55 protein-coding genes are annotated in these 53,131 nt (G+C 44.2%); 25 read left to right on the forward strand and 30 right to left on the reverse strand.

The annotated features are described in order from the left end of the window. Window positions 1-57 precede the first annotated feature (57 nt). Window positions 58-414 (forward strand): hypothetical protein, encoded by a 357-nt coding sequence (locus ACED28_RS16225; protein WP_371710284.1) that lies wholly within the window; start codon window positions 58-60, stop codon window positions 412-414. Window positions 415-502: 88 nt separating this feature from the next. Here ACED28_RS16225 and folM read toward each other — a convergent pair whose 3' ends face one another. The 4 genes from folM to folK all read right to left on the reverse strand — a co-directional run bounded on the left by folM (window position 503) and on the right by folK (window position 2,867). Further along, complete coding sequence (gene folM, locus ACED28_RS16230) at window positions 503-1,219, reverse strand: dihydromonapterin reductase (RefSeq protein WP_371710254.1); 717 nt, start codon at window positions 1,217-1,219, stop codon at window positions 503-505. Further along, window positions 1,216-1,854, reverse strand: a complete 639-nt coding sequence (folE, locus tag ACED28_RS16235) for a GTP cyclohydrolase I FolE (RefSeq protein WP_009846989.1) — start codon at window positions 1,852-1,854, stop codon at window positions 1,216-1,218. Before folE ends, folM begins: the two co-directional genes overlap by 4 nt. 10 nt (window positions 1,855-1,864) lie before the next feature. Then, window positions 1,865-2,242, reverse strand: a complete 378-nt coding sequence (gene folX / locus ACED28_RS16240) for a dihydroneopterin triphosphate 2'-epimerase (protein ID WP_371710255.1) — start codon at window positions 2,240-2,242, stop codon at window positions 1,865-1,867. Between the two features lie 127 nt (window positions 2,243-2,369). Continuing rightward, a complete protein-coding gene (folK, locus tag ACED28_RS16245; protein ID WP_371710256.1) occupies window positions 2,370-2,867 on the reverse strand; it encodes a 2-amino-4-hydroxy-6-hydroxymethyldihydropteridine diphosphokinase in 498 nt (165 codons plus the stop codon). Between the two features lie 170 nt (window positions 2,868-3,037). Between folK and ACED28_RS16250 the strand changes: the two genes are divergently transcribed. Continuing rightward, window positions 3,038-3,376 carry a hypothetical protein gene (locus ACED28_RS16250; RefSeq protein ID WP_017109731.1) on the forward strand — a complete coding sequence of 113 codons (339 nt, stop codon included), beginning with the start codon at window positions 3,038-3,040 and terminating at the stop codon, window positions 3,374-3,376. Between the two features lie 191 nt (window positions 3,377-3,567). On the opposite strand, the gene ACED28_RS16255 is transcribed toward ACED28_RS16250, so the two are convergent. Together ACED28_RS16255 and ACED28_RS16260 are read right to left on the reverse strand one after the other, a co-directional pair. Then, a complete protein-coding gene (locus ACED28_RS16255) occupies window positions 3,568-4,575 on the reverse strand; it encodes a tetratricopeptide repeat protein (protein WP_009846981.1) in 1,008 nt (335 codons plus the stop codon). Window positions 4,576-4,860: 285 nt separating this feature from the next. Continuing rightward, window positions 4,861-5,316: an Lrp/AsnC family transcriptional regulator gene (locus tag ACED28_RS16260; protein ID WP_012604166.1), complete on the reverse strand. Its 456-nt coding sequence runs from the start codon at window positions 5,314-5,316 to the stop codon at window positions 4,861-4,863. Window positions 5,317-5,458: 142 nt separating this feature from the next. Between ACED28_RS16260 and ACED28_RS16265 the strand changes: the two genes are divergently transcribed. Then, the gene (locus ACED28_RS16265) at window positions 5,459-7,270 is read left to right on the forward strand and encodes a PLP-dependent transferase (RefSeq protein ID WP_371710257.1); all 1,812 of its coding nucleotides are present in this window, start codon (window positions 5,459-5,461) and stop codon (window positions 7,268-7,270) included. Between the two features lie 140 nt (window positions 7,271-7,410). Here ACED28_RS16265 and ACED28_RS16270 read toward each other — a convergent pair whose 3' ends face one another. Then, complete coding sequence (locus ACED28_RS16270; RefSeq protein ID WP_012604164.1) at window positions 7,411-7,914, reverse strand: YcxB family protein; 504 nt, start codon at window positions 7,912-7,914, stop codon at window positions 7,411-7,413. A gap of 280 nt (window positions 7,915-8,194) precedes the next feature. On the opposite strand from ACED28_RS16270, the gene ACED28_RS16275 reads away from it, so the two are divergent. Next, window positions 8,195-8,641: a NifB/NifX family molybdenum-iron cluster-binding protein gene (locus ACED28_RS16275; protein ID WP_371710258.1), complete on the forward strand. Its 447-nt coding sequence runs from the start codon at window positions 8,195-8,197 to the stop codon at window positions 8,639-8,641. After that, window positions 8,638-8,835 (forward strand): (Na+)-NQR maturation NqrM, encoded by a 198-nt coding sequence (gene nqrM, locus ACED28_RS16280; RefSeq protein ID WP_009846971.1) that lies wholly within the window; start codon window positions 8,638-8,640, stop codon window positions 8,833-8,835. Before ACED28_RS16275 ends, nqrM begins: the two co-directional genes overlap by 4 nt. Window positions 8,836-8,899: 64 nt before the next feature. On the opposite strand, the gene ACED28_RS16285 is transcribed toward nqrM, so the two are convergent. Continuing rightward, complete coding sequence (locus ACED28_RS16285) at window positions 8,900-9,178, reverse strand: DUF134 domain-containing protein (protein ID WP_009846970.1); 279 nt, start codon at window positions 9,176-9,178, stop codon at window positions 8,900-8,902. A gap of 44 nt (window positions 9,179-9,222) precedes the next feature. Between ACED28_RS16285 and ACED28_RS16290 the strand changes: the two genes are divergently transcribed. Continuing rightward, window positions 9,223-9,714: a PaaI family thioesterase gene (locus ACED28_RS16290; RefSeq protein ID WP_371702390.1), complete on the forward strand. Its 492-nt coding sequence runs from the start codon at window positions 9,223-9,225 to the stop codon at window positions 9,712-9,714. Here ACED28_RS16290 and ACED28_RS16295 read toward each other — a convergent pair. The 4 genes from ACED28_RS16295 to ACED28_RS16310 form a co-directional block, all read right to left on the reverse strand. Next, window positions 9,695-9,898: a hypothetical protein gene (locus ACED28_RS16295; protein WP_371710259.1), complete on the reverse strand. Its 204-nt coding sequence runs from the start codon at window positions 9,896-9,898 to the stop codon at window positions 9,695-9,697. The genes ACED28_RS16290 and ACED28_RS16295 overlap by 20 nt on opposite strands. A 299-nt stretch (window positions 9,899-10,197) precedes the next feature. Next, window positions 10,198-10,341 carry a hypothetical protein gene (locus ACED28_RS16300; RefSeq protein ID WP_009846967.1) on the reverse strand — a complete coding sequence of 48 codons (144 nt, stop codon included), beginning with the start codon at window positions 10,339-10,341 and terminating at the stop codon, window positions 10,198-10,200. 26 nt (window positions 10,342-10,367) lie between these two features. Further along, entirely contained in the window at window positions 10,368-10,643 is a 276-nt protein-coding gene (locus ACED28_RS16305; protein ID WP_009846966.1) for an HU family DNA-binding protein, read from the reverse strand. A gap of 392 nt (window positions 10,644-11,035) precedes the next feature. Then, complete coding sequence (locus ACED28_RS16310; RefSeq protein ID WP_371710260.1) at window positions 11,036-11,731, reverse strand: VC0807 family protein; 696 nt, start codon at window positions 11,729-11,731, stop codon at window positions 11,036-11,038. Window positions 11,732-12,166: 435 nt separating this feature from the next. Between ACED28_RS16310 and ACED28_RS16315 the strand changes: the two genes are divergently transcribed. Further along, window positions 12,167-12,883, forward strand: coding sequence for a DUF1826 domain-containing protein (locus ACED28_RS16315; protein ID WP_371710285.1), 717 nt, complete (start codon window positions 12,167-12,169; stop codon window positions 12,881-12,883). A 73-nt stretch (window positions 12,884-12,956) separates the two neighbouring features. On the opposite strand, the gene ACED28_RS16320 is transcribed toward ACED28_RS16315, so the two are convergent. Then, window positions 12,957-13,316, reverse strand: a complete 360-nt coding sequence (locus tag ACED28_RS16320) for a VOC family protein (RefSeq protein ID WP_371710261.1) — start codon at window positions 13,314-13,316, stop codon at window positions 12,957-12,959. Between the two features lie 115 nt (window positions 13,317-13,431). Beyond that, entirely contained in the window at window positions 13,432-14,133 is a 702-nt protein-coding gene (locus ACED28_RS16325) for a helix-turn-helix transcriptional regulator (RefSeq protein ID WP_371710262.1), read from the reverse strand. 335 nt (window positions 14,134-14,468) lie between these two features. On the opposite strand from ACED28_RS16325, the gene ACED28_RS16330 reads away from it, so the two are divergent. Beyond that, complete coding sequence (locus tag ACED28_RS16330; RefSeq protein WP_122046683.1) at window positions 14,469-16,355, forward strand: methyl-accepting chemotaxis protein; 1,887 nt, start codon at window positions 14,469-14,471, stop codon at window positions 16,353-16,355. Window positions 16,356-16,458: 103 nt separating this feature from the next. Here the strand turns inward: ACED28_RS16330 and ACED28_RS16335 are convergent, their stop codons facing one another. Then, entirely contained in the window at window positions 16,459-16,863 is a 405-nt protein-coding gene (locus ACED28_RS16335; protein WP_371710263.1) for an ACT domain-containing protein, read from the reverse strand. Between the two features lie 492 nt (window positions 16,864-17,355). On the opposite strand from ACED28_RS16335, the gene ACED28_RS16340 reads away from it, so the two are divergent. Continuing rightward, entirely contained in the window at window positions 17,356-18,171 is an 816-nt protein-coding gene (locus tag ACED28_RS16340; RefSeq protein WP_371710264.1) for a TauD/TfdA dioxygenase family protein, read from the forward strand. A gap of 271 nt (window positions 18,172-18,442) precedes the next feature. After that, window positions 18,443-20,491, forward strand: coding sequence for a response regulator (locus tag ACED28_RS16345; RefSeq protein ID WP_371710265.1), 2,049 nt, complete (start codon window positions 18,443-18,445; stop codon window positions 20,489-20,491). Between the two features lie 193 nt (window positions 20,492-20,684). Here the strand turns inward: ACED28_RS16345 and cqsA are convergent, their stop codons facing one another. Beyond that, window positions 20,685-21,866: an alpha-hydroxyketone-type quorum-sensing autoinducer synthase gene (cqsA, locus tag ACED28_RS16350; RefSeq protein ID WP_371710266.1), complete on the reverse strand. Its 1,182-nt coding sequence runs from the start codon at window positions 21,864-21,866 to the stop codon at window positions 20,685-20,687. A 349-nt stretch (window positions 21,867-22,215) separates the two neighbouring features. Continuing rightward, the gene (locus ACED28_RS16355; protein WP_135384424.1) at window positions 22,216-23,598 is read right to left on the reverse strand and encodes a PLP-dependent aminotransferase family protein; all 1,383 of its coding nucleotides are present in this window, start codon (window positions 23,596-23,598) and stop codon (window positions 22,216-22,218) included. Between the two features lie 103 nt (window positions 23,599-23,701). Here ACED28_RS16355 and ACED28_RS16360 point away from each other — a divergent pair, with 103 nt between their 5' ends. Together ACED28_RS16360 and ihfA are read left to right on the forward strand one after the other, a co-directional pair. Next, the gene (locus tag ACED28_RS16360; RefSeq protein ID WP_009846953.1) at window positions 23,702-24,595 is read left to right on the forward strand and encodes an EamA family transporter; all 894 of its coding nucleotides are present in this window, start codon (window positions 23,702-23,704) and stop codon (window positions 24,593-24,595) included. Between the two features lie 468 nt (window positions 24,596-25,063). Then, the gene (ihfA, locus tag ACED28_RS16365; protein WP_004734853.1) at window positions 25,064-25,360 is read left to right on the forward strand and encodes an integration host factor subunit alpha; all 297 of its coding nucleotides are present in this window, start codon (window positions 25,064-25,066) and stop codon (window positions 25,358-25,360) included. Between the two features lie 304 nt (window positions 25,361-25,664). On the opposite strand, the gene ACED28_RS16370 is transcribed toward ihfA, so the two are convergent. Next, window positions 25,665-26,441 (reverse strand): phosphoribosylglycinamide formyltransferase, encoded by a 777-nt coding sequence (locus ACED28_RS16370; protein WP_371710267.1) that lies wholly within the window; start codon window positions 26,439-26,441, stop codon window positions 25,665-25,667. A 324-nt stretch (window positions 26,442-26,765) separates the two neighbouring features. Here ACED28_RS16370 and ACED28_RS16375 point away from each other — a divergent pair, with 324 nt between their 5' ends. Beyond that, complete coding sequence (locus tag ACED28_RS16375; RefSeq protein ID WP_102249826.1) at window positions 26,766-27,419, forward strand: thiopurine S-methyltransferase; 654 nt, start codon at window positions 26,766-26,768, stop codon at window positions 27,417-27,419. Between the two features lie 115 nt (window positions 27,420-27,534). On the opposite strand, the gene purT is transcribed toward ACED28_RS16375, so the two are convergent. From purT to ACED28_RS16410, 7 genes are all read right to left on the reverse strand, one after another. After that, on the reverse strand, window positions 27,535-28,710 hold the full coding sequence (gene purT / locus ACED28_RS16380; protein ID WP_102582954.1) for a formate-dependent phosphoribosylglycinamide formyltransferase: 1,176 nt from the start codon (window positions 28,708-28,710) through the stop codon (window positions 27,535-27,537). A gap of 167 nt (window positions 28,711-28,877) precedes the next feature. Then, on the reverse strand, window positions 28,878-29,765 hold the full coding sequence (gene cdd, locus ACED28_RS16385) for a cytidine deaminase (protein WP_371710268.1): 888 nt from the start codon (window positions 29,763-29,765) through the stop codon (window positions 28,878-28,880). A gap of 348 nt (window positions 29,766-30,113) precedes the next feature. Then, on the reverse strand, window positions 30,114-30,800 hold the full coding sequence (locus tag ACED28_RS16390) for an LrgB family protein (RefSeq protein WP_371710269.1): 687 nt from the start codon (window positions 30,798-30,800) through the stop codon (window positions 30,114-30,116). A 2-nt stretch (window positions 30,801-30,802) separates the two neighbouring features. Further along, complete coding sequence (locus ACED28_RS16395; RefSeq protein WP_009846947.1) at window positions 30,803-31,174, reverse strand: CidA/LrgA family protein; 372 nt, start codon at window positions 31,172-31,174, stop codon at window positions 30,803-30,805. A 25-nt stretch (window positions 31,175-31,199) separates the two neighbouring features. After that, complete coding sequence (gene sbcB / locus ACED28_RS16400) at window positions 31,200-32,624, reverse strand: exodeoxyribonuclease I (RefSeq protein ID WP_371710270.1); 1,425 nt, start codon at window positions 32,622-32,624, stop codon at window positions 31,200-31,202. 206 nt (window positions 32,625-32,830) lie between these two features. Continuing rightward, window positions 32,831-33,679 (reverse strand): sterol desaturase family protein, encoded by an 849-nt coding sequence (locus tag ACED28_RS16405; RefSeq protein ID WP_371710271.1) that lies wholly within the window; start codon window positions 33,677-33,679, stop codon window positions 32,831-32,833. Window positions 33,680-33,766: 87 nt separating this feature from the next. Further along, a complete protein-coding gene (locus tag ACED28_RS16410; protein WP_371710272.1) occupies window positions 33,767-34,780 on the reverse strand; it encodes a DUF2804 domain-containing protein in 1,014 nt (337 codons plus the stop codon). Window positions 34,781-34,949: 169 nt separating this feature from the next. Here ACED28_RS16410 and ACED28_RS16415 point away from each other — a divergent pair, with 169 nt between their 5' ends. Further along, window positions 34,950-35,984: an AraC family transcriptional regulator gene (locus ACED28_RS16415; RefSeq protein ID WP_371710273.1), complete on the forward strand. Its 1,035-nt coding sequence runs from the start codon at window positions 34,950-34,952 to the stop codon at window positions 35,982-35,984. Between the two features lie 4 nt (window positions 35,985-35,988). Here the strand turns inward: ACED28_RS16415 and ACED28_RS16420 are convergent, their stop codons facing one another. Next, entirely contained in the window at window positions 35,989-36,939 is a 951-nt protein-coding gene (locus tag ACED28_RS16420; RefSeq protein WP_371710286.1) for a chromosome partitioning protein ParA, read from the reverse strand. Between the two features lie 39 nt (window positions 36,940-36,978). Next, window positions 36,979-38,313, reverse strand: a complete 1,335-nt coding sequence (locus tag ACED28_RS16425) for a sphingomyelin phosphodiesterase (protein ID WP_371710274.1) — start codon at window positions 38,311-38,313, stop codon at window positions 36,979-36,981. Between the two features lie 401 nt (window positions 38,314-38,714). Here ACED28_RS16425 and ACED28_RS16430 point away from each other — a divergent pair, with 401 nt between their 5' ends. Beyond that, window positions 38,715-39,236, forward strand: a complete 522-nt coding sequence (locus ACED28_RS16430) for a DUF2058 domain-containing protein (protein ID WP_371710275.1) — start codon at window positions 38,715-38,717, stop codon at window positions 39,234-39,236. 192 nt (window positions 39,237-39,428) lie between these two features. On the opposite strand, the gene ACED28_RS16435 is transcribed toward ACED28_RS16430, so the two are convergent. The 3 genes from ACED28_RS16435 to ACED28_RS16445 all read right to left on the reverse strand — a co-directional run bounded on the left by ACED28_RS16435 (window position 39,429) and on the right by ACED28_RS16445 (window position 42,685). Next, complete coding sequence (locus ACED28_RS16435; RefSeq protein WP_017102192.1) at window positions 39,429-40,190, reverse strand: YdcF family protein; 762 nt, start codon at window positions 40,188-40,190, stop codon at window positions 39,429-39,431. Window positions 40,191-40,430: 240 nt separating this feature from the next. Further along, entirely contained in the window at window positions 40,431-41,804 is a 1,374-nt protein-coding gene (locus ACED28_RS16440) for an L-cystine transporter (protein WP_009846939.1), read from the reverse strand. Between the two features lie 185 nt (window positions 41,805-41,989). Beyond that, entirely contained in the window at window positions 41,990-42,685 is a 696-nt protein-coding gene (locus ACED28_RS16445) for an NAD-dependent epimerase/dehydratase family protein (RefSeq protein WP_017099715.1), read from the reverse strand. A 682-nt stretch (window positions 42,686-43,367) separates the two neighbouring features. Here ACED28_RS16445 and ACED28_RS16450 point away from each other — a divergent pair. The 10 genes from ACED28_RS16450 to ACED28_RS16495 all read left to right on the forward strand — a co-directional run bounded on the left by ACED28_RS16450 (window position 43,368) and on the right by ACED28_RS16495 (window position 52,690). After that, complete coding sequence (locus ACED28_RS16450) at window positions 43,368-43,979, forward strand: flavin reductase family protein (protein ID WP_371710276.1); 612 nt, start codon at window positions 43,368-43,370, stop codon at window positions 43,977-43,979. A 72-nt stretch (window positions 43,980-44,051) separates the two neighbouring features. Further along, on the forward strand, window positions 44,052-45,107 hold the full coding sequence (cobT, locus tag ACED28_RS16455) for a nicotinate-nucleotide--dimethylbenzimidazole phosphoribosyltransferase (protein WP_371710277.1): 1,056 nt from the start codon (window positions 44,052-44,054) through the stop codon (window positions 45,105-45,107). After that, window positions 45,107-45,913, forward strand: coding sequence for an adenosylcobinamide-GDP ribazoletransferase (locus tag ACED28_RS16460; RefSeq protein ID WP_371710278.1), 807 nt, complete (start codon window positions 45,107-45,109; stop codon window positions 45,911-45,913). The genes cobT and ACED28_RS16460 overlap by 1 nt, the downstream gene beginning before the upstream one ends. A gap of 9 nt (window positions 45,914-45,922) precedes the next feature. Then, window positions 45,923-46,540: a bifunctional adenosylcobinamide kinase/adenosylcobinamide-phosphate guanylyltransferase gene (gene cobU, locus ACED28_RS16465; protein WP_371710279.1), complete on the forward strand. Its 618-nt coding sequence runs from the start codon at window positions 45,923-45,925 to the stop codon at window positions 46,538-46,540. Between the two features lie 26 nt (window positions 46,541-46,566). Next, window positions 46,567-47,184 carry an alpha-ribazole phosphatase family protein gene (gene cobC, locus ACED28_RS16470; protein ID WP_371710280.1) on the forward strand — a complete coding sequence of 206 codons (618 nt, stop codon included), beginning with the start codon at window positions 46,567-46,569 and terminating at the stop codon, window positions 47,182-47,184. A gap of 140 nt (window positions 47,185-47,324) precedes the next feature. Then, the gene (locus tag ACED28_RS16475; RefSeq protein ID WP_371710281.1) at window positions 47,325-49,121 is read left to right on the forward strand and encodes a M3 family oligoendopeptidase; all 1,797 of its coding nucleotides are present in this window, start codon (window positions 47,325-47,327) and stop codon (window positions 49,119-49,121) included. Window positions 49,122-49,398: 277 nt separating this feature from the next. Then, window positions 49,399-50,427, forward strand: a complete 1,029-nt coding sequence (locus ACED28_RS16480; protein ID WP_371710282.1) for a succinylglutamate desuccinylase — start codon at window positions 49,399-49,401, stop codon at window positions 50,425-50,427. 133 nt (window positions 50,428-50,560) lie between these two features. Next, window positions 50,561-51,556 (forward strand): vitamin B12 ABC transporter permease BtuC, encoded by a 996-nt coding sequence (gene btuC / locus ACED28_RS16485; RefSeq protein WP_004734896.1) that lies wholly within the window; start codon window positions 50,561-50,563, stop codon window positions 51,554-51,556. Continuing rightward, on the forward strand, window positions 51,543-52,301 hold the full coding sequence (gene btuD / locus ACED28_RS16490; RefSeq protein WP_371710283.1) for a vitamin B12 ABC transporter ATP-binding protein BtuD: 759 nt from the start codon (window positions 51,543-51,545) through the stop codon (window positions 52,299-52,301). Before btuC ends, btuD begins: the two co-directional genes overlap by 14 nt. A 29-nt stretch (window positions 52,302-52,330) precedes the next feature. Continuing rightward, window positions 52,331-52,690: a DUF6559 family protein gene (locus ACED28_RS16495; RefSeq protein ID WP_009846928.1), complete on the forward strand. Its 360-nt coding sequence runs from the start codon at window positions 52,331-52,333 to the stop codon at window positions 52,688-52,690. Window positions 52,691-53,131: the final 441 nt, after the last annotated feature.

The following is a 53,131-nucleotide window of genomic DNA, read 5'->3' on the forward strand; positions in this document are numbered from 1 at the left end:
ATAAATACCCAGCAACTCGCTGCAAAAATCAGCTCGAAAGATCAACACGCCCTAATTATGGAAACTGAACTAAAAGAGCTTGAACTTCAAGAGCTTATGGCAACAAAAGATGTCATCGTGCTTACCAGCTCAGAAGTGGCTGCCGTATCTTGGCTGATAGAGTGCTATCAAGAGAACGCTGATATTCAGATTATCGAGAGCGCACACCAGCTAGATACTGAAGCGGTTTTGGCGCAATGCCGAAGCAGCCTGAGTGAAAATAAAAAGGTCATACTTACCGCGCAGTTTCGTAGCCAGCTCCCTATCATCAACATCGCTTCACTGTGTAATGAGAAGCGCAAGTCATTGATCAATATTGAGTTGTTAGGCTGGGATGAAGAGACTCGCCTTCCTCATTCTTATAGCAGTTTCTAGGTTATAAGAATTTCTAGCTTATAGCGGTTCCTAGTTAACCGCATTCGCTATATAGCAGCCGTTTTAGGTAGCAGACAATGTAAGCGCATTACTTCAAATGTCTGCCGCCATCTAGGTGTAAGGTTCTTCCTGTCATGTAGTGACTGGCCAACACAAACTTGATGCCATCGATTATTTCCTCAAAGCCCGCTTCTGTGGGAATCAGAGCTTTCTTCAGCGCTTTGGTTTTGTATGCCTCATCGTCATGTTCATTAAACTTAATCATGGCTGGAGAGAGGGTATTTACTTTCACCTTGGGAGCCAGCATCGCAGAAAACGACAAAGTCAGGTTGTTGAGTGCAGCTTTACTGGCCGCGTAAGCAATGTGTTTTTTACTGCCTTTTTCAGCAACGTAATCACTGATGTGGATGATGTCTGACGTTTTATCGCCAGACATCAGTTGGTCTTTGAGCGTTAAATTGAACAGATAAGGCACGGTAGCGTGAATCGTCATCATCTGGTGCATGATGTGTGATGCATTTTCACTGGGATCTTTCTTGCTCTCAGGTTTCCAGTCCGAAGCGTTGTGTATGACGGCTCTGAGTGTCTTATATTCTTGACCAACATAATCAAGAAAGCCCTCTAAGTTGCTTTGTTGATAAAAGTCTACTTGCTGCAAGTCGGCTCCATTGTCGCGCAACCGTTGCAGTTGAGGATAGTCGCTGCGGTAAGTGCCAACCACTTTGTATCCATCCGCTATAAGTTGCTGCGCCAATGCGAATCCGAGTCGCTTTCCCACGCCGGTTATCAATATCGTTTCACTCATCGTAAAAACTCAGCTCTGGTTTGAGGGTTAGTTTTGAAAATACCACCGAGAGCGGTTGTTGAGGTTTCAGAGTTTGCATCCATGACGCCTCTGGATTTAACGCAATAGTGCGTGGCTTTAATCGTCACGGCCACGTTTTCTGTCTCTACTAGAGTCTGTATCGCGACTAGGATTTGCTGAGTAAGGCGTTCTTGTACCTGAGGACGCTGAGCAAAGAATCGAACGATACGGTTTATTTTAGACAGCCCAAGAATCTTGTTTTCAGGTATATAAGCCACTTCCGCTAAACCATCGATGGTAATGAAGTGGTGTTCGCACGTCGACGTTAAATCGATATCCGATACCTTGACCATTTCATCAACCGACATTTTGTTTTCTATAACACTGATTTTCGGGAAGTTATCGTAATCGAGCCCTGAAAATATCTCATGGACGTACATCTTTGCAATGCGATGAGGTGTTTCAGCAAGGCTGTCATCGGTTAAATCCAGTCCAAGCGTACTGACCACTTCCGTCAACAGTCCTTTGATGCGGTTGTACTTCTGGTTGGGGTTCATTTCGCTCTCTGTCATTGGAGTTTCAAGTCCTCTTGCGAGCAAAGCTTCTCTTACTTTTTCGGCTTCTGTGTTCAGCATGACGCACTCCTTATGAAATATTGTCGCTGTCTGCTTCATAGCTAAGCGTGAGTGAAACGGAGTCGGCAAAACGTAGGGCATGAGGCTTATCAATTCTTACTTGAGCGTATCGTACCCATGGATGATCGATACAGATGCCGAGTACGTCGCTGGTCAATTTTTCCAAAAGCAGAAACCTTCCGGATTCGACATGTTGAATGATCTTCTTGCAGATGTTTTTGTAGTTAAGCGCGTTGTCCACATCATCAGAGAGGCAAAGGTTGTTCGCGGGGTAGTGGATTTCTGCGTTGATAACGATGTCTTGCTGCTTAGACTTTTCTTCTTCGTTGAAGCCGATGAAGGTTCTTAGTCTGAGGTTTGTAATAGTGATAATGGCGTTGTGATTCATAACAGTGTCCAATCCTTAGAAAGTGAAGTCAGTTACGTGCTTGTTTTAAGAAAAGATCAGTAAAGCTCAGGCGATTAAGAGTTCAGTCGTTCATTTTGCAGCCGTTCTTTTTTCAGTCATGGAAAGGCTAAGTGAAACTGAGCTCGAAAGGGATGGGTTCGGTTTTCTGGCTCAATTGATCAAAGCTTTCCCAGAGCTGCTGGAATGAGATGTCTAGAGTGGGGTGGCGTTCTTGCGCGGCAACATCGACTAACGGTCTGAGTACAAATGCGTATTCGGTGATTTCGCCTCTGGGTAGCTCTACGCCATCGATCATGCCTACTTGATTACCATAAAGAAGGATGTCGATATCCATCGTGCGTGAAGCATAGGCTTTGGTTTGATGCTTGCGATCATTCTCTGCTTCGATTTGATGTAGAACCTGAATCAGTTCGGCGACAGGAAGGTTACATTCAAACCCAACGACAAGGTTTAGGAAGTTGTCCCCCTCGAAACCGACAGGCTCGCAATCGTAGAAATTAGATATGTGCAGCGGTGCAAAGCGGTCATTCAATGCTTTGAGAGATTCTGTGACGTGGTGTTCGCGGTTAATGTTGCTTCCGATGCTGACATAGACGTTGGCCATAGTATTTCCTTCCTTTTAAGGAGCCTATACGTCCAACTCGCGAGGAAGATCAGCTATGTATCCTCTTAGAGGTTGGAGGACAAAAGAAAATACGGTTCTGCCGCAAATCGCGTCTGATAGTGATAGAATCCCCGCATCAGAATTATCGAGAATCTAGGTATTTATAGACAATGTTTATCCATCACGTTAACGGCATCGACTGGCTGGTGATTACAGCTTTTGAAGAACTGAAAACTATGTTTATCGAAGATGCAGGTCCAATCCCATCTTACTTCTCGACCGCCAGCGAATTGAGCCTGATTGATCAAGCCAAGCGCAGTTATGGATTTTTACCTAAACTCCGCGGTGTGATCACTGATACCGGCACGTATCAAAGTGAAAATCTTGAAGAAGATTTGAACCCACAGCTTGCGTGTATCGTTGAAGGGCGAGGTCGGGTGTTTATCTATCACGGCGACTATGTGGCTTTTGTCGATGACGAACAAACCTTCATTACCCGAATGGACTGAATATTATTCAGTGGGTTTGGAGCGGTTGATTGGTTAATAGAATAATGGGTTGCGAATAAGCTGCTCTGTAGATAAAACTAAGGCCTCGTGTGTGTGAGGCCTTAGTTTTGAGGCTGTTACAATAAACCGATCTCTAACGGGTAATTGGATAGAAGTGTTCTAGTCCATGACAATTAGAGTCGTTACTATCCTTACCAGATATCTTCGATTAAAGAGTCTTTAAGCTGCGCAGCTGCGGCAATGTTTTCTTTCGACATGTACTGTTTCACGTCGATTATCTCTTTCTCTGCATCCGAGTTTCCGTATTCCTGCGCGACTTCAAACCATGCTAGCGCTTTAACAAAATCGCTCCATGTACCGTGACCATTACGGTAGGCGTAACCAACGGAATATTGACCATAATCGTTGCCCTGCATTGCGGCGTGAGTGTAATACTCTAATGCTTTTTTTGCGTCTGTAGTTTTGAAACCACACGGTTTTTTGTATCGCGTAGAAGAGTAAATATCACCCATCTTCACATAAGAAAGTGTATGTTCATCTTCTTCAATGGCTTTGCTAAATAATTGCATCGCTTTAGAGCAACTCTTTTCAACGCCTTGTCCATTTAGGTAAGAAATACCCAAATTGTACATAGCACTTGCATCGCCTAAGTTAGCCGATTGCTCAAACCAATACGCAGATTTGGAGAAGTCTTGAGTGACACCTTGACCTTCATCGTATGAAAATGCGAGTTGATACATCGCGTCAGAATAACCCGCTTTTGCAGAAGCTAAGTAATAGTCGTTGCCTTTCTTCAGGTCGACAGGTGTACCTTCACCATCAAAATACATTACGCCTAATGAGTAGAGCACATAAGGGTCTTTGCTGGTTTCAGCTTTGTGGTACCAAGCCAGTGCTTTTTCGTATTGCTCTTCGTAGTAATAATTATCTGCCAAGGTAATCATCGCTTTCACCTCACCAGATTCCGCTACTTGATTCATGTACTCATATCCGCGTTGTAAGTTCTCTTCATACATTGAATCTTCAATTAAAAGGTTAGCAGCCTGCATTAGCAATTCGTTATCGCTAGACGTTTCTGCGTTCTTTAAAAGTGCGAGTTCTTCGCCTTCAAAAGCTTCTATCTCAAGATCGTATGCAAAAGTGCTAGCGGATAGCAGCAGCGACAGTGACGTTAAAAAAGTACAACTTTGTTTTATCATTTAAGCCATTTCTTATATTAGTAATGTTTCACATGAATATAACAAAACAGCTTTGAAAATAAAGGAAATTTCGGGGTATCGAAAACCGAATTCACGACAATGAGACCTAGGGCATCTCAATATACTGGAAGCAACCAAGACTGGTTAATAAACGTTGACCCAAGCGATTAACTCTATGGCTTAGGCGCGGAAACTAGGTGGCACTGACTCAGTAGCAATGGACAGAGCTCTATATGTGCCGATAATGATCTAGAGGTCTTTAAACCCAAGTTATCGTGACACTCATTACCTGACTGGCAGCTTGGTCTTTGTTTTTACCTGACCGAAGGCGAAGCTGGATTCAATCGAAGCAATATTGGGCAGGCGGGTTAATTGCTTGCGGATAAACTGCTCGTAGCTTTTTAGCGACTCGCTGACTACATGCAATAGGTAGTCGTGATTGCCCGTCATTAGAAAGCACTCTAACACTTCATCAATCACTTCGATGTGCTGTTCAAAGTCTCGCATGTTCTCTTCTGTCGGCTTTTCAAGTTTCACCAACACAAACACATTGACTGGCAGGCCACACGCTTCTTGGTCAACACTGGCGTGATAGCCGCGAATAATCCCTTGTTTCTCTAATGCTCGAACTCGGCGTAAGCAAGGAGAGGGCGACAGTGCTACTCGGTCGGCCAACTCTTGATTAGTCAGCCGAGCGTTGCTTTGCAGTTCAGCCAGTATTTTCTTATCGATCTCATCCATTGGCATATTCCATCAATATTGAATTTAGTTTGGCAATATTATTGCTCAAAGTGTATGTCTTACTTCGTAAATAGCAATTTTTAGCATCTGCACAAAGCTAAAATTAAAGGAGGAGCAACCAGCATGGAATGACTTAGGAACTATGAATACTTCAACTCAACTTAGCCCGCTGCGTAAAACTACCAAACACGAACAAGCAGAAGCCCTTGCCATTGAGCAAGCCAAGCATTTTGGTATCGACCCAAACAGTGATTACGGCGTCACGCTTATCGAACTGGCGACGACACTGTACAAAGCCAATACCAAGACACACGATCTTTGGGCATTGACGGTTGATGGCCTTTCAGAGCTCGATAAGAGCGACCGAATCGCTTGGTTTAACGCTAAACGTTTTTTGTCATTCCAGATCGCTAAGATCCTCGACAATCTGCAAAACCCAATGCGCGCCACTTACCAGTCTATTGCCACCAATAATGGTAATTTTGCATCCAAAGGTGCGTATCCTATCTTCGATAATGTCGCTGCTATTTTCTCTGCGAGCCCTGTGATTACACGTACCGCGACCTATTTGTTTGCGTGTACAGAATGGATTGAAGATGCGTTTAATGGTAAGGAGCCGCTGCACGATATTTACTCTCGACTGCTTAACCCAACATCGATTTCACTGGCTAACCACATGGTTGATATTGAGGCAGGCTCTAGAGCCAATGAGTACCTCGCATGGAACTTTAACTCGGGGATGGCCGCTATTGATGGGTTGTTGAGCCATCTACTTGGGTATGAAGACATTGTCTTAGCTTCACGCAATATCTACGGCGGTTCTTACCAACTGTTGGAAGATTGGTTTGGCAAGCCTTCGAACCTGAATGTCGCGGTAGAGTGGGTGGATGGTTACTCCGGGGATGAGTTTGCGACGCGACTTGATGAGGTTGCCGATAAATACGCAGATCGCATCGCTGCGGGTAAGAAAATCTACGTCTACCTAGAGTCACCGTGTAACCCGCATGGACACGTGTTAGATGTTGCTAGTATCAGTAAAGCAGGTCACTCTCGTGGTTGGGATGTGATTGTTGACTCGACAGTGGGCACGCCTTTATTACACCCAGTACTGAAACGTGATGATGTGATGGAAAGACCCGATTATGTTATTCACTCTTACACCAAAGAACTGGCGGGTTCTGGCACCACAACTGCTGGGGTTGTGATTGGCCGTAACGAGACCATGTTTATTCCAAAAGGAGAGGAGGTCACTTTCACCAAACCTAACGGCGATGAGGTCACCATTCCATGGAACGAAACGCTGTTTTGGAATGTGTACTACATTAAGGGCGCATTCCTAGACGCAGACAAAGCGTTTGAAGTGCTCAATGGTATGAAAACGTATGAGATGCGAGTGGTGCAAAAAACGATTAATACCCTGGCTCTGGCGAAGATCTTCGATGCCCACCCAGACATCAATGTGTCATGTCCAGCTTTGCCAGACAGCGATAACTATGAACACTGCCAGAACAACATGTACTTGGGTTTACCAGCGGCGCTTTTCACAATCGATATGGAAGGTAACGGCGACCGTGCACCAATCAATCGAGATGGGTTTAAACAGTTCTTCGACATGCTTGAGCCAGCAATCGGCATGCAAGTGAGCTTAGGGCAAACCAACACCGTGGCCTTGTGCCCAGCACTGACCACGCACTCAGAGCTCAGCGATGAAGCGTTAAATGAAGCAGGCATCAAGCCAACCACAATGCGTATCTCTATCGGCTTGGAAGATCCGCGAATGTTCATCGCTCACATTATCGAGGCCGCTAAATTGTCGATTGACCGCAAACACGCAGACTTCTCATCGAGTTTCCCGAGTGGTGAGAGTATCGATGAAATCTATATGCAAACCTATATGGATGTACACCAGAGGTTTGTGAAGAGCTTGCCGAAGTTTGAGCAACTTACTCAGTAAGCTGAGTTATTAAGGAAAGGTGACAATCACTTATTTGGTATACGGTGGCCACTGTTGTAGTCCAGTCATGACACTTAGGGGGATGTAAAAATGCCTGCTAAGTCAGCAGGCATTCATAGATGCTAATTTGCTTAGAAAGCTTAGGAATCTTTGGATGTTTTGGAAACTTCGTGTTGTTCAATCATGAAGGCAATGGCTTCATCGCTTAAACAAGATTTACTCACATATTGGCGCTGCTTTCCAATATGAAGGATAAAGCCGAGATCGGTCTGTTCAAGTTGGTCGATGTCACGCCAAGCGATAGTATTGGTGGCTTTACGGTTTTTATAACTCACACCATCAGTATCCCCTGAAAAGACCACTTTGCTGCCAGCACCTGAGCTAATTTTTTGTCGCCATAACCACCAGGTTCTCTTGCAATATACACTGAACGCTTCAATCACACTCAAAACGATAAAAAACCAGCCTACGTAGCCACTAGGTAACAGTTCAAACTCCAATAGAACCCAACCAAAAATAAGAAACAAAAATGCCTTTAAATAGGCTTTTGGAAATTGCGTCGGAAGGCTCGTTTGATCATAACACTCTGCAAAAAACGTTTTGTCGAGGGTGTATTCTGTGGTGAAACCGGGATCTTTAGGCATGTGTGGCTACTTTGTAGTTCTTTGTTGAGGCGCATTATATCGCTTCACGCTGGTTTGTCTTAGCGGTTTCAATCCTCTTTTGTAAATCAATAATACTGAATGTGCTTGTTCATGCCAGAGTCAGTTGTTATTTCAATTGATGTTAAATGATGTTGTTGAGGATTTACTTCTTAACTTAAGTATCCATTCTGTAAATCTTATTTCTCATACGATAGTTATTGGCATATGCCAGTAATGGGGCGTATTCTGAATTCCTGATCATCAATAACAGGAAGTTACTATGTTATACGCAATACCTTGTCGTGACCTTCATGTCGGCAACCATTTTGCCCGTTCTCCACAGATCGCGATTGTCGATGAGCAACAACAAATAAAGCATCTTATTCCTTTGGTTGAGTCAGACAGCCCGTGCAATAAGAAGAAGCAATGGATGTCCGTCGTTAAATCTTATGATGTGAAAGCTGTTGTGGTTCGTCACATCGGGAAGAAAATGCTGTCGCACTTGTTCAATCATGACGTTCGCGTTTTTACATCTAAAGGAAAAGCCGAAGTTACCACTCTGGATTTTAGCAATCTACAAGAAGTAAACGACCTCGATTATGGTCGCGAGTCGCGAAATAGCGGGTGTAGCAATAAAACGTGCGGCGAGAAAGGGCACAAAAAACAAGCTTCGATTTTAATGGCACAGCCTAATCAGCTAGGCGCTATTCGAGGGTTCCGTAAATGACCTTTTTGTTGACGCTATTGGGGTTTGTCGGAGTCGTTACACTGATGGCGATAGGCGTGATTTTTTCGCGCAAGCCAATCAAAGGCAGTTGTGGAGGACTCGCACAGTTAGACATTGAGCGCGAATGCAATTGCAAGGATGTGTGTGAAGGGCAAAGCCGAAAGTTGTATCAGATTACTGAGCCATCAAGCTAAGTATCAAGTTAAGTATCAAGAGTTCTCGCTCGCTGAGTTAAATAACTTCTGGCTAACACGTGAATTAACTGCCTTGAATCACCAACGCATGGCCGTTGACGATGCACTTGGCGACTTTGGCTCTTGCACGCTTGATGATGTTGCCGAACGTTTGGCGAGACACCTGCATCTGCTCGGCGGCTTCAAGCTGGCTCAATCCTTCTTGATCAGCCAAGCGTAAGGCTTCTAACTCTTCTAATAGCAATTCTTCTTTATGAAGCTCGTCCATAGGAACGCCATTAGGCTTAAAACATGAGTAAGCCGCACGGGTACATAATTGACGATGTTTTTTTGGTCGAGCCATATCAATCTCTAGGAATCTAAGGGTTCACAGGAATAAGGGTAAGTATGAAGGTTTTCATTCCTCACAACCATCGCCGTTGCCAAGTGTGCAGCCAAGGTTTTTTCACAGACAGCCCCATTTGTTTTGAAGCTGTTGGTGAAGGCGAGACTTTGGCTCAGTACGAAACGCTAGCTAAGCATGAAACGCCAGTTAAGCATGAAAATTTAACTAAGTATGAAGCTATAGCCAAGATTGTACCAACAGATAAAGCTGAGGGCTACGACGGTATTATGCAGGGGGGTATTGTTACTGCGTTACACGACAGCGCGATGTTGTATTGCTTGTTCCATAACAATATCAATGCGATGACGGTGAGTTTAACTTCTCGCTTTCACCATCCAATCGCCATTGGTCAGGAACTCGAAATTCGCGCTCAATGGGTGAAAAGCAGACGTAATCTTTATTTCCTCGAAAGCCAAATTACGCAGTGCGGGAAGTTATGTTCGTCGGCAAAGAGTCAGTTCATGTCAGCACCGCCTAGATTTGATCTGAACTAGAAGCTTTGTTCTTTTTGAAGTATTTGAACGTTGCCCAGACGGCATAAGCCGAAACACCTACGATCAACGCTGAGCGAAGTAGAATAGGTGCATCATGCTCAAGTTGACTAACATGCGGCACAATACTGGCGAACAATCGACTGGTAAAAAGCAGCCCCATTACTAACATAACAATTTTATTCATGTGACCTGCCGTTCAATAGGGTACGTTGCACAGAAACAGTTATGGGGTGGGCTACACGGCCAAAAAACTATTCTGCTCGAAATAAAATCATGCGCTTCTCAAGCTTGGTCGTCAACGCGATATCAGCTTAAAGCCAGTAAGCTAAAGTTTCGTTTTTGAAAGCGAGGGGGATTGCAAGTGAAGAGGGGATTGAAAGGGGGAAGAAGAGTGATCCGCTAGGGCTTGTTCTTCAAACTAAAATGCCACCGCAAATCTGCAGTGGCATTTGAATGACAACAAACCATCATGTAAATCTTTAATTACAGCTCTAACAGTTTGGCTAATTCACGCTCTTCGAGCAGCTCTTCAATGCGTTGACGAGCCTTAGGCCCTTCTGCTTGTGCTTTGGTTGACTTGCCGGCTTTTTTACTGCGGCTCGTTTTTGTTTTTTCCTTAGTTGTCATCGGTAACCTTCCTTGTATTTTCTATCTTACAGGTTGCATGTCTCTTTTAGTGCTTTACCTGCTTTAAATGCTGGTGTTTTTGACGCTGAGATTTGAATCTCTTCTCCAGTTCTTGGATTGCGACCAGTGCGAGCAGCGCGGCTATTCACTTTAAAGCTACCAAATCCAAGGATAGATACATCGTCGCCATTAGCAAGCGTAGTCGAGATGCCTTCAACGAGTGCATTGAGTGCTGTGCCTGCTTGCTCTTTTGAGATGTCAGCAGAAGTTGCGATGTGTTCAACTAATTGAGATTTGTTCATGTTTTAAATTCCTTGTCGAGTTCGTCTGGCGTTTGGTTTTTGCAAACTATTGGTTAAATATGACCAATATGAACTGAAGTTATGTCATTGCTAGGATTGAACTTTGTAAAGTAACAAACGAAGTTGATTATAAAAACATATCACGCCTCATTCAATGCAAATCATTGACTATTACTTGTTTTCGGCCAGTTATGGACAGTGAGTCATGAAAATGAACATCGTTTTGTTTAAATTAATTCATGATATCAATTGAAAGTTAATATTTTGCTGTATGTAGAACAGACAAAAAAGCCCAGCGTGTGTGCTGGGCTCATGCTTTTTTGAAGCAATCTGTTTTTTAAAGCAATCGAGTATTTGAAGCGGTTTTGTACTCGGAGCTAACGCAACGAAAATTATTTAGTAATAAAGATCTGTTCCGTTTTTAGCGAAGTCATCGAGCGAACTTGGCGCCAAATGTAGTAGAAGATACCTAACATCATCAACATACTTGGTATAGCGATGGCCGGGTAGCTGTAAAGTGTCAACTTACCCAATTCTTCATTAAAAGCTGCAGTACCTGCTGGGCTAGTCACAATCCAAGTCGCTAGAAAGTAGTTCATCGCAGAAGAAAATGCGAAGGTACTAGCGAATAGGTAGTTTGACTTCATTAGGCAACGATTAAACTCAGCTTGGTTACCAAACTGTCTTAAACGCTCTTCGATTAGAGATATGTTTAACAGTGCAGGCGTGAAGATAACTTTTTGGATAAACGGGTAGCGAGTGAAGGTTGAGCCAAGAACCGCTAAACCAATTAGGCCGGGTATTAATGCTTCTTTTAATGCTAACCAACGAGTGTCGAGTTCGAAGAAGCCGATACCGCCGGTTAATAGTACGCTGACAAAGCCAAGTGCCGCGATGAAGTTAAACTTCTTGTTGCGGACTAACTCCATACCACCGTAAGCAATAGGGAAGGCAAGCGCGACAAGTAGTGCTAAGCCAGTTCCTAGGTGTTCCTCTCCACTGAACTTCATTAAGATGAATGAAGGAAGAAAGACGTTAAATACGACTTCGAAAAGAGGACTCGATTTTTTGTTTTCTGTGCTGCTCATAATTTCTAAATACATTATATTATGGATTTATTCTCAGGGATTGTTGTTTACCTCGCTCAAGATGTAAAGCCTTAAGACGTCATGCTGTGTAACGACATGTGACATCAACGACATCTCTGAACTTATAGAACGCGTAATTCAACACTTTCGTGTCTGAGTTCTCGATTAACTTGGGGCTTATGGTGTGAAAGCAGTTGCTTGCTGAGTCAATTTATATGAACGCCATAGCTAAGCTTTCGCGTTTTTCTGCAGTGATCCACATTCATCAAGTTACCTAAGGCTGCAAACGCATATCCATATAATTGGAAACATGTATGCCAAGTTGCTTGTGATATTTTGGTTATGTTATAACATAACCAAAATATCACTCTTACTGAGAATAACGTTCGTATCGGTAAGAGGAAAACAACAAGCATGTATCAAGGAGATGACGTAATGAATGCCGTGTTAACGAAACCTGTGACAACCGATAATAATCAGCCACTTAACATTGGTTCTGCTGCAAGTATCAAGGTTCATGCGAATCATGCTCCATGCTATAGCGCTTCTGAGCAGCCAACGGTGCTGGCAGACATCTATCAAAGCAATGTCAATATTGCGATTTGGCAGCGTACATTTGATGAAGATTTAACAATGGCAATCAGTGAATTTATCGCCTTGAATCCAAACTTCAGTAAATCTATGAGCCTGTCTCCAGACAACGCCTATGAGAAATTGGAGTTTGCTACCGACGAAACCGCATCTAAAGCACTACTAGAAAACATGGTAGAGCTGGTGGATATGTTCTGTTGTTTGTTCGATCTTGAAGAAGTAGGGCTCCGTTTGGCGGTTCTGAATAAAGCGATGTGCCCGCGTTTCCATTTTGATCAAGTGCCTTGCCGCTTGGTGACAACTTATCATGGTGTTGCGACTCAATGGTTGCCAAACGACTTAGTCGATCGTTCTAAGCTAGGACGAGGAGCCAACGGACAGCCCGATTCTGCTTCAGGCTTATACACTCATGAATCTGATATTCAACAAATGGCGAGTGGAGATGTGGCGTTGTTGAAAGGAGAGAGTTGGAGTGGCAATGAAAATGCGGGTCTTGTGCACCGTTCTCCCGTTACTTCATCTGACGAGACACGATTATTGCTGACGTTAGATTTCGGCTAATAAGCTTTTTTATGAGATGAGATGAGATGAGATGAGATGAACAAGCGGCTAAGTGCAGCTTGCTCTTATTCGTTTAAGCGAATACGCGGATGCGGTGTCCGTCTGGATCAACAGCAAGGAAGTTGATGCCGTAAACGGACTCTTCTGGCACTTGCTCAAATTGGATGCCTTTTTCTTTCCATGCTTTATAGAGGTTCTCCAGTGTCTCTTTGTCAGCAAGAGGCATAGAAAGCTCAGTGCCACCACCCTTGATGCTACTTGCTGGGGTTAGAACATCTGCTTGCTTGAGTGTGATTTTAATATTGTCTGCAAAGTCTAGAACAGCAAAGGTCGGTGATAGAAGCTTTGGTTCGCAATCAAATGCTTTTGCATAAAAGCCCATGCTGCGATGAATGTCTGTGACATAAAGAACAAATGAATCAATGGTAAACATAATAGCTCCTGAACTGTTCAATTGGATTTGCCGTGTTGGTTTCAGTCAACTCGGCTTTTGTGTTGAGCCCGATTTGGGACCACAGCAATGTATCGAAACCCTGTGACAGTTTTTGTCAGTAGCGAATCACTTTATCTGCAATGCCTTCCATGCTCTGCCAATCTTTGATCAATTGATGACGCGTACGCTGATACTTTTCCTCAAGTATTGTCCATTCGGCAATCCTGTCGAGCCTGAAGTTACGATACGCACTTCGTACTTCACACCAAGCAACCAAAACATAGTGCTGTTCGAATAAGCCAATCAACATTGGCCAAACGATTCTTGAACTCACATTAGCTTTTGCGTCTGTGTAATGAATCTCAGCTTTGTTCTGTTGCTTAATCGCTAACTTGATATCTGACAGTTCGATGGATAACTCTGCGACTTCAATGATTGAAGCAACACGCAAAATATCTTCACTGTGTTTGGCCTGGTGGTCAGCAGGTAACACCGCAGAAATCTTAGCAATGGCATTTCTAGCCGATTCACTGAATTCCCCGTTGGCTTGCTTGGCGACCCATTCAGCACCAAGCCGTAACGCTTCCAATTCTTCCGTTGAAAACATCATCGGAGGGAGAGTGAAGGTCGGTTTCAACTGATAGCCAACTCCTGCTTCACCATCAATTTCAGCACCTTGTGCTTGCAGTGTCACGATATCGCGATAAATAGTGCGAGTACTTACATTGAGTTCTATCGCCAAGTAGTCGGCGGTAACTGGGTATTTATGGCAGCGTAATAGTTGGAGTAGGTCAAAGAGACGTTGGCTTCGGGACATAGAAAAACTCAGACGACAGAATGAACGATTAGATTAATGGATCAAAACTCGTAACGCTATTTAGGTTGTGAGAAATGGCGTGATCTGTGCCTTTACCAGTCCTAAAGTTTGACGCCTACCGTTGAACTTATTCTCGTTTCCAATTTGAAATTTAGAGTTCACCATTCTCTAAATCAATGGGTTACGATGCGTGCTCTTACTCACACATATGAATAATTCAACCGGTTAGCTGGTTTCTTAATTTATTTTAAAGCGTAAAATATATCCCGCTTGCAAACCGCTTTGGCAACCAATTTGTTCGCCACGGTTTTTTACTTCCAAATTATAGGTTTCCTATGTTCAAGAAACTCTCGCTTAAAAATAAGCTGGCGATCTCTGCCAGCATGGCCATTATCCTGGGGGGGATTTTGGTCGAGGTATTGTCTTTTCGTGCTTCATTGCAACGGTTAGATATTGAAGTTGAACAGCGCTTAGAAGGTGCATCAGCTTCTTACAATCAATATGTATCGGATTGGATCTTATCCAAAGAACGTGCGCTTACTTCACTTTCGAAGGAGTCAACACAAGAAAGCTTGGTGACTCACCTGAAGCAGGTTCGTGATTCAGGGGCGTTTGATAATGTGTTCTTAGCGTTCCCAGATGGCTCGCAAAAAAATGCGAATGGCGTAGTGTTGCCACCGGGCAATGATGATCCACGCGTATGGGGTTGGTACACCAATGCGGTTGCGAACCCAAGTAAGGTGTTCATGGATAACCCAACGGTTGCCGCGGCAACTGGGGCGAACGTTGTGTCGTTGGGTACTGCAATGCAACTGCATGGCCAGCAGGTCGTTTTAGGTGCTGATGTAGAAATTACCGACATTCTAAACAGCCTTGAAAAAGTGATTCTTCCAGGCGAAGGCTACATGTTTATCGCGACCAACAAAGGCACGGTTTACACGCACGCTGATACAAAGTTGCTGAATGAGAACATTAGCTCGCTAGGGCTAGATTTTTCTGATGTACAGAAGGCACTGACTAGCGGTAAAGACACGGCTATCGAGTTAAATGGCAGCGACTATGTTCTGTACGCACGTGCGATTGATGGTACAAGCCTGATTACTATCAGTGTTGTTAATCATGACTCTTTGGTTGCACCGTTATTTGATGCGGTGATCGGTCAAGTGTTGGTGACACTGTTGGTTGTGATTGTATGTACCATATTGTTTAACCTGCTGTGTACTATTCTGTTCCGTCCGTTGAACCATGTGTCTCAAGCACTGGCGCAGATCGCTAATGGTAGTGGTGATTTAACTCAGCGTATTCATGTTGAGAACCAAGATGAAGTAGGAGAACTAGCACAGAACTTCAACACTTTTGTAGGAAGTTTACAGCAGTTGATTGGTCATATTCGTGGGCAATCAGAGCAGCTTAACAGCCAGTCAGAGAAAAGTACTCAGCGAGCGAATCGTTCGGTGGATGAGCTTAATCATCAACAGCAAGAGATCACCATGGTGGCGACGGCTGTAACGGAAATGGCGAGTGCAACGCAAGAGATTGCATCGCATGCTGAGCAAACCGCAAAAGCGGCACAAGACTCTGCGACAAGCACTAATAGCGGTCACGCCCTGGTTGTCGATACTAAAGGTTCTATCAATAACCTCGCCAATGAAGTGAACGAGGCGGGCAACGTGATCAGCGAGCTAAACAAGCATGCTCAAGAGATTTCAACGGTACTTGCTACGATTCAAGGTATTGCAGAGCAAACTAACTTGCTTGCTTTGAATGCTGCGATTGAAGCGGCGCGTGCTGGTGAACAAGGTCGCGGTTTTGCTGTAGTTGCAGATGAAGTACGTGTGCTTTCTCAACGAACTCACTCTTCAACAGAAGAGATAAAGTCAACGATTGATGTTTTACAACGCACAACGGCTCAAGCGGTTGATCTTATGGAGAGCAGCTCGAAACTGGCAATACATTCCGTCGAAGATGCCGACCGAGCTTCACATGCGCTAGAAGAGATCAACACAGCGGTGGCTTTGATTAGTGATATGGCGACTCAAATTGCTACCGCAGCAGAAGAGCAAACGCACGTGACGGGTGAAATTACTCAGAACATTACGACCATTAAAGATGTTACCGACCACTTAGTTGTGGGCGCACAGGACAGCTTAACTGAGTCGAACGAACTTAAGAGCCAAGCCGCTGGTTTAAGTGACAAAGTGGCGACTTTTAAGCTTGCTTAACGGTTTCACTCACTGATGCCTGATCAGTGAGTGATTGTTAAGCAATAAGTCAAAGCGACGTAGATTACGTCGCTTTTTTTGTATCTGTGAACCATGCAATTCTCTATGAATCAGTTTCTGAAAACTCTCTAAGCGCGCTCATTGCTTCGTCTGCTTTCTCTTTCTGAACGAAGATATGGTCGTGGTAATAACCAGCAATTACGTTGGCGCTAATGCCGTATGAACCTAGCTTGGTGGCAAAAGCCGCTGTTAATCCAACCGCTTCAAGACTGGAGTGTACCGACAAAGTAACCAAGCTAAACACACCATCGAAATCGAGTTGAGCTTGGCGTGCGGCATCCTCAGTGAGCACCAAGGTTAAGCCTTCTTTTTCACGAAAGGTCGCGATTGGTTCGAGTTGAACATAATCTGCCAATCCCCCGTCTACAGTACAAAAAACATAATCACCTTCAATGAGCTCTGGTGACATGGACTTTAGCAGAATGTCTAAATCGGTAATGGCGGTCATCGTCTTTTTCCCTGCGTAATCGCGTTTGTTTATGGTGTTGGATCATGCAGCCAAGATAGAATTTAGTTCTGCATAAGTAAAATTAATAATACTTATTCCACATCAGTATTATTAATGTCGAGATTCCTTCCATCTTGATGGCATCGAACAAGTGCTGAGTGTTGAGATGGAGTGGCACTAAACTCATTATCTCGGCTGTGTTTTAGAACAGCCTGGAGATTGTGTGTTACATTTAAGTTGATACACAACTGGAGATATCGATGATCTGGCTTTCAGTGAAAGTACTACAGATTGGACTTGTCTATGGATACAGGAAGTATCAAAAAACGAAAAGAGCTCCTATGTAGGGGCTCTTTTTTTAGATGGCCTTTTCTTATTAAAGTGAGACTTTCTCTTGGAGTGAACAGTGTTGAAAGAAATGGCGTATTTGTCCGGTTTAATAGCCAGTACCTAAACTGATCCTGAAATTTCATATCATCAATAAGCGAATTTATGTTGAAAATCGAACCCATTACCCCTCACATCGGTGCTCGTATTCATGGAGTCAATCTCGCTACATGCAGTGCGACTGAACTTGATGAGGTTTATCTGGCGCTTCTAACTCATCAAGTGATTTTTCTGGATGATCAAACCCTTTCGCCAGAACAGCATTTGATGATTGCAGAGCGATTTGGACAACTCGAACCAGCACATCCATTTTTCCCTCGCGTCGAACATGCACCTCAAGTGAGTGTCATCGAAACAACCCGTGGTAATGCACCCATGGAAAGCTATTGGCATACGGATCTAACCTGGCGAAAATTGCCATCGAAAGCGTCGTTGTTGCATGCCCAACATATTCCAAGCACCGGTGGGGATACGATTTGGTGTTCGATGACGGCGGTTTTCGAGTCATTAGATGAAGACATGAAAGCAAAGCTGAGAGGGTTGTCTGCGACTCATTCGCTGGTGGCTTTCGAGGGAGTTGAGTCAGATCAGATAGAGCTTGATTGGCACAAATCACTACTTAAAACCGCGCAGAAAAATCCACCTGTAATCCATCCTGTTGTTCAGAGCCATCCGGAAACCGGTAAAGAAACACTTTATATCAATGAACAGTTTACTCGTTATATCAACGAGCTCGACCGACAAGATAGTGATGCTTTACTTTACCAACTGTTTGAAATTGCACGACGCCCTGAGTTTCAAGTCCGTTTCAAATGGGACAAGGGATCAATGGCTATTTGGGACAATAGGGTAACGCAACATTACGCGGTGATTGATTACGGCGATACTCCAAGAAAGATGCATCGCGTTACAGTGACATAATGCAAACGAAGAGGCGCAGCACTTGCTAAGGCGCGTTATTGGTGTAGGCGTGAGCGTATAAATCTGAATCACTTAGGGATGTTGTCTGAGTTAAAGTATGAAACCGAGACTTTATTCATCTAAGTCATAATAAAATCAAAAGCGTTGATACATATTTGATTGAAAGCTCACTGCTCTGAGGTGATGTGTAATATACTCAGCGGAAAACATAAGAACCAACATCAAATTTTAGACTTTGTAAACGTTAGGGCTTAGTAAATAAAGTATTTGTATGAACGCGATTCGTAAAGTTTATCAGTACGCAGAACCTAACCTAACCCTTGTGGGTTGGATGGGCTTTGTCGGTTTCCCTGCTTACTACATTGTATGGGAATTCTTGTTTCCGCAACCCTATGAAAATTTAGCCGTGCGTCTGTTTTGCTCGGTATTGTTCCTTGGGATTGTTGTTCGTAATCGTATTCCATTTGATTGGCGAAAGTACCTTCCGGCTTATTATCAAGTCGCTATTACCCTCTGCTTACCGTGTTTTTTCTTTTACATGCTGCTGATGAATAACTGGTCCAACGTATGGGTTATGTCTTTCATGTCGGCTATTTTCCTCCATATTCTATTAGTTCACGTCACTCGAGTGATGTTTGCACAAACCTTCGCCGGGATAGGGATTGCTACCTTGTGTGCATGGGTGGCACAAGGCTTCTACTTAGAGCTCACCATGGATTGGACGCATGTGCCAATCTTCTTATTTATCTATTTGTTCGGTAACTTATTTTACTTCCGTAATCAGGTGGAACATGAGAATAAGGTGTCATTGGCGAAATCTTTTGGAGCTGGTATCGCGCATGAGATGCGAAACCCACTAAGTGGTTTACTGACATCTATTGATGTTATGCAGTCCATATTGCCGAATCCGAAAAGTGGTGGCCACCAAGGGCAATACGCTTTGAGTAATGAAGAAGTTATACAGTTACGTGAAGTGGGTGATGAAGCGATGGAGATTATTCACTCAGGTAACGAGACGATTGATCTGCTATTGACTTCAATTGATGAAAACCGAGTATCTCGTTCTACGTTCAAGAAACATTCAGCTCAAGCGGTGGTGGAAGGGGCGATAGATAGCTTTAACTATAAGCGCTCAGCTGATAAATCAGCGATCTCTTTAGATGTACAAAGCAACTTTGACTTCTTGGGTAGTGATACCTTGTTGAAGTACGTGATGTATAACTTGTTCAAGAACGCATTCCATCATCGCAGCCCCGAAGATTTTCATATTCATGTCACCATGTGTAGTGATGACGTGACCAATCAAATTATGGTTACCGATAACGGAGCTGGTATTTCAAACGATGTCATTCGACGTATCTTCCAGGATTTTTACACCACCGGCCAATCAGGTAACTACGGCTTAGGTTTGCCATTTTGTCAGAAGGTAATGCGGTCGTTTGGTGGAGAGATTAAGTGTAAGTCTGAGGTGGAACAGTGGACGCAGTTCACGATGACTTTTCCATCTTTGACTTCTCACTCTGTGAACGAAATTAAGAGTGAGCTCACTAAGCTAAAGACAGTGTTGATGGTGAGTGACCAGAAAGTACTCTCTGATAAAATTACTGAGACATCACGTTTTATGGGGTTTGACCTCACCGTATTAGACGTTGTATCAGCACTTAAAAATAAGGAATATCAATTTGAGTTCGACTTGATTTTCGTTGATATGGAGAGCTTAGATTTAAGAGCCAATTACCTCGATAGAATTGAATCTTTGCTATCGTTCACTGAAGCGAGAATCATCTATTTGTATGAGCATCACCCCATTAAGCGTGTTCGCAACGTTGCTTTTGAACCGATTTGGGTGGAAACACAAGTTTGGCTACTGAATACCAAAGCCACCATCGAGCGCTTACTTTTCGATTCTAATTACGTGTTGCTATCGGTTGCTGTGAAACCACTAGAGGCGACTAATAAACGTACGATAATGGTGGTCGATGACAACGAATCTTTGCGCCGTTTTACCGCAATGTTGTTGGAAAAACAGGGCTTTGACGTTGTACAGAAAGAAGATGGCCAACAAGCGTTAGATGCTTTGGATACCGAGGATGTTGATTTGATTCTGATGGATATCGAAATGCCAATTATGGATGGTATTGAAGCTTCTCGTCGAATCCGCAGTGCTGCCAAAGAATACTCTACAGTGCCGATTATTGCTCACACAGGCGACAGTTCCCCAGTGACATTGGAAAAAATGGAATCGTCAGGCATGTCAGATTTTATTGTGAAGCCAGCAGATAAAACCCGACTGTTCGATAAAATTGCACACTGGATTTGATTTGTTGTACCGTCCGGTTATCCAGCTGAACTAGATGAATAGATGAATAGATGAATAGATGAATAGATGAATAGATGAATAGATGAACACAAGAAAGAGCTCAGCAATTCGCTGGGCTCTTTTTGTATCGCGACATGATAGCGTCTATTCAGTCCTGCCGTTTGTGTTAGTTATAGAATTGGTGTGTACAGAGTTATACGAACTCTAACTCTGGGTGATGGTACGCTTCGTGACAAACGGTGAGCACATGGTCAATGTCTCGTGGTGTCATATCGGCATTCACTGAAAATCGGATGATGTTCTTGTTCTTGCCCGTAGCGGGGCGGCAGAACACCGCACCGAACACATTCCGTTCTTCAAGGAAGTCGCGCACTCGCTCTGTATTTCTCTCATTGCCGCACTCCAACGCAACAATTTGAGACTCGCTGCGGATATTAAAGCCAATTCGTTTTAGACCCGTAGTCAGCGATTTAGCACGCAGGAACAGAGCTTGTCGTCTATCATCTGCACTTTTGATTACCTCTAATGTTTTCTCTAAACGGACCACCTCTTGTGGTAACACGGTCGAGCTGAAAATCGCGGGATAAGCAACAAACGGTAAGGTTTCTGAAAGCAGTTTTGGCCCAAGGATCGCGCCTGCACGATAAGCAAAGGTTTTAGCCAAACTTACGGTGATGAAGTCGACTTGGTTTGTAAGGCCCAATGCGTGAACTATGCCGGCACCATTTTCCCCATGCGTGCCCAATGAATGCGATTCATCAACGACGACGGCACAATCAAACTCCTGCGCCATTTCGTAGATGTCGCGTAGTGGGGCGATGGTCCCAATGGTACTGTAAACCGAATCGACCACAATAACGCCTGAGCCGTGGCGCTCTAACTGTTTACGCAGGTGATTCATATTGTTATGCATAAACGGGTGGGCGATGCCGCCAGCGGCACGAATGCCTTCCCATAGCGACATATGGGCAAAAAAGTCGATATACACCGATGTGTCCGGCGGGCAGATGGTTTGTAATAGTCCAATATTGGCCGCCCAACCTGACTGAGAAAGCAAACAGCTCTCCATTCCGACATAGTTCGCGAGCTCGGTTTCAAACGCAGGTTTAGACTCTTCATCTTGTAAAAAAATTGCAGACATCACTACGTTGTCATCGTGTTCGATAATCGCCGCTTGATGGGCGTCTTGGATCGGTTTGTTGTGTGACAGTGCTAAGTAATCATTGCTCTGCATCACGACGGCGTTGCGCTGAGGTCGTTTACCCAATACCAAGTGCTTTTGGCTTTGGTTCTGGGTAATGAGGTCTTGAATATAGAAGTTCAAGCGTTCTTCGATAAAGGAAGGTAGTGGTTTGTTTTTTGTTGTATCACTCATAATTATTCTCTTCAAATACGGGAAAACGCCAGCGCCGGCGGTTGTATATTGAAGTTAAAAAGTGATGTGTCATTAGCCAGTTTGCATAATTTTGTATGTGCTAGCAAACTCAGTATTTAAAGGTATCGAAGCGAGTCATTTTCCTTACGGTGCGGGGCTTTAACCTAGATCAGATTGGAATGATAGCCTTCTTTTTTATGATAAAAGGCTATTAAAATTTCGGTGTTCTAATGACCCTGAAAAAAGTCGATTCTGAAAAGCTTTGATGTCCTAGCTGCGTATTATGAACTGGCACGTATTATGAACTGGCACGTATTATGAACTGGCACGTATTAAGAACTGGAACGTATTAGCTATGAACGTGAATCAGTTCGATTAAGTCGTTCAATTCCTGCTTGGCTTTTCCCTCTAACGAGTAACCAATATTGATGCGTAAGCAATTGCTGTAAAGGTCATGAGTGCTAAACAGGTGCCCAAGCCTGATATCAATGTTGTGGTCGGCAACTGCCTGAGCAAAGCTTGATTGGTTCAAATTTGGTATTTGTAGCCAAAGTACCATGCCACCTTGTGGGTTACTTATCTTTACTCCTTGAGGAAGGTGCTGAGCCAAATAACTTAGGTATTGCTGGCGCAAAGAGAGAAGCTGAGTACACCTTCTTCTAACGTGTTTTGCGTATTGACCAGATTCGATAAAGTCAGCAACTGCAAGCTGAGTGGGTAGGGCGACGCCATAGCTTGCAGCAGAAAACTGAGCCTTGTATTCGTTAATGAACCTCCCTGGTAAGCACCATCCTAATCGGTAACTCGGTGACAAGCTTTTCGATATTGAACCACACCATAGTACATAGCCGCCTTTGTCGTAGTATTTCGCGGGGAGTGGAGTGTGTGAGGAATAAGAAAGTTCCAGATACACATCATCTTCAATGATCGGTACTTGATAGTGATTCGCTAATTCAGCAAGCTTTTGTTTTTGACTAGCCGACATGTTGATCCCTTGAGGGTTCATATGAGAGGTACAAAAAATCGCGGCATCCACTCGTTTATTCTTCAAATGTGCTTCTAATTGTTGCAAGTCGATACCGTCATCTAGAGATGGGATCTCGATGATTTGTCGCGACATCTTTCCGAGCAACTCCAGAATGCCGTTGAAACAAGGTGAACTAATCGCGATGGTGTCGCCTTCTTTGGTGCACGATTCAAGTGCAGCCTTAATCGCAGACATACAGCCTGCCGTAATCACCATCTCTTCAGGTGAAAAGTGTACATCGAGCTTGGCAAAGTGAGTGGATAATGCCTGACGTAACATTGGCTCACCTTGTGTATCTGGGTAATGGTTTAGCCTGCTGCTCATACGCCGAATAGCGCGGCGAAAACTGCGTTCCAGTTCAACAATCGACTGTTCATCATTGGCGGTGCTAGACACCCCTAAAGGTCCATTGATTGAGCTGTGAGTCGATGAGGTTAGCTTGACGCTCGACACTTTACTTTCAAACTGTGCCCACTCTGGGGTTGAACGAGCAGGTTTATGAGGAGAAACAAAATACCCTGCTTGCGGTCGAGAGTGTATCCAGCCTTGTGATTCCAGTTCTTGGTAGCAGCTCACCACGGTCGACATGCTGATGGCTTGTTGTTTAGCTAATTGACGCAGCGAAGGCATGCGTCCACCTTCGGGTCTTTTCCCCGTTTCAATCTCATCAATAAACTGATTGGCTAGCTTTCTGTAGATGCTCATGGTCACGACCGTTGTTAACTGTACTGGTTTTTATTGTAAAAATTGTATCTGTACTGGTTTTATTGATCAAGGGATACTCATTCAAAACAAAGGAGGGGTCAGTATGAAAAGAAATGATTTGTTGTTAGCGGTGTTCGTGATGGCAATTTGGGGATTCAATTTCTCGATGATCAAAATGGGTGTAACCAATGTTCATCCGTTGTTGGCAACCGCCGCGCGTTTCTCGCTAGCGGTGATTCCGGTGATATTTTTTGTAGCAAGACCGAATGTCGCGTGGCGTTATTTAGTTAGTTATGGCTTTGTGTTTGGTGTGGGCATCTGGGGCATGGCTTCATGGTCAATCACCGCTGGGCTCTCATCGGGGCTTTCGTCGGTGTTGCTTTCAACCAATGTGCTAATTGGTATGGCGGTTGGCGTGTGGGTTTTCAAAGAAAGTGCGTCGGTTCGCAAGTTAATGGGTGCGATGTTAGCGATGTGCGCGTTGGCGGTGCTGGTTTCCGCAGCAACGGGCAATGTCACTGTTAATGGCGTGATTCTTATTATGATCGCAGCGTGTAGTTGGACGTTAATGGGCGTGATTGTTAAAGCGTCTAAAACCACTCAGGCTTTTGCGTTTAACGTGTGGGGCATGCTATTTGCGCCAGTTCCATTAGTGTTGTTTGCGGTGATGCTGCACGGTGACCAAATTATTTGGCAGGCGATAGAACAATGGGATTGGAACGCAACGATTGCTGTGTTGTTTCAGGCTTACCCAACCACGCTATTCGGTTACTGGGTGTGGAATAAACTGTTAATTCAATATCCGTTAAGCACGACAGCGCCGTTAACCTTGCTAGTACCTATCTTCGCATTGATCAGTGGTTACTTTATGTATGACGAGGTGCTATCAGTCGCTCAAGTTGTGGCATCTGTACTGTTTCTAGTCGGTATAGGTTTGATAGTGAAGCCTGCTAAGACAACCGTAAGACCTCTTAGGGAAATAAAGACGATTGATTGAGCGTTTTCTAAAAACACAGCAGAATAGCATTGTCGAAAGGATTGACTAATTCGAATTAAATTCTGAAATGATACAAATATCATATTTAATAATGGTTACTTAGTAACCTCTGTTGAGTTTGATATCAAATCAAGTGGCTGATTTTATTGGGTATAGGATAGAGGTCTCAAAAATTATCTTTTAGAACACTAAAGTTTTAAATTCTTATTATGTTGTATTTTGCGGGATATAATATCACATCGTACCTGTTGGCTAGGTGTTTTTTAGCTATATATGTGACTTTGCAAGGGAGTTATCTTCCTGATTTGAAAGAATAATTAAATTGATGAGATAAAAAAGTTGGCGAAAATCAGAAGCTTGGCATACACTTTCCTTGTAAATGACCTTATCTCATTGATTGAATAGGGTAAATGCTTTGGCGCTACTGAAGATGGTAGCAATGTATAACATAGCTTTGAGGAAAGTTTTATGGCACTCACTAAAGCCGATTTGGCTGAGAACCTGTTTGAAACACTCGGATACAGCAAGCGGGATGCCAAGGAAACGGTTGAAGTGTTTTTCGAAGAAGTTCGTAAGGCACTTGAAAATGGCGAACAGGTAAAACTGTCTGGTTTTGGTAACTTTGATCTTCGTGAGAAAAACGAGCGACCTGGTCGTAACCCGAAAACTGGTGAAGACATTCCAATTTCTGCTCGACGTGTTGTTACTTTTAGACCGGGACAAAAACTAAAGGCCCGAGTCGAAAATATTAAAATCGAGAAGTAGCCAAGCAATAGACCACGCCTAGCGTGGTCTTTTTGTATCTACGTCTTATGCATCATTTGCTGACTGTCTTGTCACTAGTTTCTCTTAGTGGTATCACCTGACTCTCTTTTCTTAGCTACCCTTCTCGTTAATCACCCTTCTCGTTAATCACCCTTCTCGTTAACTACTAATAGTGACATCCCTATATTTTGCTTTCTGATAGTAATGAACTAATGAAAGCAACGCGAGAGCACTAATAAAAAGAAAGGGCTGCGATTATGCAGCCCTTTGTCGTTCTTGTTTATGATAATTGCTTAGTCAGTGATTAAGCCGCTTTAATGTGCGTTGTAATGTACGGTTGCCATGCTTGTTGGTAAAGCTCTAAAGATTGGCGTCTTAAGCTATTAATTTGTGCCGCTTCGATATCGTTGATTGGGCGATGTTCTGCAATTGCGTGACGCTCAATACCTTGGATAATTTCGTACAGCTCGTGCTCAGGGCCACTTTTCACATCAGCAATCGCTTTTAAGTGAAGTTGAACCTCTGCAATGATGTTGGTTTTAGGCAAACGAACCAACAAGTTAAGGTCACGGTAGCCAGAGTCAGCTGGTGATTTAAACTTGTTTTTCAGCTTAACAACATCTGCTTCACGGCTTAGCACTTCGTAAACTTCAACCAAGCTCTCGACATCGTTCGCGATGATAGTTGCACGGGCTAAGTCGGTAATTTTTGTTACATCACCATCAAGCTCAAGGGCGATTTTTTCTTCTGCACGAGCTTGAGATTTAACGCCAGCAAATAGCGCTTCAGAATTGGTGAGTAGGGCAGTACTTTTACAGATAGTTTCTAATTCAGCTTGGCCTTGATGCGCTTTGCTGTACAGAATATCGAAGTCGGTGTAAGGCTGAGTCGGGCGTGAATCGAAGGCTTTGATGCCGTAAAGGCCGCTCAAACTATGACGGAATACGTTTGAAGATACTTGGTTTTGCGCAGGAGTGCGCGTTTGATCTGTTGAACTTGTTGAAACAGGTGCTGCTGCGAATGCAGGCGCTCGGCTCAATACCAAAAGCATTAGGGCCGTCGTACGGAGAAATACACTCATTCAAACTCCAAAATACAAGGTTACAAAAAACGGGTAGTCAAAAGGGGTAACCAGTAACGCACAAGAGTAAAAACAGCTTAACCAAACTCACTAAATATTAAATGGGGCTAGCTAAGACAGAAACCAACTCTAACGTTTAATATTGCTTTAAAATGTGAAGATATAGACAAATAATCCAACCGTTAGTTCCGCAATTATCAGAACTTTGAACTTAGCCAGTTTCTGATTTTATCGAAACCAATTTGGTACTTTAAACCAAGCTAAGGTTGCTCTTACCTCTCTATACTGTACCCTTGCATTATGACTGTTTAACATGAACGAAAGATGAATAATCCTGAATTTTGGCACAATAAATGGGCAGCCAACCAAATTGGTTTCCACCTCGAAGATGTAAACCCACTTCTGATTAAATTTTGGGAAAAGACTGAGCCTAGCTACGAGAAGAGTGTGTTTGTTCCACTTTGTGGTAAAAGTGAAGATCTGATTTGGCTAGCTTCAAAGCATGAAGATGTTCAAGGTGTCGAGTTAAGCCAGATTGCGGTTCGCGCATTTTTTGCAGAGCACCTTTATACCCCGACTGTGACTCAAATTAGCGGTCAGCACGAGCTCTACCAATTCGATGAACTGAACATCTACACGGGCGATTACTTCACAGCACCAATCCAGCCTGTCGATACCATTTATGATCGCGCGTCTTTAGTCGCATTGCCTGAAGAGATGCGAGTGCAGTATGTAGAGCGTTTGAAACAACTGCTGAAACCGGGTGGTAAGATCCTTCTGGTGACGCTGGATTACGACCAAAGCGAAATGGCGGGGCCTCCGTTTAGCGTACCTAAACTAGAGATCACTCAGTTGTTCGCTGGATACCAAATCACATTGTTGAATCAAGATATAGCGAACGATGAACATCCGAAGATCGCTAAGAAAGGCTTGTCTCGCTTCTGTGAAGAAGTGTATTTGATTGAGTCAGACGCTTAAGTTCAGTTTGCTTAGTTAAGCCAACAGATAACACCAACAAAAAGACGGGCTCGATAGCCCGTCTTTTTTTATTGTTCAGATGTGAACTCGTGGTTGTTCAGAATTGAATAGCTGGCTAGTAAATCACTTTTACTTTAGAAGCACTCTCAATTGCATCTTCAATCGCAGTCTCAGTGCTGTTGCGACGAGTCAGCGCCACACCTAGACGACGGCGACCATCGATATCAGGCTTACCAAACAAGCGAACTTGCGTTTGTGGTGCGTCTAGCGCCTCTGTAAGACCTTCAAAACGAATGTTGGTTGAAGTGCCTTGGCCCAGAATAACCGCTGATGCACATGGACCGTATTGCGTGATGGATTTGATCGGCATACCGGTAAACGCGCGTACGTGCAGTGCGAATTCCGATGAGTCTTGAGACATAAGAGTCACTAAGCCAGTATCGTGTGGGCGAGGGGATACTTCGTTGAAGATAACGTGATCGCCTTTAACAAACAGCTCGACACCAAAGATACCGTGACCACCTAGTGCGTTAACCACTTGTTCAGCCGTGTATTGGGCGGCTTTAAGTGCGTTGTCTGACATTACTTGTGGCTGCCATGATTCACGGTAATCACCATCTTCTTGACGGTGGCCGATTGGTGCACAGAAATGAACGCCGTCGACTGCGCGAACGGTCAGTAGCGTGATTTCGTAATCAAAGTCGATGAAGCCTTCAACGATCACACGACCTGCGCCAGTACGGCCGCCTTCTTGTGCGTAGTCCCAAGACTTTTGAATGTCTTCTTCTGTTTTGATTACGCTTTGGCCTTTACCTGAAGAGCTCATTACTGGCTTAACAACGCAAGGCATGCCCACGAATTCAACAGCGGCAGAGAAGTCTTCAAAGGTGTCTGCAAAGCGGTAAGGAGAAGTGCTCAGTTTTAGCTCTTCTGCAGCTAGGCGACGGATACCTTCGCGGTTCATCGTTAGCTTAGTCGCATTTGCAGTGGGAACGACATTTAAGCCTTGCGCTTCCAGCTCTACCAACTTGCTGGTGGCAATAGCTTCAATTTCAGGAACCACATAATCTGGTTTTTCAAGTTCAATGACTGCTTGCAGTGCATCGCCGTCTAACATGTCTAATACATGGCTACGATGCGCAACTTGCATCGCGGGTGCGTCTGCATAACGGTCACAAGCAATAACTTCCAAACCTAAACGTTGGCACTCGATAGCAACTTCTTTGCCGAGTTCACCTGAACCTAATAGAAGTACACGAGTAGCATTTTCACGAGTAGCAGTACCAAACATAGAAATTCCTTCCGATCTTTTGAACGATTGATTGAAAACGGGGTGATCATACTTATTTCAATGATAAAAGCAAACGTTTGCGCAAGTTGTTGCGTTAATTACAGGTATAAAAAAAGCAGCCCCGTTAAATAGGGCTGCTTATTTGAATTTTTGTTAATTAGATGTACTTAGATTGCTAAGTAAGTCACTGGAATGTCGGGATTAATCGCTTCTAATGTAGATTGCGTATCCGCTAGGTGACTGATGCTACCTTCGGCGATTTCAACCAAAGCTGCACTTTCAATTTGTTCAAAATCGAAGCCAGCCAGTTTAAGTTGAATCAACGCCACTTGCAGAGGAGGTAAGCTCGGGTTGAACGCTGCGTTTTCAGCGTAAGCACCAGTGAAAACCTCACCCGACGTCAATTGCAGTGAAACACCACTTAGGTTTTTGGTGTAAGGAGCATGGCTGCGGTTTAGTGCTGCTAGCGCTTCTACAACAATAGGCGTTGTTTCTTCAGTCGTGTGTTTATGATCAAGCTTAGTCATTAGGCCAGTCGTCACACCTAAATCAGCAGGGCCGAACGAGTCTGGTAGGTACTCTTGCAGAGACATTTCATCACGTTGTGGAAGCTGAACTTTAAGTTCTTTTGCTGTTGTCAGTTCGTTCATGAATTGACGACAGTGACCACAAGGACTGAAGTTGATGGTGATATCTGAGATACCTAATTCGCCTTTCATCCAAGCGTGGCTGATTGCAGATTGCTCAGCGTGAACGGTTTGACCAAGTTGAGCACCAGCGATTTCAAGGTTTGCACCAAAATACAGAGTACCAGACAAACCACGCACGATTGCACCCACATAAAAGTCAGATAACGGAGCGTAAGAATACGCTGCGGCAAAAGGAAGTAGCGTAATACGTAGTTCGTCATCCGCTAGACCACTTGCTTGCAGTAGGCTAGCAAATTGTTCTGGAGACAATGTCGCGTCAAAGTTGTCTGCTAATACGATGTCACTCAAAAGCGCTTTCATTGATGATGGAGCACTTTCCAGCGCCAGGGTAATACGACTGTTCATGTTGAATCCTTAATTGACCTTAGGCTTTAATTCTATGCAATGCTCAGGAATTTTCTGTGACCTTGATCACCACTGAGTTGTTGTTGTTACATTGGCTTGCATAATTAGAGTGAGGTCACAGATGAAATCGATTGCAAGAGTAAAAACTACCATTGATATCGCACTTATTGCTTGAAATTGAGTTTGGTTTGTCACGTATTGATGAATAAATGAGAGAAAAAAGCCCAAGCTATCACTGAAATAATCAGGTTATGCTTGGGCTTATTGATATCTGTAACGCCTAAAAGTCGTGAACCAGTGAGTTTAGCTATTTACCAACTCATCTATTAGAGCGCGTATAAACTGTAATCAAAGTGGTTGAGAATAGAACCAAACCACGAGCGAAAATATACTCGGTGCGATGATTGAGGTGATAACCCCACAAAGAACCAATGCCAACGAACTGAATGCAGCATCTTCCTGATTCTTTTCAGCACAGGTCGCAGTACCTAAAGCATGAGACACGGTACCCATGGTTAAACCTCGGGCAATAGGGCTCTTAATACCAATGAGATTGTAGATTGGATAAGCAAAAATTGCCCCAAATAGACCAACAATCAATACCAGTATTGCCGCAATCGCTGCTTCACCACCTAAATGGCTCGATACTTCCATCGCAATTGGTGTGGTGACTGACTTACCTAATAAACTCGCAATCAAACTTAAGTCCGCTTTAAAAGCCACAGCGATCAATGCTGTCGTTGTCATCGACATCACACTGCCTAGTGTGCAAGCAAAGGTGATGATGCGCCAGTTGGCTCTGATTTGAGGTAGCTGTTCATAAAGCGGATAAGCAAGGGCAACTACCGCGGGCTGCAGCATGTAGGTAATCCAGGTGTTGTCCGCATAGTAAGTCTCAAACGGTACTTTGAAGAACGTGAGTATCGGAATGATGATACCAATGCTGATCAGCAGGGGATTACACAGTGGTGAGTTAACTTTTTGACTTACCCAGCGAGCAAACAGGAATACCACGATGGTGAGTAGAATCCACATGATCAGTTACCTCTCGAAAGCAAGCGGTCTAAAAACCATGATAAGGACACCAACACCAGCAACGTGCCACCAACGGCGCTCGCCATAATTGGCAATGCGTTCGCGATGAGCATGTCGAAGTGATCCATCAACCCAACACTGATCGGAACAAACAGTAAGATCATTAGGCGGATAATCAAGCTTGCACCGGGTTGTACCCAGTGCGAAGGAACAATACCAATCACCATGGCGGCAAACAGAATCAACATGCCAAAAATACTGCCTGGGATTGAGGTATCCAAAAAGTGCTGTAACGCGTTACCTACTGTAAGTGCACCTATGATTAAGGTGAAGGAGATTAAGCAGTAAACCAGTTGGATCAATCTTTCTTTCAAAGTGTTACGTCTCTTGATAATGGAATTAACTAGCTAACTTTTCTACGTATTGATAAACCGCCTTCAAGATAGCCATTTTCTTCTCGTCACTTTCATGTTCGTGCGCGAGGTTTTCAAGGTTGAGCATGTACTCTTCTAAACGGCACTCATAAAACTCACGACAATGGTTTGCCCATTTCAATTGCTCAGCTTCGTCGAGCGTCCATGGGAAGTTACGTGCACGGTAACGGAACAGTAACGGTTTAATACGTTCGTCGCTGAAGGTGATATCTAAAGCTGCCAAGTTGTTCGGGTCAGTTTCGCGAATGATGTTCATCGCTGTTTTATCCGCTGGAGAAAAGAAACCGTCGTAAAGGTGAGTATCAACATCATCACTCTTTTCGTACTCTCGTTCTTGTGAATACAGGCCGATCAGTTTTTCGCGGATCTCTGGGTGTTCGCGCAACAGGGCCAAGTTCTTCAAGCATTGTTGGCGATCGATACCGATGGTTTCGGCATTTTCAGCCGTCAGCGTTTTTGCTGGAGCAAGAATAGGGCACTTGTTCAGTTGAACCAATTTGATTGGCACGGGTAGCTCGTCTTCACCCAGTTCACTGCGCTTGGTGTAGAGCCTTTCTCTGAGTTCATCAGCGTCCAGTTCTAACAGTGGGCTTGGATCTTTAGCTAAATTAACCACGATAACCGCATTTTGATTGGTTGGATGCCAAGCCATAGGCACCACCCAGCTTGTGTAATTACAATCACGACCGAACATGCCAGAAACGTGCATTAAAGGTGTCATGTTTACGATGTCGACTAACTCATTCAGCTTACGCTTGTGGCGCATGTTGTAGAGGTAATCGAACATCTTAGGTTGTGCAGCTTTAAGCTTCTTTGCTAACTCGATGGTCGCAATAACATCGGCCATCGCATCGTGCGCGTTCTCGTGTTCAATGCCGTTTGCCACAGATAGGTGTTCCAGTTTGAAACTTGGATAACCTTCTTCGTTCTCTGGCCAAACAATGCCTTCAGGGCGCAGTGCGTGAACAGCGCGCATTACATCGAGTAGATCCCAACGTGAGTTGCCGTTCTGCCAGCTCCACGCATATGGGTCGATGAAGTTTCGGTAACAGGTATAACGCGTTACTTCATCATCGAATCGAATACTGTTGTAGCCAAGGCTTGTGGTGTTTGGTTTGGCTAACTCAGCATGGATCTTAGCGATAAACTCCGGCTCAGGAAGACCTTGTGAAGCTGCTTTTTGTGGTGTGATACGGGTGATCAGTGCAGCTTCAGGCGCAGGAAGGTAATCAGCAGGAGGTTGGCAATAGATAACCAGAGGCTCTCCAATAACATTGAAATCTTGGTCGGTACGAACACCCGCAAACTGACTCGGACGGTCTTTTGCTGGGCTAACGCCCCACGTTTCGTAATCGAAAAAGAAGTAGGTCGGCTGATTATCTGAACTCATTGAAATTCCTGAACAGCAAGCGCAGAACGTTTACTGTGGCTGAAGGTTAGTTTTGTTCAGTATCTGATAGTATGCGGTACGCGTGCAACCCAGATCACAAATAAATTATCGGAAAACGGTGCTTTACTATTCAATCGAGTCGGTGGGGATGCCTTTGAATCCAGTTGAGGCGGTTTCTTAGTTAATACAATCTGTCTATCGTCCGTTTAATCCGATGGGGGGGATAATATCAACTGGACTTTCTGTTTGATGGTTAGCTCTCGGTTTCTCAAATCTTTGAATATAACCTTCCATTCTTGAAAGGTGACGATTATAGGGTTAAAACTGTTTACAGGCTTGGTGACGCCGTAACGTACGGTTTCAACTTCAGGTTCGAACGTACCAAACAACTTATCCCAAATGATCAAAACACCGGCGTAGTTCTTATCTATGTATTGCGGGTTTTTGCCGTGATGCACACGGTGGTGTGATGGGGTGTTAAAGATGTATTCAAGTGGTCCTAAGCTTCGTATCCATTGAGTATGTACAAAGAACTGCAAACCTAGATTCAGAAGCACCACAAAGATGACCCATTTAGGGTCAAAACCTATGATGACCAACGGTACCCAGAATAGCCACATCCCAGCAAGTGGGTACATTAAGCTTTGACGGAAAGCCGTACTGAAGTTCATCTGTTCTGAGCTGTGGTGCGCGACGTGTGCTGCCCACATCCAGCGAACACGATGGCTTGCTCTATGGAACCAGTAATAGCAAAAGTCTTGCAACACCATCAACACAATGAAACTCAGCACGCCCATTTCAATGTCCATTAAACGCCAACCAAACAGCCAAAGATACAACTGCACGACCAATAACCCGGTGAGCAAATCGGAGAGTTGATGCATTCCCGCAAGCGTGAAGTTACACATCACTTCTGAAAGTTTGTAGCTGGAATTATCTGGCAATCGACCTTGCTTCTGACCGATAAAATACTCAGCCAACATGCACACCACGAATAAGGGCGCTAATACCAGCAGTAGCCATTCTGGGTGATTGATTAATGCGTCGATATTCATGTTTTATCCTTGTTGAGACGCCATACGCGTTCTTAGTATCAAGTTTACTTAGACTTGCTCGCCTGAGATTCAATCAGCAGAATTTCGCTACCAGCGAGCAAAGTGATCTTCTGTTAGACCAAGAGCACCATCGAGTTGATGTGTCACTCCATTGTTGTCTTCAATCGAGCCAGAAAAATGACCAATGAACTGACGAAAGTTACTCTTTAACAGCCATAAATTGAGCTTTGCGCTGCGGTTATTAAGGGGCATAAAGGTCAGGTTTATACGTCCATCTTGTGATGTTATCTGCCAAGGCAAGTTCGTGTCTTGGCGACTGAACGTAAACTGTACCGGGTTAAGCAAGTGTCTGGTTCCATTGACCCATAACACGTTTTCGCAGCCTCCGGTTTCATTCACGCCCGCCGCGAGGTTTAAGCCAATATCTGTGCCATTGGATTGCGTGTTGATACTTGCCCAGCGCCAACTGGTTTCACGTCTCATGTAACCCGCTGAAAAGTCATAACCAGCACGAGCTTGTTCGAGAACGAGTGATTCTCCTTTGATTTGGATGTCGCCGCTGATGCGTAAAGCATTGTGCTTTTGGGTGTAAGTCCAACCTGAATAACCCGTTGGGCTGCACATCGCCATTGGCAAGCTGTCGGTTTCAGGCTCTAAAGCGATATCGGCCTTGATGAGTTTGGTATTCAAGCGAACTCGCCATTGCCCGCCTTCAATATTAAAGGTGATACTTTGGCCTGCAATGTTTGTCGTGCCGTCAAATGGCGAAGCGGTAACTTGTTTATCAAACCCTAATGGCCTCAACCAAGATGACTCTTCTAGATGGTTGTTTTCAATATCGTACAGATAACAAAATGCCGAGCCCAAGTAGCGAATATCCGCGATAGCGATACCAATAATGTGTGTGTCGGTGATGATGCTGACAAACTGAAATTGCTTGTAGTGGAAGTGCTTCTGCCAAGGGGCTGCTTTTGAATCCATCGAGTTTCGGTAGTCAAAGTTCTCGATGTTCAGGTGCTTGGGGATGCCATCGAAATGTCCAATGCTCGGCTGACCATTAGAATCAATCAAACTGTGTGGGGCTGGGTTCGTTTTTATCATTGCGATGGTTCACATTAATTTAACAATTAAAGCCATTGTGCGATGAGTAGCGTAGAATTGGGAGGTCATATTCGGACAAGAGCGCGTTGCCAATCACGATTTTGTCAGTAGTGTTGTTGAAGCTGAGTAGTCATGTTGATGTGAATGGGCTCGATATAAGGAGAGACTATTGGAGATTATCGCGGAGTATAAGCCAACCGGACATCGGCATCAGTTGGGGACATTAGATATCGCGCTGCTGTTGAATACGTTAGAGCAACGAGGTATCGATATTGAAAGGTTACTCAATGATGTCGGTTTGCCGAACATGGATTGGCGAGACCCGAATGGAAAGCTGACTTACGCTGATAAACTTGCGTTATTTAGCGTGGCGAATCAGAGCTTTCCTCACGATGGCTTAGGGCTTTGGCTTGGGGAACACGCTAGCTTGAGCCACTTTGGTGTGTTGGGTTATGCGCTATCGACCAGTCAAAATGTCGGGGAGGCCATCAAGTCGGGCTTTAAATACCTGCGCCTGAACGGTCCTATCTTCTCGGTTAAATTGTTTCTAGATTCCGAGCAAGCAGTGATTCAGATTGAGAACACCTTGGAAGTGGGCGATCTCCTGCCTTTCTGCAGTGAGTATTTCTTGAGTTCAATCGTCTCTTTGTTCAAAGAACTGACTGGTCATGAGTTGGATATTCACACTTTGGCTTTGCCTTATGCTCGCCCTAATTACACCAAGTTTTATGACGAGCGTTTCCAGTGCCCGGTGATTTTTGAACAAAACTATTGTGAACTGCGTTTTGATGCCTCGGTTTTATCACAAACGTTATTGACTCATGATGCCGCGACACTGAAGCGCTATCTCGCGTCTTGCCAGTCGATAGTCGAAACGCTGGACTCTGAGCACCTGCTGACTAACCAGATCAAAACGATCTTTTATCAAACCGCAGGCAGTTTCCCGACTATAGAACAACTCGCAGAAGAGTTTGGTTGTAGCTCTCGTACACTCAGGCGAGAGCTAGTGACCCATGATTCCAGTTATCAAATATTGCTGACCGAAGTTCGAGTGGCACTGGCCAAAGAGCTGTTACTCGGCACAACCATGAGTATCGATGACATCGGTGAAAGGCTCGGTTATAGCGACCCCGCAAATTTCAGAAGGGCGTTTAAAGGTTGGCTCAATAAAACGCCCGCTCAGTTTCGTGACCGTTTAAGTTAAAGCGTTACTTGCTAAAAAACTGCTCCCTGAAATCGGTGACTTGCTGTTGATAATAACTGTCCCAATCTTGTTGAGTCCAAGTGCCATAACTTGAGGTTCGCTGATAGTCTAAGGTCGCTTTGAGCTGATCCAGTTGCTCGTGATAACTCATCACGGTTTGTTGCTGTTGCGCGACTTGCTGTTCTCGCGCGGCAATGTTGCTAGCCTTCGCTTCATCTAAGTAGGCATCTTGAAGGTCGGCTTTGACTGATACTATCTCAGCAGGGCTATAGCTGCTGGGTATCAAAGAGACTGCCAATTCATATTTTTGAAGCTGTGTTTCGGCGTTTAACGTGTCCGTATTGTTTTGCCATTCACTAAGCAAATCTTGATAGTTGGCCAAAAACTGGCTCGCTTCGTTTTCTTTAAGGGTGTTTGCGTCGAGCGTAAAATCTAGATGCGCAAACTGGTCTGCGAATAGCTGGTGGGCCAACTCGCCCCATATTTGCTGTGCAGACTGCTTGAATAAGGCAACACGATCTTCAAGAGTCTCTATGGATTCAAGTGGGATGGTACTTTGGGCTAATTGCCAGTCGACTGATAACTGCGGATAGTCGCTCAGTAACTCAAACCATATGCTCGGCAATTCTGATTTCAATCGTGCGAGTTGCTCAGTGCAGTCATCGCGTTGTTGGCAAAGCGCCCAGAACCCATCGAGTTCATCGAATAGAGCTTTACCTTCAAGTTCGCTTAAGTTTTCAGCATTCGTTTCCCCGCCCGATGATTCAGCTTCGGCTTGTTTATTCTGTGATGCTGCATTTCCCGAACTGCAGGTTGCAGTTGGTGTGAAATTATCTTCAGCAGTTGTCGCAGAAACACGTGGCTTAGGTCCTGTGTGTTGAGCAGAAGATAGCGGTGTTTCAGTGGATTTTGATGACCACGAATAGCCAACAATGCTCGCCGTTAAGACGAGCACTAGGATTAATATAACTCGATGCATTATGGATTCACCGAGTTACTTGATGACAGCGCTAACAGGGAAGTGGTCTGAAAGGTTGTAGTGCTTCCATAACTCACTGCTTGTTGATCTTGGGACATACACGCGATTGTCATTATGAGCTTTGGCGGCATATTCCGAGCTCACTACCACATAATCGAGATACTCAACGTTCTCGCCACCCGACATAGGTTCGCCCGCAAAGTTGTTGATGCGTGGGTCAAAGGTAGAAGCGGTGTAACCTGAGTATGTTGGTTCATCAGCCTGCAGGTTAGCAAACATTTGTTGGTAGTCGCCTGGGAACTTCAGCTTGTTCACGTTGAAGTCACCGCTGTAAATAACCGTTTCAGAGGTTGGTATTTCCAGTGATTGAGCAAGCTGACGCATCTGCTTGAATTGACGTTGTCGGTAGTCACGAGCGGTGTCCGTATCGAATGATGCGGTGTGAGTGCCAAACACGTGGTAAGCCTGACCGTTTTTGATGACTTCAGCGTAATTCACGCCTTTATCAGCGAAACAATCTGTGCCTGTACAATCAGGGAACACGTATTGCGCTTCGTTGACAATAGGGTAGCGGCTCACAATGATCACACCGCCGTCATAGATGTTAATCCCATCTTTATCGAGCATTTTGGTTTGATAAGGATACTCTTTTGCAAGTTCACGCAAGAATTCATCTCTGCCGTTAGCAAACACCTCTTGTAGCGCCAACACGTCATAGCCCTTTACGTATTGAGGGATCTGGTCATAGCGGTCACCAATATGCGAAGCGATGGCAGGCAGCGCCCAGATGTTATAAGTCATGACTTTGAGTGTATTGGCATCTGGCTCTGGTTGCTCATCCACTTTTGGTGGAGTGATGGTGTAATAAATATCATCGTAGCGCGCCGTAGAATCGGCTTTAAGTGCTAGCTCTGCATTGACCCCAAATGCATCGGTTGTGCTGCGATGAATATTACGATCGTCATGCAACGTTAGGTTGACGTCTGCGGCACTCAAGCCGTGTTGCAGTGTCGAGTTGTACCAATGACCCTTCATGGTTTGGTTGAGCGTGACACTCTCACCCACAGCGTTCGATACCACAGTGTCAAACTCATAGGTCTTCCCAGATTTCACTCCAGTCCAGCGATTGAAACTGATCAGCTTCTTCGTCTCCCAAGGGCCAATCTGTTCTACATGCTGTTGCCACTCATCACCGAATTGAAGCTGGTCGGTACCGGTGTGATTGGTTTGAATCGTCATTACTTGGCTAGTGTTATTGGTCAGGTACACATCGGTATCTGCAATAGCCGAGGTTGAAATGAATGAAGCTGATGCAAGTATTGCACTCAGGCAAGTCCATTGAGTTTTCATTTTCACGTTATCCTTACTGATTGGTTTAAAGAATAACGTAGTAAAGAGTTGTGACATTGGAGTTATAACTCTATGGGAATTATCCAAATATTAGATATATGCCATGGTTTTATAAATTAAATTACTCATTGAAAATTAACATATTGCTTTGCCTGAATGATAAGTGATACGCGCGCACGCTAAAAAATAGAGGAACGAATTGGGCTTGAGGGTAAGTCACTACTGGTTGTTTTTGTGGAAATCATAGGTCGGTAAATAACCAGAAATGGATGCTGTGAATCACGATAAGGGAAAACGCTAACCGCCTTGCTCTATCAGCATAAATTTTGCCATTGTTCAGTAAACAGATTCCTCAAAAACAGGTATGATAGTGTCGTTTTTAATCCTGAACTGGGAAAGTCATGGCAAAGTTAACACTCCAAGAGCAAATGCTTAAAGCTGGCTTGGTAAATGAGAAAAAATTAAAGAAGGCGAAGAAGGGCTCTAAAAAGTCTCGCGTTCAGTCTCGTGAAGCAAAAGCGGCAGCAGAAGAAACCAAACTGGCGCAGCAAGCGAAAGACAAAGAGTTAAACCAACAGTTGAAAGAACAGCAGTTGAGCAAAGAAATTAAAGCTCAAGTGAAGCAACTGATTGAGATGAACAAGATCGAACAGAAGAATGGTGAGATCAAATACAACTTCACCGACGGTACGCTAGTTAAATACCTTTACGTAGAAGATCTGACTCAAAAGCAACTAAGTAAAGGTATTCTAAGTATCGCGCGTCAAGGCGAAAGCTATGTTGTTATTCCTACTGCGGTAGCGAACAAGATCACGATGCGTGACGAAGAATCTATCGTTGATACTCAAGCTTCAAGCTCTGATGAAGTAGACGAAGATGACCCGTACAAAGACTTCGTGATCCCAGATGATCTAATGTGGTAATTGCCCGTTAGTACTGAGTAGAAGCACGAATTAAAAATGCAGCTGACAATCCTTCGATTGTGGCTGCATTTTTTGTTTATGAGCTGTGAATCTTCTAGATAATAAATGACCACTAGCCAAATAGCCAAATAGCCAAATAGCCAAATAGCCAAATAGCTAAATAACTAACTAGTTAGATCATGGTTGAAGCGATCAGGCGTCACCGGGCTTCTCACGTTTGCTGTTCCAACCCATAAAGTTGTAAAGGTTGTAACGAGCAAAACCCAATTGTTCATGCAATGCAAAGTCTGTAACTGCGAAGTTGTACCACAATGGTAACCATGAAATTTGAGCAGCCATGTAGTCGGCTCGTACTGGGACGACGTTTAATCCAAAATGATTAAAGTAGAGTTCACTACGACGAATATGTAGGCCTGATGAAACAAGAACAATGTTGTCGAACTGGTGATGCTTCATTAGGTCACTGGTGAGCTGCGCGTTTTTCCAAGTGTTGACGCTATTCGATTCTTGAATGATATCGGCTAGTGGAACGCCGAGTCTAAGTAACTGCTGTTGATAAACTTCCGCTTCGGTTACACCATTATTTTGTGCATCTCCACCACTAACAATCACTTTGCATATGGTTTGAGCCTTCGCACAGTTTTTATATTGGCTTGCCGTTTCATTGATGCGACCGAACGAGAAAAAGGTCGGCTCAAATTCTTGTGTACTTGCGATGAGTTGAGTACCAGCACCAAGCAAGACAATGGCATTGTGAGAGGTCCACTGAATGTCAGGTTTGCGCTCATAATTGGCTTGCAGGTCGTTTAGTAGATAGCGAGGGATTAAACCCGAACCAATCAATATAAATAAAGAGAGAAGAAGAAGTTTGATAAAACTAGAGGTTTTTCGCCACTGAAATAAACGTGTAACGCCAACGAAGACTAGAAGAAGTAATAATATAATAAAGCTCATGAGGATCCTGTTATCGAACGGGTGCCAGAATGATGTGACATATTGAAGCGGTGCATCATATATCAGTTTGGCTGATGTTTCATGGCTAACTTATTGTACTATTGAACAAATATAGAGTTTTGCGTTATAGAATGTGGATGGTCGTAAAGTAATAAACAAAACTAATAAGCAATAAAAAACCGACGCATGTGCATCGGTTTTTGTTTAACGAGACTCAAGTTATTGGATCAATCGAACCCATTAAGCGTTCGCTTGTTCCAAATCTTGCTGCTTGTCCTTTTTAGCCAATAGGCGGCTTGTGATTGTACCAGCTGTCATTGCACCAGATACGTTAAGCGCAGTACGTGCCATATCGATAAGTGGCTCGATAGAGATAAGCAGTGCTGCGATAGTCACAGGAAGACCCATCGCGGGTAGTACGATAAGTGCAGCGAAAGTTGCACCGCCACCAACGCCGGCAATACCAAATGAGCTCACTGTGATAATAGCAATCAAAGACAGAATGAAGTTAATGTCCATTGGGTCGATACCAACCGTAGGCGCAACCATAACTGCAAGCATTGCAGGGTAAATACCCGCACAACCATTTTGACCAATTGTTGCACCGAAAGACGCAGACAGGTTAGCAATCGCTGGTGGTACGTTTAACTTAGTGATTTGAGCTTCAACGTTCAGGGGAATAGTTGCTGCAGAGCTACGAGACGTGAAAGCGAACGTCAGTACTGGCCAGATCTTTTGGAAGTACTCTTTCGGGTTGACACCAACAAAAGAAACCAACACACCGTGAACGACGAACATCAGGATAATAGCGACGTAAGAAGCAACGATGAAGCCCAATAGGCTTAGGATGTCAGAAGCACTTGACGTTGCGACTACCTTCGCCATTAATGCTGCGATGCCGTATGGCGTTAGTGCCATGATCATCTTAACTAAGCGCATAACGATAGATTGAGCCGCTTCAACGAACGTACGGATTGGAGATTCTAATTCTTCTTTCTCTGCCATCACCTTACGAGCAGCAATACCCGTTAGCACGCCAAAGATAACTACCGCGATGATAGAAGTAGAGCGAGCCCCTGTTAGGTCTGCAAATGGGTTAGTCGGAATAAAGCTAACCAGCATTTGTGGAATAGTTAGATCTGAAACGCTGCCGATGCGGCTTTCTAGTGTTGCGATACGTGCTGTTTCACGAGCGCCTTCAGTTAAACCTTCAGCCGACAAGCCGAATGCTTGTGTTACAACAATACCAACAATCGCAGAAATTGCCGTTGTTGCTAGCAACACAGAAATGGTGATGCCGGAAATCTTACCTAGTGAGCCGCCTTTCTCAAGCTTCACTACTGCCGCAATCATTGAAACTAACACTAATGGCATGATGACCATTTTTAGTAGGCCAACGTAACCACGACCCACAATGTTTACCCAGTCGAGCGTCTCTTTGATAATAGGATTGCCTTCACCAAATAGCAGTTGAAGACCAAGGCCAAAAGCACTACCGAAAACTAAACCGAGTAAAACGAGGCGAGAAAGTGTGTTTTCTTTTTTCTGCTGTCCGTAGAGAAAAAAGAGGATACCAGTGAATACCGCTAAGGCAGCGATAGCTGAAAATGACATTGTTTTTCCTTATGAATAACCATGAATCGATAGGGCGCTTAGATATATGGGCGCAAATACTGTTAGCTAAAATAGCGACCTGTAACAAAACGTAAAATAAGGAAAAGTAATTTATTAGAACGATTAGTAATATCCACCCAATGGGTTGGATGGGTATTAAACATTGTGGTGAATAGGTAGACGTTTTAATGATATTTCGCTAATAAATTAAGCATGTCAGTCGAGGTGTAGATTTCGATACTTTGGAAATTATTTTCGAACAATCGGAATAATATTGCTTTCGCTACATCTTCCGATTGGATAGGGCGTAGGTTTTTGAATTTTCCAAACATTAACGGAGATATTAAAGGGAAGACTCTTTGTAGGAGCTTTTCATCAGTTCTGGGTTCGGCACGTTCACCCACCAGCGGGCCTGGACGAGCGATGAAGAGCTGCTTGAAGCCAATACGTTTTAGGTTTTGCTCCATTTGTCCCTTACAGCGCAGATAGTGTGAATAGGAGTCTGGCGAAGCGCCATAGCTAGAAACGACTGCGACACGTTGAACTCCAAGGAATTTCATCGACTGTGCCACTTGGCTAACCAGTTCTACATCGATCTTTCGCAGCGCTTCTTTTGAACCTGCTTTTTTCTTGGTTGTGCCTAAGCAGATAATGCCTAAGTTGGGCGTCGCTTTGGTGTCGTCCCAACTCGTTACTTGTAGATCGTTGTGGATGAGTGTATCGAGTTTGTTGGAGTGAAATTCTTCACCTAATGCTCTTCGTGACAAAGCATAGATGTGTTCTACAGCGGGCTCGTTAATGAGCAGTCTCAGGACATGATGACCAATTAGCCCTGTCGCACCAGCTATAACAACCGATGTTTTATCTCCATTAATACTCATTCTATTCCTTACTCGCTCTACAAGTGCTTGTTTAATATAAACAGTGTTTGAATTTTAAGCGAACAAAAGTTTCATGAATGAGCGTTAGGAAGATGGGGTTTGATGATGGGCTTTTATACGGAAGGTATGTGCTTAGCTAGGTAAACCTCAATTAAGGTGTTAAAGATAACAAAGCCCGCTGGGCGACGGGCTTTGTTTCTTACTTTGCTAGTTTGCTACTTTGCTACTTTGTTGTCTTATTGCTTCGACAACTATTAGGTGAAGGAGAGTGGGATTTTCCTTACCTTTTTGCTGGTTTTCTTACTCGATTTATTTGGTTTTCTTTTACTTGTGTTTGGAATCATTTCACCTCCTAAATCATTGTTTGGTTTTGTCTTTCAATCGATTGTTTTCTTTTAAAGCAACTGCGATGTGGGTATTCACAGTATGGGCACTCATCAATGGAGAGATTAACAAGTACTTTAGATAAAGCATAAACGATGCCAAAATGTAAGTTATTGATAAATCTGTTATCAATATTGTAGGTGTTTCGGGTTCGTCAATTTGACTGTCAATTTGAGAAAATACCGGTGTGATCTGTTTAAATTAAGAACACTCTCTACCGTTTCTGTTGATTAGGCATAGATACAGCATTGCTTAACACGTAAACTGAGTCGTAATTCACATAGACCAAGGACGTGCTATGAACCTCAAACTTGATACTCTTGCTCCCACTCAGATTTATCACCTGATGACACAAACCGTTGTGCCTCGCCCGATAGCGTGGGCATTAACGGAATCTTCCGACCAAGAGTACAACCTAGCGCCTTTCTCTTATTTCACGCCTGTTTCCAGCAATCCGCCGCTACTGATGTTATCAGTTGGGAAAAAGCCGTCGGGCGAAATCAAAGATACCACTCGTAACGCCTTAGAAACGGGTAAACTAGTGATTCACATTGCTTCTTCAAGTTCTGCCGAAACAATGACAGCAACAGCAGCAACACTCGATTACGGTGATTCTGAAGTAACCGCGAATAATATTGAGCTGGTTGAATTTGAGGGGTTTTCTTTACCGAGAGTGAAAGAGTGTGCGGTCGCTTTTGGCTGCACCTTGTACGAAGTAAAAGAAGTGGGAGAGGCGCCTCAAAGCCTTATCTTTGCTCAAGTTGAAACCGTGTACATTTCCGAAAATGTGATTGATAAAGAGAGTGAACGTCTGAAGATTGATGCGATGGCATTGGACCCTTTATCTCGACTTGGTGGCGGTGAATACGCGATGCTTTCCAATGTGTTCTCTGTTGCACGCCCTAAATAGTGTAACGATTTAGCTTAAGCAGAATCGCAGCCCTAGAAATCCATTACCTTAAATTTAAGTGTTCCTAAACTTATGTTAGATACCCAATACTCGCAGTACATCCAACACCGAATTGACCAAAAAACCAAGCCACTCGGTGCGCTTGGCTTACTAGAAAAAGTCGCTCATCAATTGGCATTGATTCAGAGCCAAGGCAAAGAAGCTGCGGTTGAACACATCGAATTGAACAAGCCAAGTATCATCATATTTGCTGGTGACCATGGCATAGCAGATGAAGGTGTGAGTATTGCTCCAAGTGCCGTGACACAACAGATGGTGTTGAACTTCTTGAGCGGTGGTGCGGCGATAAATTGCTTTTGTGCGGTAAACAACGTCGAAATTACAGTCGTGGACACTGGGATTTTGTTGCCTGTTGAATCTGACAGCGACATGTTGATTTCTCAGCGCTTAGGTACGCGAACCAATAACTTTGCCAATGAAGCGGCAATGAGTTTAGAAACTGTTGAACGTGGGATTGAACTGGGAACTGAGCTTGTATCTAGAACCATTTCGAATGGCCCGAATATCATCATGTTTGGTGAAATGGGCATCGGCAATACCAGCAGCGCATCAGCGATTTTAAGTGCATTATCGAATCGGTCCGCGGATGAGTGTGTTGGCCTAGGCACTGGCATCAACAATGAACAGCTTGCACGTAAAGTGGCTGTGGTTAAGCAAGGTGTTGCTCGTTGCAAAGGTTTAGAGCTTAAAGAGCTTACAGATCATAAAGGTATTAAAGAGGTACTAGCACAAGTCGGCGGTTATGAAATAGTTCAAATGGTGGGGGGCTTCCTTGGCGCTTACGAAAACAGAACCCCTGTGTTGGTCGATGGTTTTATCGTGTCGGTTGCGGCGTATGTCGCGACTCTAATTGAACCGAGTTGCCGTGATTACATGATCTTTGCTCATCGTTCTGAAGAGTCTGGTCACAAAATTCTATTAGAGCTGCTAGACGCTGAGCCACTGCTCGATCTTGGATTGAGATTAGGCGAGGGCACAGGTGCTGCGCTAGCTATGCCAATTATTCGTGCGGCAGCCGAGTTCTATAACAACATGGCGAGCTTCGAAAGTGCTGGAGTCACGGTTTAATGAGTGATGCGCCAGAAAGATCGTTGAAAGGTCGAGTCACTTATCAGTGGGAACTGTTTACGCTGGCGATGGGCTTCTTTTCTCGCTTACCAATGCCGAAGAACACGCCCTATTCATCAGAGCGAATGAACCGTTCTGGGCGCTACTTTTCAACGGTTGGTTTATTACTTGGTGTTTTGTGTGGCGGTGTGTTCTTGCTACTCGATGCCATACTGCCGAGTGCAGTGGCCATCTTTTTGATGATGAGCTTTAGCTTGATGTTAACCGGTGCTTTTCATGAAGATGGCTTAACCGATATGGCCGATGGTATTGGCGGCGGCATGACCTTAGAACGCCGCTTGACCATTATGAAAGACAGTCGAATTGGTACTTATGGCGCGTCTGCATTGGTTATGGCTCTGCTTGGCAAGTGGGTACTGTTGAATGAGCTGGTCAACATGACAGCCTTGTTTATGGTTGTCGTGACCAGTTATACCTTTAGCCGTGCAATTGCTGCATCATTGATTTACGACATGCCTTACGTTAGCGATTTAGATACCAGTAAAAGTAAGCCATTGGCGAACAAGCAAACTAAAGGTGAACTTGTTTTTTTATTGCTTGTGGGCGTTCTGCCTAGCTTGTGGTTTGGTCTTGAGCTCGTTTTGGTTTTATCTGTCGTCGCCTATCTGTTTAGATTAGGTTTCAAAAAATGGTTAATGGCACGAATTGGTGGCTTTACTGGAGACTGTTTGGGTGCGGCTCAACAGTTGATGGAGTTGCTGATTTACCTTGTGTTCATTACTGCTTTTTACAATGGTTTTCTATAACAGGTTCCTATGACAAACACGAATCAAGCTAATCAAATTAATCAAGCAAATCAGCAAAATAGCCATTTGGTATTGGGTGGGGCTCGTTCTGGTAAGTCGAGTTTTGCAGAACAACAGGCATTATGTGCGCTTGAAGCATATTCAAATGGACGTCTCAACTATATTGCGACGGCCACTTATTTGGACGACGAAATGCGTGAGAGAATTGTGCACCATAAACAACGTCGTGGTGAGCTGTGGATTGAGCATGAAGCCCCTGTTGAATTAGCCGAAAAACTGCAGTCTTTTGATCAAAACGATGTAGTGTTGATTGACTGCCTAACTTTGTGGTTGAACAACATTATTTTTGAGTTGGGTGATGATGCGACCAATGAACAGGTTGAGGCCGTGGTTGAAGTTTTAGTGAAAAGCGTAGAGCAAAGCCCGGCGCAAATTATCATGGTGTCTAACGAAGTCGGTTTAGGTGTGGTGCCGTTAGGTAAAGTGTCGCGCCTATTTGTCGACAATGCAGGTCGCATGAACCAAGCGCTAGCTCGTGTTGTTGAGCGTGTCACGCTGGTCGCCGCAGGGTTACCATTGAGCTTAAAACCGTCGAGCCATTCAACTCAAAACTCGACTCATAATTAGATTGGTATCAAAGGTTAGTTGAACAAATGGAAAATGGAACAACCAAAAACATCTACCTACTAAGACATGGCAAAGTCGAAGGCGAAGCGGCACTTAATGGTTTATCCGATGTGTTGGTTAACCCTGATCTTCAAGATCGGATATGTGGGGCATTAGCAAAACAAGATATTGCCTTTGATTGCGTGGTTACCTCGCCATTAAGGCGATGCAGCGATCTCGCAAACAGATACGCACAGCGTATGTCTGTGCCTTTATCTGTAGCTCCAGACTTTCAGGAAATGAACTTCGGTGACGTTGATGGTGTCCCATTTGATGAGCTTGAAGACAAGTGGGGAATGCTAGAAACCTTTTGGCAAGATCCTGCTAATCATCAACTGACTGGTGCAGAAAGTTTACAGAGCTTCCACGACAGAGTAACTCAAGCTTGGTCGCAACTTTTGAATGATCCAAGTGACAATATATTGTTGGTTACCCATGGTGGTGTGATTCGCATACTGCTAGCGCATTGTCTTGATATTGATTGGAAAAATCCGAGTTTGTACTCGAAGCTATCGATAGAAAACGCGTCGATAACTCATATTCAAGTCACTCAGTTCACACAGAGTTTTATCAGTGTAAAGTCGATAGGGTTGCCTGTTCTCTGAGTGTTAAAAATACACAGTTTTAAGAATTAACAATCTATTAAACCTGTTAATAGAAATAGAAATAGAAATAGAAGTATAAAGCGGCGTTTACAGCCGCTATACCAGATTGGTATTACTACCTACGTGAAAGGAATTTAGTCATGACAACACCGAGTTGGGATCTAAGCATTGCTTATCGTGATCTTGATGATGCAAAAATCGAGCAGGACATTGAACTCATCCAACAGTGCATTGAGCTGTTGTACCTACACGTTGAAAAGCGTCATATTATCCTAGCGATGCAAAATGCTATTCAAACTTCTGAAGCGGCAGGTACGTTACTGAGCACGATCAACACTTTCGCGAATTGCCACGCATCGGTAGACGCGACACACACAGAAGCCAAAGCACTGCTTGGTCGAGTTGCGAAACTGAATTCTGAAATGTCTCAAGCGTTCAGCCCTTATGAAGACACGCTAATCCACGCAGAACCAGAGTTTATTGATGCAGTTTTAGAGCATGACAGCGCAGATGTAGCAGGACAACGCTTTGCGATTGAAAGCTCGCGTAAGTTATCAAGCAGCCGCCTTAGTGTTGCTGAAGAGCAGTTATTGGCAGCGATGAAGGTTGATGGCCGTGATGGATGGGGTCGTTTATACGATAACCTGACCGGTTCTTTAAAACTGTCGCTAAAGCTGAACGGTGAAGACGAAGCGCTAGGTTTTTCACAAGCTGCGAGCTTGTTGTACGGCAGTGAATTCGACAAACAAGAACCGGCATGGCGCGCAGTCCAAGGCGCAATGAAGACGCACCAAGAGTCTTTTGCTTCAATTCTAAATGCGCTTGCGGGTTGGCGACTGACAGAGAACAAAAAACGCTCGAAAATAAGCGACGTGCATTTCCTTGATCCAAGCCTACACGCCAGCCGCATCGTACCTGAAACGCTAGACACCATGATGTCGGTAGCAAAGGCAAATCGAGCGGTTGGTCAGAAAGCGGGTCTGTTGATGGCAAGAGTTCACGGTCTCGATGAAATGAAGCCTTGGAACCATTTAGCCGCGATGCCTCCGCTGGGTGACAGCGAATCTAAGGTTTATTCATTTGATGAAGCGATTGAAGTGATCAAAACCGCTTTTGCTGAAGTCAATCCAGAGATGGCTGATTTTGTCGCATTAATGGTTGAGAATGGCTGGATTGATGCCGCACCAGCTGCCAACAAACGTCTAGGTGCGTACTGCACCAAGTTTGCTGCGACACGTACACCTCTTGTGTTCATGACCTGGAGTGGTAGCCGCTCAGACTTAATGACATTGGCACACGAACTAGGCCATGCGTTCCACAACTGGGTGATGAAAGACATGCCGTTGTGTCAAACACGCTACCCAATGACGCTAGCAGAAACCGCTTCGATCTTTGCTGAAAACATCGTTCGTGACCATCTATTGAAGCAAGCAAAAACACGTAATGAGAAACTTGAAATGCTGTGGGAAGAGCTTTCTTCTTCTTTGGCATTAATGGTGAACATTCCCGTTCGTTTTGAGTTTGAGAAAGCCTTCTACGAGCAGCGTGAAAAAGGCGAGCTCACGGCTCAGCAGCTGTGTGATCTGATGGAAACGACTTGGAAAGAGTGGTACGGCGATGCGATGACAGAAGCCGACCCTTACTTCTGGGCGAGCAAGCTGCACTTCAGCATCTCTCAAGTAAGCTTCTACAACTACCCATACTTGTTCGGTTACCTGTTCAGTAAAGGTGTTTACGCTCAGCGCGATGCCAAAGGTGAGCAATTCTACGGCGATTACGTTTCGTTGCTTCGTGATACGGGCAGCATGATGGCGGAAGAAGTCGTTCAAAAGCACTTAGGAATGGACCTGACTCAAGCTGATTTTTGGCAACAAAGCATCGACATGGTCAAAGTTCAAATCGATGAATTTGAAAGATTGCTCGATCAGGAAGATTAATTGATCTCAATCTGTTCATGGTAGGTAAGAGCTGTGTTAGCTTACGTGGCTCTTATCTTGCTGACATGACTTGAGAAAAGCTGACACAGCCAAAATTGCTTTAAATAGAAAAAGTTATTTGGAACAGATGTCGGTTAGTAAAGTCAGCAGGTAATATAAAAATATATGGGTAGTATTTGTGAGTGATAACGGAGTTTCTATTGATAAGTGCGATCCTAGCAACACAATTTCTATGTACAATTTATTAACATACGGCCGTGCAATTAAGGAGTAGCGCATGACGAAGACCCTCTTTCGCCAATCATTTCTTTTTGACAGCCTAGCTCTTGAGCAAGAAGTGGTTGCAGGACAGACCGTACTGAGTAACGGTGTTCAAATTAAGCTTCATCAACGCGGTGTATTGGAAGTGATTCCCGCAGAGTACAATTCTGAAACCAAGAACATCATCTTTTCAACAGGTGTTCATGGTGACGAAACTTCACCAATGGAGCTGATTGATAAGCTCATTGAGGATATTGAAACCGGCTTCCAAGTCGTGACAGCAAGGTGTTTGTTCATCATTGCTCACCCAGAAGCGACCAATGCGCATACGCGTTTTCTTGATGTGAATATGAATCGTCTGTTTGATGAAAAACAGTACGAGAGTAATCGAGAAGTGGACATCGCGAAGAACCTTAAGTACTTGGTTACTGAGTTTTACAAGGAAACGGTGCCTGCCACTCGTTGGCACTTAGATCTGCACTGTGCGATCCGTTTGTCTAAGCATTACTCTTTCGCCGTAAGCCCTAAGGTTCGACACGAAGTTCGCAGTAAAGCCTTGTTCGATTTCATTAACAGTGCTCACGTTGAAGCGGTGTTGTTATCCAATGCGCCAACGAGTACTTTCAGTTGGTACAGCGCTGAAAACTTTGAAGCCCAAGCACTGACAATGGAGCTAGGGCAGGTAGCAAGAATTGGTGAGAACCAGCTTGATAAGTTAACTGCTTTCGATTTGGCAATGCGCAATTTGATTGCTGAAATAGAACCAGAGCATTTGCCAAAGAAAACCATTACTTATCGCGTAAGCCGAACCATTGTTCGTTTGCATGATGATTTTGATTTCATGTTCTCTGATGCCGTTGAAAACTTTACGGCGTTCAAGCACGGTGAAGTGTTTGGTCATGATGGTGATAAGCCATTGATGGCGAAGAATGAAAACGAAGCAGTAGTGTTCCCAAATCGCAACGTTGCTATCGGTCAACGAGCGGCCTTAATGGTGTGCGAAGTTGAAACACGATTCGACCACGGTCAGCTTGTGTACGATTAATACCGACTCGGGTTTAAACGACGAAAACAACCGCTCAACTGGTTGAAATATCAAGGTTCACATTACGGTGTGAGCCTTGAGTTTATTTGGGGATACAGGTAAGGTTACGCGAACAATTTCAAAGTAGCTTGATATGGATTTCCAACAACTTCTTCACCAAAAACAGCGCAAATGGACCCGAGCCATTTATCTGATGGCAGCACTGCTTGTCGCGCTGAGTGCGATTTACCTAATGGTTGGCGATCTTTTCATTTCCCCTTTGGGCACCTTGTCCACGTTAGAACAAAAACTACTGATTGATTTACGCTTACCTCGACTATTGGCGGCTATTGCTATCGGGGCAGGGTTAGCCGTATCTGGCGCAAGCTTACAAGTCTTATTGGGTAACGTGTTAGCAGAGCCCGGTGTGCTCGGCATTTCTGGTGGTGCAAGCTTAGCGATGGTGATCGTGCTGTTCTTCTTACCGTTTGCTCCTACACCAGAACTGTTCATGATTGCCGCCGTTTTAGGGTCACTCTGTTTTACCGTGATTCTAGTGAGCATGGTTAAAACGATGCGACTGACTACGGCCAAGTTATTGCTGGTGGGTGTTGCGTTAGGCATTCTTTCTGGCGCGATGGTGACGTGGGCGTTCTATTTTAGTGATGACCTCAGCCTACGCTTATTGATGTATTGGCTGATGGGCAGCTTAGGTGGCGTCACTTGGTACCAACACTCGCTCACCTTAGTAATGATCCCCGTGATTATCTGGCTGTGCCTGCAAGGTAGCAAGCTAGACAAACTCATGATTGGCGAGACCCATGCTGCGCAGTTAGGCGTGAACGTTCCGAGATTACGTTGGCGTCTAATCTTCGCTGTGTCTATTTTAGTCGGCTGCGCAGTAGCGTTAGGTGGCGTGATCAGCTTTGTGGGTTTGGTGGTGCCACACTTACTGCGTTTAGCGATTGGTACCGACAACCGATACCTTCTTCCTTTGTCTGCCGTTGCCGGTGCCGCGTTACTGGTGTTTGCTGATATTTGCGCACGTACATTACTCGATTCTGCAGAATTACCCTTGGGTGTGATGACAACCAGTATCGGTGCACCAATCTTCATTTGGATGTTAATTAAAAATCATGATTCAAATTAAGAGCCTGAGCGTCGGCGCTCGCTTATTACCTCTATCGTTTGAGCTCAAGCAAGGACAGGTGACTCATGTCATCGGTCCTAATGGCAGTGGGAAAAGTACCTTATTAGAAGCGATATCTGGCGTTGGTGATGGCTACAAAGGTGATATAAAGCTCGACGGTCAAGACTTGTCAGCATTATCACTACAAGATCTATCATTGCATCGCGCTTATCTTTGTCAAAGTGCAAGACCCGCCTTCAACTTGGAAGTGTTCCAATACCTTGCGTTATCACTGCCAAGTTCATCGCATGGCCTTGATACTGAAATAAACACGGCTTTGGAAGAGATAAGCCAGATGTTGGACATCACAGACAAACTTCATCGTTCAATTCAGACACTGTCTGGTGGTGAATGGCAACGCGTTCGTTTGGCGGGAATGTGCCTGCAAATTTGGCCGACGCTCAATCCTTACGCAAAGCTCCTGATCCTAGACGAACCTGCAGCGCCGTTGGATATTGCTCAAGAAGCGTTGCTGTATAAGCTTATCGAACGAGTGGCTGAGAAGGGCATTGCGGTTATTATGGCTAACCACGACCTGAACCGAACCTTGAGGCATGCCGACCAAGTACTGCTGCTCGAAAAGGGCGTACTACAAGCATCAGGCAGTGCAGAGCAAGTGCTTGTGCCTGAACAGCTAGAATCCGTATTTAACACGCAAGTAAAAAGCATCTCGGTCGACAATCAAACTTATCTGCTGTTTGGTTAACTTAGGCTCATCAATACAAGGCAATCTATATGTTTAGATATATTCAACGACGACGAATCAAGAAAGTAATCAAATCACTTTCTGCAAAGTTGGTGAAAGCGTACGGAAGCAGTGACTTTTTCTCTATTGGGCAAGTAGAAACGAGTTCATGTGAATTGAGTAAGCGCCAACAACTGGTTGCCTTAGCATTGTTTGCTGATCCACAAGACCTTGCTGCTGAAATTGCTCCAGCCATTCAATTGCTGCGTAATGATGTGTCTAATGACTTCTTCGGTGGTGAGGAATATAACGCGCGTGATGTACTTAATTTGTTGGGCGGTGGCGGTTGGAAGGGCGGTCGTATGGACGATGATATGTCGAATCGATTTGGCATGAATAGCCGCTATTAGTTTAGCTCGTTCAAATTAACGTTTAATGATTTATCGATTTATAAACGCATACGCTCAGTAGCTTAATAGCTTAGCGACTTTGCAACAGTCTCAACAACGTTTTGATGATGATCAAAAGCACTCAATATCATTATTTATGCGAGCGTTTCACTCCAATTGATTCCCTAAAAAAATACCTTCCTAGTGAACTATTTTCTTAGGGAATGCGTAATTCGTGTCGGTAAAAATCGATAATTCGAAGCAATATCATCTATCTCTAACACATTTCTTTGAGTTGTGTGACTCTGATTCCTTTCGAAATAAATCCCACTTTTATTGATAGTTATGACGTATATATTTTCCGTGTTCTTTAAGTCAGAAACTATAAACCCTCGAACTGCAATCTTCGGCGTTTTTCAAGGTAGTTGTCATCATTCGCTTGTTTACTAAGCAGCTTCTCTT

Origin of the sequence: Vibrio sp. 1F253, from assembly GCF_041439295.1 — a bacterium.
Classification (GTDB): Bacteria; Pseudomonadota; Gammaproteobacteria; order Enterobacterales; family Vibrionaceae; genus Vibrio; species Vibrio tasmaniensis_A.

Excerpts from the sequence above, each read along its gene's own strand:
- ACED28_RS16310 (WP_371710260.1), bottom strand. The coding sequence starts at position 11,731 with ATGAGCAGCACAGAAAACAAAAAATCGAGTCCTCTTTTCGAAGTCGTA.
- ACED28_RS16425 (WP_371710274.1), bottom strand. The coding sequence starts at position 38,313 with ATGAAAACTCAATGGACTTGCCTGAGTGCAATACTTGCATCAGCTTCA.
- cqsA (WP_371710266.1), bottom strand. The coding sequence starts at position 21,866 with ATGAGTGATACAACAAAAAACAAACCACTACCTTCCTTTATCGAAGAA.
- btuC (WP_004734896.1), top strand. The coding sequence starts at position 50,561 with ATGGATTTCCAACAACTTCTTCACCAAAAACAGCGCAAATGGACCCGA.
- ACED28_RS16320 (WP_371710261.1), bottom strand. The coding sequence starts at position 13,316 with ATGTTTACCATTGATTCATTTGTTCTTTATGTCACAGACATTCATCGC.
- cobC (WP_371710280.1), top strand. The coding sequence starts at position 46,567 with ATGGAAAATGGAACAACCAAAAACATCTACCTACTAAGACATGGCAAA.
- ACED28_RS16305 (WP_009846966.1), bottom strand. The coding sequence starts at position 10,643 with ATGAACAAATCTCAATTAGTTGAACACATCGCAACTTCTGCTGACATC.
- ACED28_RS16295 (WP_371710259.1), bottom strand. The coding sequence starts at position 9,898 with ATGAATAAAATTGTTATGTTAGTAATGGGGCTGCTTTTTACCAGTCGA.
- ACED28_RS16225 (WP_371710284.1), top strand. The coding sequence starts at position 58 with ATGGAAACTGAACTAAAAGAGCTTGAACTTCAAGAGCTTATGGCAACA.
- ACED28_RS16330 (WP_122046683.1), top strand. The coding sequence starts at position 14,469 with ATGTTCAAGAAACTCTCGCTTAAAAATAAGCTGGCGATCTCTGCCAGC.
- ACED28_RS16475 (WP_371710281.1), top strand. The coding sequence starts at position 47,325 with ATGACAACACCGAGTTGGGATCTAAGCATTGCTTATCGTGATCTTGAT.
- ACED28_RS16270 (WP_012604164.1), bottom strand. The coding sequence starts at position 7,914 with ATGCCTAAAGATCCCGGTTTCACCACAGAATACACCCTCGACAAAACG.
- ACED28_RS16315 (WP_371710285.1), top strand. The coding sequence starts at position 12,167 with ATGAATGCCGTGTTAACGAAACCTGTGACAACCGATAATAATCAGCCA.
- ACED28_RS16255 (WP_009846981.1), bottom strand. The coding sequence starts at position 4,575 with ATGATAAAACAAAGTTGTACTTTTTTAACGTCACTGTCGCTGCTGCTA.
- ACED28_RS16250 (WP_017109731.1), top strand. The coding sequence starts at position 3,038 with ATGTTTATCCATCACGTTAACGGCATCGACTGGCTGGTGATTACAGCT.
- ACED28_RS16460 (WP_371710278.1), top strand. The coding sequence starts at position 45,107 with ATGAGTGATGCGCCAGAAAGATCGTTGAAAGGTCGAGTCACTTATCAG.
- cdd (WP_371710268.1), bottom strand. The coding sequence starts at position 29,765 with ATGAACAGTCGTATTACCCTGGCGCTGGAAAGTGCTCCATCATCAATG.
- ACED28_RS16375 (WP_102249826.1), top strand. The coding sequence starts at position 26,766 with ATGAATAATCCTGAATTTTGGCACAATAAATGGGCAGCCAACCAAATT.
- ACED28_RS16480 (WP_371710282.1), top strand. The coding sequence starts at position 49,399 with ATGACGAAGACCCTCTTTCGCCAATCATTTCTTTTTGACAGCCTAGCT.
- ACED28_RS16355 (WP_135384424.1), bottom strand. The coding sequence starts at position 23,598 with ATGAGCATCTACAGAAAGCTAGCCAATCAGTTTATTGATGAGATTGAA.
- cobT (WP_371710277.1), top strand. The coding sequence starts at position 44,052 with ATGTTAGATACCCAATACTCGCAGTACATCCAACACCGAATTGACCAA.
- ACED28_RS16430 (WP_371710275.1), top strand. The coding sequence starts at position 38,715 with ATGGCAAAGTTAACACTCCAAGAGCAAATGCTTAAAGCTGGCTTGGTA.
- ACED28_RS16410 (WP_371710272.1), bottom strand. The coding sequence starts at position 34,780 with ATGATAAAAACGAACCCAGCCCCACACAGTTTGATTGATTCTAATGGT.
- folK (WP_371710256.1), bottom strand. The coding sequence starts at position 2,867 with ATGGCCAACGTCTATGTCAGCATCGGAAGCAACATTAACCGCGAACAC.
- ACED28_RS16435 (WP_017102192.1), bottom strand. The coding sequence starts at position 40,190 with ATGAGCTTTATTATATTATTACTTCTTCTAGTCTTCGTTGGCGTTACA.
- ACED28_RS16360 (WP_009846953.1), top strand. The coding sequence starts at position 23,702 with ATGAAAAGAAATGATTTGTTGTTAGCGGTGTTCGTGATGGCAATTTGG.
- ACED28_RS16495 (WP_009846928.1), top strand. The coding sequence starts at position 52,331 with ATGTTTAGATATATTCAACGACGACGAATCAAGAAAGTAATCAAATCA.
- ACED28_RS16370 (WP_371710267.1), bottom strand. The coding sequence starts at position 26,441 with ATGAGTGTATTTCTCCGTACGACGGCCCTAATGCTTTTGGTATTGAGC.
- ihfA (WP_004734853.1), top strand. The coding sequence starts at position 25,064 with ATGGCACTCACTAAAGCCGATTTGGCTGAGAACCTGTTTGAAACACTC.
- purT (WP_102582954.1), bottom strand. The coding sequence starts at position 28,710 with ATGTTTGGTACTGCTACTCGTGAAAATGCTACTCGTGTACTTCTATTA.
- btuD (WP_371710283.1), top strand. The coding sequence starts at position 51,543 with ATGATTCAAATTAAGAGCCTGAGCGTCGGCGCTCGCTTATTACCTCTA.
- ACED28_RS16405 (WP_371710271.1), bottom strand. The coding sequence starts at position 33,679 with ATGAATATCGACGCATTAATCAATCACCCAGAATGGCTACTGCTGGTA.
- ACED28_RS16390 (WP_371710269.1), bottom strand. The coding sequence starts at position 30,800 with ATGTGGATTCTACTCACCATCGTGGTATTCCTGTTTGCTCGCTGGGTA.
- folE (WP_009846989.1), bottom strand. The coding sequence starts at position 1,854 with ATGCTGAACACAGAAGCCGAAAAAGTAAGAGAAGCTTTGCTCGCAAGA.
- ACED28_RS16440 (WP_009846939.1), bottom strand. The coding sequence starts at position 41,804 with ATGTCATTTTCAGCTATCGCTGCCTTAGCGGTATTCACTGGTATCCTC.
- ACED28_RS16260 (WP_012604166.1), bottom strand. The coding sequence starts at position 5,316 with ATGGATGAGATCGATAAGAAAATACTGGCTGAACTGCAAAGCAACGCT.
- ACED28_RS16325 (WP_371710262.1), bottom strand. The coding sequence starts at position 14,133 with ATGTCCCGAAGCCAACGTCTCTTTGACCTACTCCAACTATTACGCTGC.
- ACED28_RS16450 (WP_371710276.1), top strand. The coding sequence starts at position 43,368 with ATGAACCTCAAACTTGATACTCTTGCTCCCACTCAGATTTATCACCTG.
- nqrM (WP_009846971.1), top strand. The coding sequence starts at position 8,638 with ATGACCTTTTTGTTGACGCTATTGGGGTTTGTCGGAGTCGTTACACTG.
- cobU (WP_371710279.1), top strand. The coding sequence starts at position 45,923 with ATGACAAACACGAATCAAGCTAATCAAATTAATCAAGCAAATCAGCAA.
- ACED28_RS16275 (WP_371710258.1), top strand. The coding sequence starts at position 8,195 with ATGTTATACGCAATACCTTGTCGTGACCTTCATGTCGGCAACCATTTT.
- ACED28_RS16335 (WP_371710263.1), bottom strand. The coding sequence starts at position 16,863 with ATGACCGCCATTACCGATTTAGACATTCTGCTAAAGTCCATGTCACCA.
- ACED28_RS16290 (WP_371702390.1), top strand. The coding sequence starts at position 9,223 with ATGAAGGTTTTCATTCCTCACAACCATCGCCGTTGCCAAGTGTGCAGC.
- sbcB (WP_371710270.1), bottom strand. The coding sequence starts at position 32,624 with ATGAGTTCAGATAATCAGCCGACCTACTTCTTTTTCGATTACGAAACG.
- folX (WP_371710255.1), bottom strand. The coding sequence starts at position 2,242 with ATGAATCACAACGCCATTATCACTATTACAAACCTCAGACTAAGAACC.
- ACED28_RS16345 (WP_371710265.1), top strand. The coding sequence starts at position 18,443 with ATGAACGCGATTCGTAAAGTTTATCAGTACGCAGAACCTAACCTAACC.
- folM (WP_371710254.1), bottom strand. The coding sequence starts at position 1,219 with ATGAGTGAAACGATATTGATAACCGGCGTGGGAAAGCGACTCGGATTC.
- ACED28_RS16265 (WP_371710257.1), top strand. The coding sequence starts at position 5,459 with ATGAATACTTCAACTCAACTTAGCCCGCTGCGTAAAACTACCAAACAC.
- ACED28_RS16340 (WP_371710264.1), top strand. The coding sequence starts at position 17,356 with ATGTTGAAAATCGAACCCATTACCCCTCACATCGGTGCTCGTATTCAT.
- ACED28_RS16300 (WP_009846967.1), bottom strand. The coding sequence starts at position 10,341 with ATGACAACTAAGGAAAAAACAAAAACGAGCCGCAGTAAAAAAGCCGGC.
- ACED28_RS16445 (WP_017099715.1), bottom strand. The coding sequence starts at position 42,685 with ATGAGTATTAATGGAGATAAAACATCGGTTGTTATAGCTGGTGCGACA.
- ACED28_RS16285 (WP_009846970.1), bottom strand. The coding sequence starts at position 9,178 with ATGGCTCGACCAAAAAAACATCGTCAATTATGTACCCGTGCGGCTTAC.